This is a genomic window from Corynebacterium sp. KPL2830 (assembly GCF_040225635.1).
Classification (GTDB): domain Bacteria; phylum Actinomycetota; class Actinomycetes; order Mycobacteriales; family Mycobacteriaceae; genus Corynebacterium.
The window spans coordinates 1-56,436 of the sequence record NZ_JBEHFR010000013.1; the positions used below are offsets into that span (position 1 = coordinate 1).

Genomic DNA, 56,436 nt, shown 5'->3' on the forward strand with positions numbered 1-56,436 from the left:
AGACAGCCTTTTGGAACTAACGCCCGGCCTGCCCGATACCGCCGGCATCATCACCCCCGAATGGCGCGCCGCCTGGCGCGGTGCCGCCGCCCAGCCGCTTTCCGATGCCCCTCCACTCCCCCACCACATAGCCAACCACCTGCGCCACATGCGCGGGCTGCGGGTAGATCCGCGCCGCATCGTCGTCACCGCCGGTGCCCGCGATGGCCTCGCTTTAGTGCTGCGCACGCTCGGTACGGCGCTGCGCGTCGGCGTCGAATCGCCCGGCTACCCCAGCCTGCGCCGCATCCCGCAGGCACTCGGTCATGAGTTGGTGAACGTGCCCACCGATGCCGATGGCGTTACCGTTCCCGATACCGACCTCGACGCGCTCATCGTGACCCCAAGCCACCAGTATCCGTATGGCGCATCGCTGCCGGCCGAACGCCGCGCCGAACTCGTGGCCTGGGCCCGCCAGCACGGCGCTTTGCTGATCGAGGATGATTTCGATTCCGAGCTACGCTACGTGGGTCAGCCGCTGCCAGCACTCGCCGCGCTCGCCCCAGAGCGCACCGTATTGCTCGGAACCTTTTCCACCGTGATTTCGCCGTCCATCGCCTGCGGCTATGTGGTGGTCCCGGATGGGCTGCGCGGGGGCATCGACAAGCAGCGCGACATCTTTGGCCAGCCGGTTGGCACCATCCCACAGGCCGCGCTCGCCCACTACCTGGCCAGCGGGGCGCTACGGCGTCACACCGGCCGCATGCGCCGGACCTATAAGCGCCGCCGCGACCTCGTGGCCGACGCCCTGGGCACTCTCCCCGGCGCGCGCCTGCTGCCCATCAACGGCGGCCTGCACGCGGTTTTGCTCTGCGATCCGGCCATCGTCCCGCGCGCCGCCGCCCGCGGCATCAAGCTGACCCCGCTGCGCGAATACTGGGGCGGCGTGGACGCCGAAGACGGCGTCGTTTTAGGCTTTGGCCACTTAAGCGATGACGACCTGCGCCGCAGCCTGAGCGCAGTCGCCGCAGCTCTGCGCGAGTGTTAGCCTGAAATTAAAATCCCTGCATAGAAAGGCGTAGGAATGACGCTTGGCCCGTTCGAGCTTCTGCTGATACTCATCCCGCTGGCTATCTTCATCGGACTTATAGCCGGTGTCATTTATTTAGTCGTGCAGGTCGCGCGCAATTCCAACGATATAAAGCAAAATTCGCAGGACATCGCGCAGCTTCGAGAGGCACAGAAAAGCGGCCCCTCCGCTGGGCAGGGGCCGCATTCTTAAGAGCCTAGTCCGCAGGCTTTTCCGCATTCACCGCCTGCGAGAAGTTTTCGCTGAATTCCTTAAAGCCCTTATTAAAGGTGCCCAGGTTTTCCATGAACCCGCCCATGATGTCTATGGGCAGCGGGAAGACGATGGTGGAGTTTTGGTCCGCGCCAAGCTCCAGCACCGTTTGTAGGTAGCGCAGCTGCAGCGCCGCCGGAGCCTTGCCCAGCTCCTCTGCGGCCTCGCGCAGCTCGCGGGAGGACTGCAGCTCACCGTGGGCCGAAATAACCTTGGCGCGGCGCTCGCGCTCCGCCTCCGCCTCGCGCGCCAGGGCGCGCTGCATCATCTCTGGGATCTCAACGTCCTTAATCTCTACGATGCGGGTCAGCACGCCCCACCGTTCGGTTTGGCCGTTGATGATCGCCGCCAAGTCCTCGTTGAGCTCCTCGCGGTGGGCCAACAGGTCATCCAGGCTCGCCCGCCCCAGGAGCGAACGCAGGGTGGTCTGGGCAATCTGCGAGGTGGCCACGGCGTAGTTTTCGACCTCGAGGACCGCCTTGCTCGAATCGGTAACCTCGAACATGACCACCGCATTCACGCGCACGGACACGTTATCCTTGGTGATGATTTCCTGCGGCGGAATCGTCAGCGTCACCACGCGCAAATCCACGCGCTCCAGCTTATCGATGCCCGGCAGCAAGAAATGCAGCCCCGGCTCCAACATCGGCCGCAGGTGGCCAAAGCGGAAGGTCACGCCCCGCTCATACTGCTTAATCACCTTGAGCGAGTAGGACAAAAATACCCCGATGAGGGCGATGATGATGCCGATGACAATCGGCCAGAATACGGGAGCGGACACTTAGACTTCCCCTTCCAGTTCTTGACGCACCGAGCGATAGCGCGTGGATTTTCCGTACTTCGAACCATAGCGATCAACCTGCGCCGCCAATTCCGCCTCGCGGTTATCCATCTCCGGCACCACCAGCTGCGGCGCGTTCGAGGGCGTATTCCACAGGTGGCGAGCCAGCGGGTACACGCCGAATCCGGTAATGATGAGCACCGTGGCCAGCGTCAACGCCACCTCCGCGGGCGAATGATGGCTAATCAGCGAGGCCAACGGCAGCAGGTAGCCCATCGCCGCCACCGCCAGCGCGATGCCGCGGTGGAAGCGCCCCGAATCCGAGTGTGGCCACGGGTCCAACTGGCGCGTGACCTCCCGGCCGTGGTGCGAGACCGTGCACTGTTGCTTGACCGGGCAGGTATTGCACACGGTCGGGTTCGCACGGTAGCGCATGACGCGGTTTTCCGGGTCGAAGCTGGAGGGCCAGAGCCAGTGATCTTCGGGGCATCGCCAAGCATCGTGGTCTTCCAAGTACCGGAACGTGCCGGATTGGTTGGACATGGTGCGGTTGGCGGTTTGTTGCGCGAGCAGGTCGAATACCCAGGCCACTGCGAGCAGGAAGAGCCCGTAGCACGCGGATAGTACGGTAAATGCACCCGGCATTAGTCGTCCTTCTTATCCGAGCGGTAGGTACCGCCCCACTTGGTGCGCGATTCAAATTCCTGGCGCGGCGCGGTGGCGGAATCGCCGCGCTCGGCATCGGGATCTTCCTCCTCCACGAAGGAACCGCGCTCATCGATGTACCCGTAGCGCCGGCCCGTGGAGCTGCGCTTGTCGACGCGCCCCTTGCCGCCCGAAACCAGCCCCACCGAGGAACCCACGGGGACCTCGCCCGCGTGGTCGTCCTCGTCTGGGGTGATGATGCTAAACAGCGGGTTGGTTGGGTGCTCCTCCACCGTTGGGATCTCCTTCTTGTAGAGCACGCCGCGCAGCGCCATCCAGAGGAAGGGCAGGACGCCGAGGAGGAACATGACATCGCCAGGCAGGCGCAGCCATTCCATGATGAAGTTGCCGGGCTGGGTGATATAGCCCAGTGACCGCGCTTCCACGTAGCCCGATCCGACGGATTCGTAGAGCTGCATGATGCCCAGCGGCAGGAGCGAAATGACCACCATCCACAACAGGCCCAGGTTTTGCAGCCAGAAGGCCCAGCCCATGGCCTTATCGGACCACTTATCCTTGGGGATGAGGTAGCGCAGCGCAAAGACCGACAGGCCCACGGCCAGGAATCCGTAGACGCCCATCATCGCGCCGTGGGCGTGGTTGGCGGTAAGCGCCGTACCGATTTCGTAGTAAGAGACGATGGGCAGGTTGACGAGGAAGCCGAAGATGCCCGCGCCCAAGAAGTTCCAAAAACCGACCGAGACCAGGAACATGACCGCCCAGCGGTGCGGGAAGGGGCGCTCGCCCGAGGCGCGCTGGCGGGATCCCAGCTGCATGAAGGTCCATGCCTCAACGGTCAACAGGGTCAGCGGCACGACCTCGGCGGCCGAGAAGAATGCGCCCAGGGCCATGTGCTCGACCGGGGTGCCCGAGAAGTACAGGTGGTGCATCGTGCCCAGCACGCCACCGGTGGAATAGAGGATGACGTCCAAGAAGATGATGCCCAGGGCGATCTTTTCGCGGACCACGCCGAGCAGGACGAAGACGTAGGCCACCATCACGGTGGTAAAAAGCTCGAGGAAGTCCTCTACCCACAGGTGGACCACCCAGAAGCGCCAGAACTCTGCGACGGAGATGTGGGTTTCCGATCCCGCCAGGTTGCCCACTGCGTAGAACGCTGGGATGGCCAGGCCGGCGTAGAAGAAGAGCCACGGCATATTGGACTTATGCTCGTTTTTCAGGCGGCCGCGCAGCTGGCGGTAGATGATGCCAATCCACACGAACATACCGATGGTCAGCAGCACCTGGAAGAAGCGCGGTAGGTCCAGGTATTCCCATTGCTGGGAAAATAGCGTGCCCTCTTCGATGTAGCCCATGGTGGAAAGCCATTCAAAGGCCATGGAACCAAAGACCACGGCCGCGATGGCGCCGAGCAGGAACCATACGAGCCAATCCTGCTTTTTCGGTTCCTTCTTGCCCACGAACGAGGCCAAGAAAATACCGGCCGCTAGGAGCCCGCCGGCGGTCCACAGGAGGGAGAGCTGCACGTGCCAAGTGCGCGAGACGTTATAGGGGAGGATTTCTTGCAGCGGGATGCCAAAGAAGCCGGTTAGTTCCGTGCGATAGTGCTGGCTCGCCGCACCCAGCAGCGCCTGGATCAAGAACAGCAACGCAATGACCAGGACGAACCAGGCCACCACCTTCTGCGATTTGGTCAGCCCGACCTCACCCGGCTGCTTAAAGTCCAGGTTCGGCGCCTCTTCTGAGTGCCAACCGATGGACTTAGACCACCGGCCGTAAATCGCAAAGATCAGGCCGGTACCGCCGATGAGCGCGATGAGCGAGAGCACCGACCACACCACTAGATCCGCGGTCGGACCGTTGTCCACGCGCGATTCCGCTGGCCAGTTATTGGTATAGGAATAGTCCTGGCCCGGACGCTCTGCCGCCGAAGCCCACGCGGTCCAGCCAAAGAAACCAACGAGGTTATTGATGTCTTGCTCATCGGTAATAAAGTCCGACGGCAAGCCACTGTTGTGGGAATCCGGGCCAAAGTACTGCGCGTAGTAGTCCTTATTGGCCTCGAATGCCGAAATCTGGTTATCGGTCCACTCCAGCACGCCCGTTTCTTCGTCATAGCGGTTGGTGCGGAATTCTTCTACCACGGCCTCTTCGGGAGTGGCGGAGGAATCAATGAAATCGGGGATACCGTTCGCGTCGTTTTCCTCGCGGGCATGGTCGAGGGCGCGGCGCAGGTACTCCGCCGTATAGTCAGGGCCCAGGTAGGCACCGTGCCCCAGCACGGAACCGTATTGCTGCAGGCCGCGGGCTTGGTACAGCGCCTGGCCGTTAGTGATTTCGTCCTTGGTGAGGACCGTTTCGCCCGTGGATTCGGAGACAATCTTTTCCGGCAACGGCATGGATGCGTCATAGGTGCGGTACGCCAAAAATCCCATGACCAAAAAGCCAAAGATCATGACGAGGGCGATGCCCTGCACCCACACGTTGCTCACCTTGAGGACCGGTTTCTTCCGGTCTTCAACCCCAGTCGTGGTGGTGGCCATAAAGTGTCCTTTTCACAGTTGTAGAGAGTTCGACATACATCATTATGAACGGATAAAGCGGTGTTAAATAGTCGAACGGAAGACCCCTACCCCCATTCACCCTCATTAGACGGCCCGCACGCGGTCACTATTGGAAAAATCGGTGCACCATATAGCCGGGTTCCGCCCCCAGAATGCCCACCCAGCTTGTTTACCCCCGGTTTTTCCGTAACAATTAATGCATGACATTCGCAGAGCACACCAAGCGCAATTGGCTCATCACGTTATTCGCCGCGATCTTCCTCGCCGCCATCGTTTGCATGATTTTCTTAAACGATCCGCACCGCACGATGGTGGTCGCCATGGTCTTTATCGCCTCGGCAATCCTGCTCTTCGGCGCGATCCTCGGGCTCTGGTACCTATTTCGCCGCAAGGACGAGAAAGACCCGCAGTAGATAGGCTGGGGCGCATGGAATTTAGCTTGCTTGGCCACGCCTGCGTCGCCGTTGCGGCGCCGGGCGGGCGTATCCTCATCGATCCCGGCACTATGACGCCCACCATCCCCGACGCCGATGCGGTGCTCATTACCCATGCGCATGCAGATCACCTAGACCCGGACCGGCTTCCCGATGCCCCACTCTGGGCGCCCGCCGAAGCCTGCGAACAGCTGGGGCGCGGTACCGCGGTCTCACCGGGCGAGACCATCACCGTCGCCGGCCTCGACATCGAGGTACTCGGCGGCCAACACGCACCGATCCACCCGAATATTCCGCGCCCGGCCAACGTGGGCTACTACTTGGGCGGCCTGCTCCACCCAGGCGATCAGTACATCGATCACCCCGCAAACGTGCTGCTCCTGCCCATCGCTGGGCCGTGGGTAAAGGCCGCGGAAGCCGCCGATTATGCCCAGCGTGTCGGCGCCGCGGTCACGATCCCCATCCATGACGCCGTGCTTTCCGATGTCGGCCGCACCGCCTTCGACACCATGCTCACCAAAGCCGGAGTACAGGGCTATAAGCGGCTAAATCCAGGCGAAAAATTTACCGCTTAGTCTATTTTTATTCTCTGACTATCCTGCGGTTTCGCAGCGGGGTGCTGTACGTTACATACCGCTTGGTCTAGTCTTGCGTGGCATGACGACGAAATACGATAACTCCAACGCAGACTGGTCCTTCGCTACCCGCTCCGTTCACGCAGGCCAAAACCTCGACGGTGCGCACAACTCCCGCAACGTGCCGATTTACCAAACCACCTCGTACGTCTTTGATGACGCCGAGCACGCGGCCAACCGCTTTAACCTCTCCGATGCAGGCCCCATCTACACCCGCCTGACCAACCCAACGCAGGATGCGCTGGAAGAGCGCCTCGCCTCCCTTGAAGGCGGCGTGGCCGCCGTGGCCTTTGCCTCCGGCCAGGCCGCAGAGACCGCGGCCATTTTCAACCTCGCCTCGGCAGGCGATCACATCGTTACCTCCCCGCGCCTCTACGGCGGCACCTCCACGCTTTTTACCGTCACACTCAAGCGGCTTGGCATCGACGTCACCCTCGTGGAAAACCCGGATGATCCCCAATCCTGGCAGGACGCCGTGCAGCCCAATACCAAGGCCTTTTACGGCGAGACCTTTGGCAACCCAGTAGCCGATGTCCTCGATATCCCAGCCATCGCCGAGGTCGCGCACACTAACCAGGTCCCACTCATCGTGGATAACACCATCGCCACCGCGGCGCTGGCCCGCCCGCTCGACTTGGGCGCGGACATCGTCGTGGTTTCGACCACGAAGTTCTACACCGGCAACGGTTCTGCCGTGGGCGGCGCGATTATCGACGGCGGCTCCTTCGACTGGACCGTCGAGCGCGACGGCAAGCCAGTATTCCCCTACTTCGTCACCCCGGACGAGGCCTACCACGGCCTAAAATACGCCGACCTCGGCGCCCCCGCCTTCGCGCTCAAGGCCCGCGCCGGCCTGCTGCGCGATACCGGCGCCGCCATTTCCCCGTTCAATGCATGGCTGACGCTTAATGGCATTGAGACGGTAGGGCTGCGCATCGACAAGCACAATGCCAACGCCCAGGCCGTGGCCGAGTACCTGGAAGGCCACGCCAAGGTAACAAAGGTCAACTACGCCGGCCTGGATTCCTCGCCGTATAAGAAGGTCAAGGAGAAGCTGGGCTACTCCTATACCGGCTCCGTACTGTCCTTCGATATTGACGGCGGGCGCGAGGAAGCATGGGCGTTCATCGATGCCCTAAAACTTCACTCCAACCTCGCCAATATCGGCGATACCCGCTCGCTGGCGGTTCACCCGGCGACCACCACGCACTCGCAGTCCGATGACGCCGCCCTAGCCGCGGCGGGTATTGCGCAGTCCACCATCCGTTTGTCCGTGGGAATTGAAGATATCGACGACATCATTGCTGACCTCGAACTGGGATTTAACGCACTGGCATGAGCTGTATAAGTATCGGCGATTTTCGCACCGAAGCAGGCGCCACGCTTTCCGATGCCCACATCGCCTACCACCGCTTCGGCCATTTCCTCGGCGATCCGCACGGCGGGAATAACGTCATCTTGGTGGAACACGCACTGACCGGCAATGCCGATGTGGCCGAGTGGTGGTGCGATCTCATTGGCCCAGGCAAGGCGCTCGATACGACGAAGTGGTGCGTTATCGCCATGAACGCACTCGGCGGCTGCAATGGCTCCACCGGCCCCTCTTCCCCGCATGCGGATGGCCGCAGTTGGGGATCCCGCTTTCCGGCTCTATCCATTCGCGATTTGGTGGCCGCAGAGAAAAAGGCGCTAGAAGAACTCGGGATAACGCGAGTGCATGCGATCATCGGTGGTTCCATGGGTGGTGCGCGCACCTTGGAATGGACGCTGATGTACCCGAATGCGGTCGATGCTGCATGCGTTATTGCCGTCTCCGCGCGCGCCTCCGCGTGGCAGATCGGTATCCAATCGGCGCAGATTTCCGCGATTGAACGCGATCCCTTCTGGCACGGCGGCGACTATTATTCCTCCTCTCAGCGCCCCCGCGAGGGCCTGGCGGCAGCGCGACGCATCGCGCACTTGACGTATCGCGGCGAGCAGGAAATCGATGAGCGCTTTGGTGTTCAGGCCCAAACCGGCGAAGAGCCGCTGGGGCCCTATCGCCGGCACGACCAGCGCTTCGCCGTGAACTCGTACCTGGATTACCAGGGCTCGAAGCTGGCGGATCACTTCGATGCCGGTTCCTACGTCACGCTTACCGAGGCCCTCAACCGCCACGACATCGGCCGCGGCCGCGGCGGCCTGAACCGCGCGCTCGGTTCTTCACAGGTACCGACCATGGTCGTGGGCGTCGACACGGACATCCTTTATCCGTATCACCAGCAGGAACACCTCTCGCGCAACCTGGGCAATCTGCTGGCCATGGCGAAGGTAGTCTCACCCGTTGGCCACGATGCATTCCTCACGGAATCGCGCCAAATGGACCGCATCCTGCGCAACTTCCTCACCCTGTCCCAACCGCACCCGCTGGACGTGGACAGCACGATCGACTACGCCATCTAGCCAACCCCACCTGCACGCCGGCGCGGTGCGCAAATCCGCACCGTCTACGCTAGCGGTTTACGGTCGCTGGTGGCTCGACGCACGGCCCCGGCACTCCACTGGTAGGACTCTCATCATATGGCGCACGGGTTTACTGTCGCGGGTGGTCCGGCACACGAACGGGGCGCGGCGCGAGGCAGGCAGTGGCGGGGTCCGGATCGAGGGGCGCGATGTGTAGCTAGCCAGGACTCTTTACAGAAGGCATACAGAAGGATCGCCGAAGCGGCGCAGCATTTACTGCGCTGGCTTCGGCGATGTTTTTTATCGGGCCCAGGGCGGGCGCCACACGATACCTTCATGTGGGCGGCGCTCTAAGCGCCCACGACGGGGCGGGGCATTCGGGTCATCGTCGTTAACGGCATTGTGATACTTGCAGGCGATGGTCAGGTTCTCAGCATTGGTCTCGCCGCCGAGCAACCACGGTTGCAGGTGGTGAACCTGGCATTCATCGGCCGGAATATGGCAATCGGGCCACGGGCACACCGGATTTTCCGCCATCGCCATCTGTCGCTGCTTCCAGGTGGCCAGCCGGCGCGTGTGGTACAGGTTCACGGGACCGGTGACGGGGTGGATGAGGGTGATGAGGCCGGCATCGGCAAGCGCGCGCTCCGCTAGCTGCGCACCGGTGATGGTGGCGCCGTTGGTCAGCTGCAGGGTGACCTCGTCCTCGCCGTGGGTGACCTTCACCATGTCATCCAGGGTTAGGACCACGTTGGTGGTGATGGTGGAGGTAGCTGCGCCCTCTGCAAAGACCCGGCGCGCATCGTCCACGGTGGAGACGTGGTTATTAATCTCGGCCACCAAGTCCGATTCCGCGGTGATGGTCAGCGTCCACAGGTCATCGGTGCGGCGGGTAAGCCGTACGCCCTCCGCGCGCTTCTGTGTGCGCTCCTCCTTGACGCGGCGGCGGGCGCGCTTTTCTATCTCGCTGGTAGAAACGTTGAGCCGGCACAACTCCTCGCGCAGGGCCCACGCCGCGCGCTGGGTCTTTAACTTCTGCGCGTGCACCTCAATGATTTTCAGCGCATCGAGCGGGAGCGCGGTGGTACGGGCGGCGCGCTGCTTTGCGCTAAACGATGTCCTGCCAAAATACGTATCCGCCAAGCGCGCGAATTCCGCGGCCTCTTTATCGCTGAAGCCGCGGTCTATCAATTCGGCTTCGGATAGCCCAGCGCACTCCCCGATGAGCGCCATCGGGGAGTTGATTGCTGCGAGGTAATCCGAAATCATGGCCCCGAGCCTAAACCGCGGGTAGCGGCGGGCGCGAGGCCAAGAGTGCTGCGGCTGTGGATAAGCACGCGACACGCCGCAGATTGGTGATACTGAAACAATCACCTGTGGATAACTAGCTGCCCAGCGCGTCCACGGAGTAGGCGAGAAAGGCCATCAGCGCGCCGATGACGCCGGTAAACGTGGCATCGAAGCGGCGCGATCGCACCGCCAGCACGCCGACGCGGCTCGAATCACACGTCAGGCGCACCACCGTCAGCCACAGCAGCGCGAGCCCGAGCAAGAAGGTGGCCCTGCGCCAATACTCGAAAATGGCGTAGCCGCCGGACAAAGCCACCCCGGCGATGAAGAGCCCGATGGCCACCCACTGCACGGAAGCAGGCAGCGGGGACGGTGCCAGGTGCGCGTCGTGAGGATTGTCTAAATTCACGCCAGCTTTTCCGCGCGCTCAACGATGTTGCGTACCAAAAAGGCGCGCGTGAGCGGTCCGACGCCGCCTGGATTGGGCGAGACGTATCCGGCCTTATCCCAGCAATCGGGGGCGATATCGCCGGTGAGCTTGCCGTCGACGCGGGACACGCCGACATCGAGAAGCGCGGCGCCTTCCTTAATCATGTCCGCGGTGAGCATGTGTGGCTGGCCGGCGGCGGCGATGACGATATCGGCATTGCGGGTTTCGGCGGCGAGGTCCTTCGTGCCGGTGTGGCACAGGGTGACCGTAGAGTTCTCGCTGCGGCGGGTCAGCATCAAGCCAATGGGGCGACCGACGGTCACGCCGCGGCCGATGACGACGGTCTTGGCGCCGTTCAGCTCCACGCCGAAGCGGCGCAGCAGGTGCAGGCAGCCATTCGGGGTGCACGGCAGCGGGGCTTCCTCGTTTAACACGAGCTTGCCCAGGTTGACCGGGTGGAGGCCATCGGCGTCTTTTTCCGGATCAATGCGCTCGAGGATGGCGTTTTCATCCAGGTGCTTGGGCAGCGGGAGCTGGACGATGTAGCCGGTGCAGGCGTCATCGGCATTGAGCTCATCGATGACCGCCTCGAGCTCCTCCTGCGAAATATCCGCCGGCAGGTCCTTGCGAATGGAATTAATACCCAGCTTTTCGCAATCGCGGTGCTTCATCTTTACATAGGACTGGGAGCCTGGGTCCTCACCCACCAGAACGGTGGCCAGGCCAGGGGTTATCCCCTTATCCTTCAGGGCGGCCACGCGCTCGGCGAGGTCCGCAAAAATCTCGTCACGGTACAAGGTGCCATCTAGTTTGGTAGCGCTCATAGCCCCCATCCTAGACTGAAGGCATGAGCCAGCTGCACATCGTCTTTGATAATCCCGTCATTCCCACCAATACCGGCAATGCCATTCGCACCGCGGCGGTAACGGGCGCGAGCCTGCACCTGATTGAGCCGCTGGGGTTTAACTTTGACGATAAGCACTTAAAGCGCGCTGGGCTGGACTATCACGACCTGGCAGATGTGCAGATTCATAAGGATTTCGACGCGTGCATGGAGGCGCTGCCCGGCGCGCGCGTTTTCGCGTTTACCACGCATACGGATAAGTGGTTTACGGACGTGGAGTACCAGGACGGCGACGTACTGCTCTTCGGCACGGAGCCAACTGGCCTGCCAGATGAGCACGTCAACCATCCGCGCATCACCGATCAGGTGCGCATTCCGATGGTCCCGGCCAGGCGCTCGATGAACCTCTCCAACTCCGCATCGACCGCGGTCTTTGAGGCCTGGCGCCAGCTTGGTTTTAAGGGAGCGGTGTAAGTTCTGGCAGGTCGCGGGAGCGCAGGCGGTTAAGGAGGGCGTGGGCATCGGCAAGCGCGAGGTTGCGCGCCGCCATCTTCACGGGCCCCTGCACAAGGTCGAGCTCCACCGTGGCTAGGCCGAATAGCTGGGAAATCGGGCCGCGGCGCAGGGTGAGTTCCTGGATGTGGCGCAGCTCGATGGCCTGGACGCGGCGGTTGAAGCGGCCGGCGCGTACGATAACGTAGTCACCGGCCAGCGCGACGGTTTGCTGCCGGTAATCGATGGGCGAGACCCATTTGGCGCGCGCGGGCGAGGCGTAGGTCAGGGCGGCATCGGCGGGCAGGAATTGCCGGGCTTGCTCGCGCTTGCCGACGGGCACGATCCGCGTCGACCCCGATCCCTCGCCGCTGGCCGTGCCACCGTAGCCGGCGACCGACACGCGCGTTTCGTACCAGTCGAAGGACCGCCACAGGAAGGGCTGGGTGACCTGGACGGCGTGGATGCGCTCGAGGCGGATGTTTTGGCGGCGGCGATCGGCAAGGCCGTAGGTGATATTGAGTACGCCATCCTCAAGGCTGGCGGTATAGCGCCACGAGGAGTCAATCACGTTCCAGGCGCGCGGGACAGTAGCCAAAAGGATGGGCAGCGTGATGGTCAGGGACATCGGCGTGACCACGAGGAAGACGAGGGCCGCAAGCAGGACGATCGTGGACGCGTGCAAGGCGGCCGCGGCCAGGGATCGCGCGATGGGGATTTCGGGGATGAGGACGTTGTCCTCTTCTTCGGCCAGCTGCTCCTCAGCTGGCCGCTCTCGCGGCTTACCGTGGACGCGGGAGAGGATTTCGGCGCGCAGGGCCTCGGCATCGCGCTTTGTCAGGAAGGCGATTTCGATGGCGGACGACTGCCCTCCGGCCGTTTCCACGCGCACGGCCGCGAGCCGGAAGAGGCGGGCGATGACGGGCTCGACGACGTCTACCGCCTGCGTGCGGTCATAGCGCGCCGTGCGCTGCTGCTTCGAAATAACCCCGCGGCGCAAGGTGAGTTCCTCCTCGCCCAGCTGGTAGCCCATCTGGCGCCACCACACGCCGGAGACGAGCCAGACGACCGCACACACTGCGATGAACCCGGCCAGCGCGAGGCCAATATCGCGCAGGTCTGCCGCGCTGTGTTCGCCGGTAACGAAGGCAAAGATTCCGCGCAGTGCCTCCATATTGACGTTTAAGGCAAAAGCCGCGATGACGGCCAGGATGACCGACCACAGCCGCAGTAGCGGGGTCAAGCGGTGGACGCGGTGGTAACTCATAGCCCGCTCATCCGTTCGCGGGCGTGGTGGGTGAGGCGGGTGCGGAGGGCATCGGCAAGCGGGGCTTCCAAACCCTTCACCGTGGCATCCGTGGTTGCGGAGGCGGTGTGCAGCTGCAGCTCCTTGAGCCCGAAGGCGCGCTCGAGGGGGCCGGCGGTCACGTCCACGAACTGGATGCGGCCGTAGGGCACGACGGTGAAAGAATGCCACAGCTTGCCGCGCGTAATGAGCAGCTCATCGTCGGTTTCGCACCAGCCCATGCGGCGCACCTGGGCCGGGATGAGCCAGATCAGCCAGAAAAAGAGGACGGCGAAGAGTCCCGCCGCCCAGTAGAACCACGGGGTCCACCAGTACCCTGCCGCTGCGGCCGCCGCGGCGAAGATAACCGTCCAGCCCAAGTGGCGGATGTAGCGCACCTTAACCAAACGCGGCGAGACGGGGTTCATTTCTTCGCTCATAACTATTGACAGTAGCAATCGGGCCCGCACCCTTGCGCAACTTATCGTTAATCAATATTATCGAATTACGACAACATCGAAAGTCGATAAGGAGTCGACGGAAAGGATTGTCATGACCACCCCGCAACCCACCTCCCAAACTGAGCGCCGCGAAATTACCGCGGCGGCCGCCCTCTGCCTGTTCACCATTGTCATCCTCGGCCCCACCTACCTGCGCGACCTTGTCACCGGGCACTTTTCCACCGCGCTGAGTGCGGCCATCCCGGAAGGCCTAAGCAAGCACAACCTCGACGGCGGGCCATTCTGGATGCTCACTGCGGGGCTCGTCGTCAAGATTGCAGGAATCTTGATTATCGCGTTCTTCGCCTACCGTTTGGTCAAACCAATGCTTCGTGGACAGGTTTTCAATACGAAAAACATCCGCTTCCTTAACGGAATGACCATCGGAATCCTTGTCTGGTTTATCGGACGCTTCCCACTCGAAGGTATGGGCAATAACTGGGCTTCCTCGCAGCTCGAAATTGACTGGTGGGCCAACCAGAGCGGATCCTCATTAGGCGAGCTCGCGCTGCCCTACCTTTTTGTCTGCACCCTCCAGCTCTTCTCAGTTGCCATCAAACGCGGCAGCAAGCTCGAAGAGGAGGTCGAAGGCCTTGTCTGAGGCGCAAGAACCCCAGGTGATCTGCCACCTCGACCGGATAATGGAGGAGCGCGGTATTACCGGAGCGGCGCTCGCCAAAGAGGTAGGTATCACGCCAGTTAACCTGTCCGTCCTGAAGAATAATCGCGCCAAAGCCGTGCGCTTTAACACCCTTGCGGCACTGTGTGCGGCGTTGGACTGCCAGCCGGGCGATATCTTCGAAGTGGAATAGAAAACCTTGTCAAAGTGTTGGGTTTATGCAGTACTTTGACCTATGTCCACGGAAATCTATAGGAAGAACTCCTAATGGATAACTAACTCACCGCAGGCGCTTAGTACTAGCCGGCGATGTTTTCTCGGCCTAGCCACCGCTTTTGGGCTTCGATGCGGAGAAAACTAACGGAAATCGCGGGAGCCGCGCGAGAGGAAATCGCCAAAATCCAGCGGCTCGAGCTTGTCTGCAACCACGCTTACCGCGCCGGTGGCATTTTGCACGATGCCGCGGATGATAAGCGCGCGAGCGGTGCGGGCGAGCACCTTCTGGCGGGACCACAGCCCGGGCGAGACCATCACGTTCATCAGGCCGGTTTCGTCCTCCACACCCAAAAAGGTCAGGCCGGAGGCGGTGCGCGGGCGCTGGCGGTGCGTAATGAGGCCGGCGATGCGCACGCGGGTGCCATCGGGGACGTGGGGAAGGTGGGAGGAAGGCAGGACATCGCCAAGCGCGGCCCTAACTAACTCCATAGGCTGCTTATCGTGGGTGACGCCGGTGGCGGCGACATCGGTAGCCATCAGCTCGAAGGCCGACATGCCAGGCAGGTGCGGCGAGGCGAGCGCGGAGGTGCCGGGCAACATGCCCTCGCGCTCGGTGGCGGCGACGCCAGCCTGCCAAAGCGCTTGGCGGCGTTCCAACCCCAAGCACTCCAGCGCCCCCGCCGTGGCCAGCGCCTCCACCTGCTCCACGCTGAGATCCGCGCGGCGCGACAGATCGGAGACGCTGTTAAAGGGCGCGGCGGCCTCCACGCGCTCGGCGGCCTTATCCCCCAGACCTTTGATGAGGTTGAGACCCAACCGGATTTCGCCGGTCGGCAGCGCCCTGGCCTGCGCGCCGGAGTCGTTGATGCTCACTGGCAGCACGCGCACGCCGTGGCGCCGGGCGTCTTGAATGAGCGACTGCGGCGAATAAAAGCCCATGGGCTGCGCGCGCAACAAGCCCACGCAGAACTCCGCCGGGTAGTGATGCTTGAACCATGCGGAAAAATACACCAGCGAGGCGAAGGACTGCGAATGCGATTCCGGGAAACCGTAGGCGGCAAAGGCGGTGATCTTGGCCCAGAGCTTCTCCGCGACCTCACCGTCGATGCCGTTGGTGGCGCGCAAGCCCTCGAAAAAGCGGCTGCGCAGCGCGGCCATCTTGGTGGGCGAGCGCTTCGAGCCCATGGCGCGGCGCAGGTCATCGGCCTCGGCGCCGGTAAAACCGGCGGCATCCACCGCAATCTGCATCAGCTGCTCTTGAAAAAGCGGGATGCCCAGGGTCTTGCCCAGCGATTTCTCCAGCACCGGGTGGTCATAGGTCACGGGCTCGAGGCCATCGCGCCGGCGCAGGTAGGGGTGCACGGAACCGCCCTGGATGGGGCCGGGGCGAATGAGCGCGACCTCCACCACGAGGTCGAAGAAGCAACGCGGTTTGAGCCGCGGCAGCGTGGCCAGCTGCGCGCGGGACTCCACTTGGAAGACGCCGACGGCATCGGCGCGGCAGAGCATGTCATAGACCTCGGGCTCGGCTAGGTCGAGCTCCCACAGGCGCACCTCGCGGCCGGTGGTGGCGCGCACGGCATCGATCATGTGGTGCAGCGCCTCCAGCATGCCGAGGCCAAGCAGGTCGAATTTCACCAGCCCGGCGGCGGCGCAATCGTCCTTATCCCATTGCAGCACGGAGCGGCCTTCCATGCGGGCCCATTCCATCGGCACCACGTCCGCGATCGGCCGGTCGCATAAAACCATGCCGCCGGAGTGGATGCCGAGGTGGCGCGGCTGGTCGAGGAATTGCTCGGCGAGTAAGGAGACATCGGCAGGCGCCTCGGCTATGCCCTTCGACCACGCATCGGCCGAGCCCTGCGGATAGCCCAGCGCGCGGGCGGCGTCGCGGGTAGCCCCCTTGCGGCGGTAGGTAATAACGTTGGCCACCTGTGCTGCGCGGTCGCGACCGTGGGTGCGGTAGACGTACTGGATGACCTCCTCGCGCCGGCCGGATTCGATGTCGATGTCGATATCGGGCGGGCCATCGCGATCCGGCGATAGGAAGCGCTCGAAGAGCAGCTGCGCGGAAATGGGCTCGGCGTTGGTAATGCCCAGCGCGAAACAGACGGCGGAATTGGCCGCGGAGCCGCGCCCCTGGCACAGGATATTTTCCTGGCGGCAAAAATCCACCAGGTCGCAGACGATGAGGAAGTAGCCCGGAAAGCCCAGCTGCTTGATGATGCCCAGCTCGTGCCGCATCTGCTTTTTCGCCCTGGCCTGTATTTCGGGCGGGCGCGAGGCGTAGCGCTTTTTACCGCGCCGCCACACCTCGTGCTCGAGCCAGCTCATCTCGGTATGCCCCTCTGGGACGACAAAGTCCGGCAGGTTGGGCGCAAGTGTACCCCAGGTAAAGGAGCACTCGCGGGCAAGGCGGACGGTTTCGGCGATAAGCTCGGGCCGGCCTGGGAGCAACTGGGCCATCTGCTCGCCGGAGCGCATCCAGCCTGCGCCCATCGGGTGGGCATCCGGTGCGGCTTCCTCTAAGGATTGGCGATGCGCCAAGGCGCGTTTGGCAGCGGCGAGCCTTACCTGGTCGCGCGTTGCTGCCGCAGGTCGAGCGGTTGCGATGGCGCGGAGATTATTGTACTTATCCAGAAAACCGTGGTGATCCGCATCTTCGGGAGACATTGTGCACGCATATTCGAGAACTATGCTGTCTATTTTTATTCTTTCGAGAACGTGATCGATTTTTTGCATAGCCTCCCACCCCAGCAGGAAAAAGCACTCTTCCTCCAGCTCGCGCGCCACGGCGTCTAGGGGCGGGTACGCGACACCCCCCTTCTCACCGGCGTCCATCCGCGCGCGGGCGATAAGGCGCGAGAGGCGGCGATAACCTTCCGGCGTGCGCGCGAGCACGGTCACCGGGGCTTCCGCGAGGGAAAGCTCTGCGCCGTACACGGCCGGAAGGCCCGCCTTAGCTGCGGCTTCCGCGAATTTCATCAGGCCGTAGAAGCCGTCCCGATCCACGACGGCCAACCCCTCGAGGCCAAGCTCTAGGGCGCGGGCGACCAGCTCTTCCGGCTCGGCGGCACCGTCAAGAAAGCTATAGGAGCTTACCGCGTGCAGCTCCGCAAAGGGCACGGCGGAGTGCCCACGCTGGACAGGCTCATCGCCGCCGCCAAGGTGATGTACGGCGACGGGCGCGGCAGTGTCCTTGCCGGATAGTATCCTTTCTAAACGCGACCACGGCAGCGCCTTTCCACCATTAAATTTCACCCTTCACAGGGTAGTGTCGAATTAGTGTTCTATACAACCCGACGCAATGAGACACGTTCAATAGACAAAGCGGTTCGCTTATTGCTAGATTGCTAAACGGTCAATTTATTTCAACTCCTACATGTAAGGGGACCTCATGCAGATTCGTCGCGCAGCGGCCGCTACCGCCGCCGTTACCGTCGCCGCCACCAGCCTCGTGGCCTGCTCCTCCGACGCAGATGATGACAAGACCATCACCGTTGGCACCACCGATGATGCAAAGCAGGCCTGGGTTGCCTTTGAGCAAGAAGCCAAGGACGCCGGCTACGACATCGACATCAAGTCCTTCTCGGATTACAACACCCCGAACCAGGCCCTGAACCAGGGCGAGCTGGATACCAATAACTTCCAGCACCTGAAGTTCCTGGCCGAGTACAACCACGGCAACGGCACCAACCTGGTGCCCATCGTCGCCACCGAAATCGTGCCGCTGGCGCTGTTCTGGAAGGGCCACGACTCCCTCGACGGCATCGAGGGCGAAGAAGTTGCCATTCCGAATGACTCCACCAACCAGGGCCGCGCCATCAACGTGCTGGTCCAGGCTGGCCTTATCACCTTGAAGAAGGACGGGCTTATCACCCCGACCCCGCTGGACATCGATGAGAAGAAGTCCAAGGTCAAGGTCGTGCCGGTCGATGCAGCCCAGACCCCATCCGCGCACGGCGAGGGCACCCCGGCGATTATCAATAACTCCTTCCTGGAGCGCGCCGGCATCGACCCGGCCACCGCCGTCTTCCAGGATGACCCGAACTCCGAGGAGGCAGAGCCTTATATCAACGTCTTCGCCGTTCGCGAGGAAGACGCCGATAACGAGGACATCAAGAAACTCGCCGAGCTCTGGCACTCCGATGCGGTACAAAAGGGCGTCGACGAGGACTCCGCAGGCACCTCCGTCGAGGTCGAGCGCACCCCAGAAGAACTCCAGGAAATCCTGGACAAGCTCGAAGCAGATTTGGACTAATCACCCTTGCCTTCTACCCCGCCGGTTTTCACCCCGGCGGGGTTTGGCACTTCCTCACTAAGGACGCAACCCGTGGCAGATTCCACCCAGAACGGCACTCGCATCGAGTTCCGCAATATCACCAAGGTCTTCCAGCAGAAAAAGGCCAAGGTCAAAGCTCTTGACGATGTCTCCTTGACCGTCGATTCCGGCGAAATCATCGGCATCATCGGCTACTCCGGCGCCGGCAAATCCACCCTGGTCCGCATGATCAACGGCCTGGATACGCCCACCTCCGGCGAATTGCTGCTCGATGGCCAGAATATCGTCGGCATGTCCGAAAAGAAGCTGCGCGGCATCCGCCGCAATATCGGCATGATCTTCCAGCAGTTTAACCTCATGAACTCCCGCACTGCGGCGGGCAATATTGAGTACCCGCTGCAGCTGCAGGGCATCGGCAAGCGCGAGCGCCAACAGCGCGTGCAGGAGCTGCTGGATTTTGTTGGCCTGGGAGATAAGGGGAAAAGCTACCCGGAGCAGCTTTCCGGCGGCCAGAAGCAGCGCGTGGGCATCGCGCGCGCCCTGGCCACGAATCCGTCGCTGCTGCTTGCCGACGAAGCCACGTCCGCCCTCGACCCCACCACCACGCAGGAAGTCCTTGACCTGCTGCGCCGGGTAAATAAGGAGCTCGGCATCACCATCGTGGTCATCACCCACGAAATGGAGGTCGTGCGCTCCATCGCGGATAAGGTTGCGGTGATGGAAAATGGCCACGTCGTGGAACAAGGCAGTGTCTACCAGGTCTTTTCCAATCCCCAGACCGCCGTGGCCGCCAAGTTCGTCGCCACATCGCTGCGCAATGAGCCCGACGTGGTGGAAACCGATGACCTGCTCGCCCACGAAGGCCGCCTGTTTACCATCAACCTGACCGAGGAATCGGGCTTTTTCGGCGCCGCGGCCAAGCTGAAGGATGCTGGCGTATCCATCGCCGTCGTCCACGGCGGTATTACCACCTTGCAGCAGCACTCCTTTGGCAAGCTCACCGTGCGCTTGAGCGGCGACGATGCCGCCATCGAAGAGTTCTACCGCGCCCTATCTGCCACCACTCAAATTGAGGAGATTGAACGATGAACGTCAACTATCTCGCCGCCGCCGACTGGGACCGCTTAGGCGGATCGCTTGTCGATGCCATCGTCGACACCCTCATCATGGTCTCGACCACCCTCGTCGTCGCCGGCATTCTGGGCCTAGGGCTCGGCATTTTGCTCTACACCGCCCGCCCGGGCGGCATCCTGCAAAATAAGGCCGTCTACCTGGTGGTCAACCTGCTGGTGAACTTCGTTCGCCCCATCCCGTTTATTATTTTGCTGGCGTTTGCGCAGCCGCTCACCGTCGCCGTGATGGGCGGGTCCATCGGCCGCGAACCGGCCACCTTCGTGATGGTCATCGCCGCCACGTTCTCCGTGGCGCGCGTGGTGGAACAAAACCTCGTGGCCATCGACCCAGGCGTTATCGAGGCCGCCCGCGCCATGGGTGCATCGCCGTGGAAGATCATTACCTCCGTGATCATCCCGGAGGCCCTCGGCCCGCTGATTCTGGGCTATACCTTCCTGTTTATCGCCATCGTGGATATGTCCGCCATGGCCGGCTACGTCGGCGGCGGCGGACTGGGTGACTTCGCCATCGTCTACGGCTACCGCGCCTTCGAATGGGAAGTTACCGTCGTGGCCACGCTTATTATCATCGTGCTGGTGCAGGCCGCGCAGTTCTTTGGCAACTGGCTCTCCTCCAAGGTTATGCGCCGCTAATAAGCTCCACGCCCGTGGCCACAAGCGCCTTGCCGGTCTTGGGCGCGTCGCCGCAGGACGAGACCACTCCTTCCACGGCGCGCTGCTCGAGTGCCACGCTCCACCGCCGGCCATCGGCATGCGTGACCACCGTGCCCTGCTTCGCGTCTTCTGCGTGGAGCTGGCCGTAGTAGAGATCCTCGGAGGCATCGATAAGCTCGCGCGCTACTGCCAACTCCGCCACCTGGCCGCGCGGGCCGAAGATGCCGCGCCCGCGATTGACCGGGTAGAAATACTTTCCTTCCGCCGCCGCCGCAATCATCTGCGCGGCGGCTTCCTTATTCATCCGGCCAAAGGAATACCCCCAGGGCATGAGCATGACCGAGGGCGCGAAGCGGTGCCCCTTCGTGTGCGAGGTCTCCCACACCAAATCCGGGTAATCCTCCACCAGCTCCGCGGCGAGCGGCCGGCCCTTCACGGCGCAGCACTTATCGCGCTTAGCATGGGTGCACACCAAAACCAGCGGCGTATCGAGGATTCCTCCCCCATTGCGGCCCGGCGCGGTGAGATCCAAATCCAGGATCTTTTCCGGGCCGGTCAAAAGGACCAATTCCATCACGCCCTGCTCGGCCCACACCAGGTAGCACCGGTGCATGGTGCCGATTTGGCGGCCATCGCGGCCGGGGCGGCGAATCAATTGCAGCCCGGCCTGACCCTTGAGCTTTTCCTTCAGCTCGGCCGTGAGCTCCGGGCCAAAAGTATCGCCATCAAGCACATCGCGCGACCAGCCGCCGGGCCACTCAAAGAGGACAAACACGGACTCTTTTTTCGCCGTGCCGGGCAGCGGTTCCACCTGGTAATCTGAACAGAAATCGGTCATGTACCCTAGCCTAACCTGTCTGCAACTCAGCTCACATATTTGGCAACAATTCGGTCAAGATCTGCCCCCAACGCTAGGCAGTAATTACTAGAAATTATACTCTAGTGGTCATGTATAAAGCCCGCCTCTCACTCCTGCTTGCCGCCGCAGCCTTCCTCACCGGCTGCAGCACCGAATCAGCGGATGACACCACCATGGCGGCCTCTGTGGGAAACTCGCACATCAACCCTCTGGGTGAGGCGGATATGAGCATGAAAACGCTGCGCCCTGAGGCCCCCTCAGAACTCGTGGTGACCAAGGTGCGCGTGGGCCAGCACGATGGTTTCGAGCGCGCCGTTTTCGAGCTCGAGGGCGAGGGTTCCCCAGGATGGTTCGTGGATTACGCCGATAATCCCAAGCAGCAAGGCTCTGGCCAACCCATTAACTACGCCGGCGATACCGCGCTCAATGTCAATATCGACGGCGTGGTCTATCCGTTTGAGGCCGGCATCGACGAGCCGCGCATCGGCGTCGTCGACGCCCCCGCCGGTGGCGTTATTACCCAAGTGGTCAACGGCCGCACCTATGAGGGCCGCAGCCAGTTTGTCATCGGCATGAACCAGCGCAAGCCTTATTCCGTACAGGTGCTAGAAAATCCCACGCGCCTCGTGGTAGATATTCGCTCCTAATACGTCGCCTCCACGCGCCAGCGCCCCTCTGACCACACCAAGAGCCAGGCGCGCTGGCGTTGCTCCCGCTCAGCTTGGCCCACAATTTGTAGCCGCGCCGCGTGCTGTGGCTTTTCGGTCCACCACTGCGTATCCACCGGCCACGGGCCAGCCCAGCCAATGACGCGGTAGCGGTGCGCGCCCCACCCGAGCGCCACGGGCACAGAGGATAGGAGGGCCTCGGCGGTGACGATGACGTCCCGCGCGGCGGCATCGATAAGCCGAATGCGCGCGGCCGGATGGTTCGGCCCGCCGCCTAGGCGCGCGGGAAGCGGCGCGGGGATCCTGCCTGGCCAGCTGCCTTGTGGCGTGGCATCGCGCTGCTCCCCGTAGGGAACGTACTCGATGCGCTCGGCCACCCCACGGCCACCGGCGGCCCGCGGCTGCAAGACGCGATCTATGCCCAGCTGCGATTGCACGCGCGAAATTACCCGCTTGACCTGTTCCTGTGAGGCATCCCCGCCCCAGAGGCCATCGGCCTGCGGCCTAGCCACCTCCACCGGTTCGAGCACCAGCCGCACGATCGCGGCGCCGTCCTTGCCGCTCGACCGCGCCGCCGTAAGCCACCCATCCAGCTGCCAGCGCACCCGGTCCGCGGTCGCCTGCTCCGTGAGCGCCTCGTGCGTGCGCCATACCCGGGCCACAGTTTCACCAGTGGCCAGCTCCGCCACCACGCGCAGGCGCATGCACACCACTTCCGCCTCCGCCAACCGCACGTGCAGCTGCGCGGCCAATTGCCGGGCCACGAATGCCGCCACATCCACGCGCTCGATGGATTGCTCGCTGCTCACGGACAGATCGGGCCGCGCCATTTCCGGGGACACGCGTTGGTCCGCCCGCGCGTGCGCCACCTCGTGCGCGCGCTTGCCCTGCTGCCCAAACCGGGTAACCACCTGCTTAAACGGCAGCGCCGCCACATCACCCAGCCGGCGCACGCCCAATTTCTGCAGCTGGGCCACAAACTCCGCAGAAAACCCCAGCGCGGCCTCCGCGGCTAAAACACTCACGGGCTGAGCAGCCAAGAAGTCTCGAGACCCGCCCTCCGGCACCACCGCGCCTACCCCGCGATGCCGGGCCGCGATGATGGCCGTGGCAATCTCGTCTGCCACGCCGAGGGTGGAATCAAAACCGGCGTGCGCGGTGGCATCGGCAAGCATCTCCAGCGCCTCCGGCCCGTGATAGCGCAGCGCCGCGCCCGCGTCCACGATGGCCAGGCCGGGGCGCAGCACCTCTACGGACGAGGCCACGGCGTCCAAGCCCGCCGCAATCTCCGCGAAGGCCGCGCCGTCCCTATCCGGGTTCGCCTCCACCACCTTTACCTCAGGGCAAATCGCTTGGGCCTGGCGCAGGCGCATCCCGCGCCGAATGCCGGCCCGGCGCGCCGCACTATCGCAGACCAGCACCGCATGATTGCGTGCAACCAGCACCGGCCCCGCCTGCGCAACCGCCTGAATGGGCCAATCCGGAAACCACACCGCAGCCACCCTCATACAGCCTCCAATCTACGGGGTTCACCCATGGTGAGGCTTCCGCGCGCCGTGCCCTTTTTCGAGTCCACCGCAAGATCGATATCCACGCCGCGGATGCGCCCGCTGCCCTTGCCGATGCCCCGATACGTACTCACCTCCGCCCCAATGCGCACCGCGGTGCCCGGCAGCCGCGCGCCCACGGTCAGCACCGCGGCCTGCCCGCCGCGGATCTTCGCCCACACCGGCCGCGCCTTCGCCGGGCTCAGCTCGCCGGGCGGGCCATGGTGGATGATAAGGTCCATCCCCTCTGCCAGCACGCTGGTTACCGCCCACCCCTCCAGGCCCGGATCGGGGACGGTGACCACGTTGTTGAGCTGCCCCATTTCGGCAACTTGTGCGAGAGAAAGATCCGGCCACCCTACTATCCCCACATGGCCCCCGCGGGCCGTAAGATGGCAGATGAGCTCCACCACGAGCGCGGGACACTCCGCGCACGAGACCACCTTCCGCCGGGCGAGCCCACCTGCGGGAAGTAGCCGCGCCAGCTGAGGAAGGGTGTCTACCAGCTCGTCTTCATCCTCCTGCTCCATCGCCTGCATGCGGGCGCGCAGCACCGCAACGCGGTCAGGCCTATCCAGCCCCGCCACCGCTTTTTCTAGGCGAACGTTCGTTTGACTCACCCACACAGTATGAACCCTCAACCGGACACATGCAACTGTATGTTCGAATGGTAGTCTTAAGCGCATGAACCTGAATGAGGCCTACGGTGCTATGCGCGAGAATCCAACCCCCATCCCCACCCCGCCGTGGGTGCGCCTCGGCTCCTCCATCCTGCTCGGCGCCACCGTCGCGCTGCTGACCACCCGCACCCATTTCTTCGCCACCCTATCTGGGGCCGCGGTCTGCCTCGTGGCAGCATTCGTCTTGGTCTTTGCCCACCCCTACCGCCGCGAGATGCGCTCCTATGCCGACCGGCACGACGCCGATCTCATCCCCACCATCGCGCAGCTAGTACCGCTGATGATTCTATGGCTCCTCATCATGCTCGCGCCCATCCTAGGCCTGCCCGCGTGGGGCTCGGCGCTGGTGTGGGTTGCGGTCTCATGCATCAGTTTTATCGCCTTCCCCCACGTGGATGGCACGCGCCGGCTGGCCTTTGTCTAACCTATGCGACACTGCGGGGAGTTATCCACAGGATTTTCCCTGGTTTTTGCGCTGCGGATCCGGGTTATCCACAGTTTGTCCCCTTGCGGTTGCCCTAGCAATTGAGCGCGGGCTAACACCGCCCTAGCGTAGGCGGCATGAACGCACTCGAGACCTACCTCACCGCCCTCGCGCCCGGCATGGATATCATCGCCGCGTGCCGCGGTCTATCTGGGTCTGAGCTCATGGAGCGCGGCGCGCCCGATGCCATCGCCGCCGACCTGCTCCTTTTGTGCGACAGCTACTACGGCCGCACCGCCTTTAGCCGGATGCAGCGCCGCGCCATTGCCGATGCCCGCGCCAACTCCCACCCCATTGCCCTCCTCGCCGGCATCGAGCGCGTGGTTAACCGCGCGCCCAGCAAGAAGCAGGCGTGGGAGCTGCGCGCGGAATGCTGTGCGATGTCCGCGGAGATGAGCGCCATTATCAAACACGCCCGGCGCCGGGTGCGCGAAATGAAAAAGTCCACGGTCAGCCCCGGCGTGCGCACCTACCGGCGCCCCAATGATTACTGGACGCTCGCCATTACGGGTACCTCCCGCTTCATTGCGGATCTGCAGGGCGCGATTACGGCCACCGATAAAAAGCCGCTGCAGGCGGTGGAAGATATCTTCTTCGGTGCCGGCAGCGCCGCGCGCTCCACGGTGGTCACTAACGCCGTCGTGCCGCTAGAGAAATTCATTCGCATTCGCGATGGCCACGGCGACGACGTGCAGCTCGATCTCACCAATGGTGCGACCATGTCCGGTACCGAGTACCTGCGCCGCGTGCTTAACGATGCCGGCTTTTCCGCCCCCGGCCCCAGCGGCAGCGGCAGCGGTGACGGTGAAACGGGCTATGTCACCCTCGTGCATCCGGTGGAAGGGCCGGTCAACCTCTACCGTACGGCACGCGTGGCCACCGATAAGCAGAGGATGATGGCGGCCGCGGAAAATCCGCGCTGCGCCTGGCCCGGATGCAATCAGCCGGCCGATTTATCCCAGATCCACCACCTCACCGCCTGGAGCCGCGGTGGGGAGACCAATATGAACAACCTCGTCGTGTGCTGTGCTTACCACAACGGCATCAACGACGACGATCCCAATGCCCCGCCCCGGCGCGGGCGGCTAGAAAGGGTGGGCGGTCGCATCGTCTGGCGGCCACCGGTGACACCCCGCAACTAGCCGCAGGTATGCGAAAAGGCGCTCAAGTACTGAGCGCCTTCTACGCATGCCGTTTTGTGGGTTTTACTCCCACTCGATGGTTCCCGGTGGCTTGGAGGTGCAATCCAAGACCACGCGGTTGACGTCTTTAACCTCGTTGGTGATGCGGGTGGAGATCTTCTCTAGCACGTCATAGGGCAAGCGGGTCCAGTCCGCGGTCATGGCGTCCTCGGAAGATACCGGGCGCAGCACAATGGGGTGGCCGTAGGTGCGGCCATCGCCTTGGACGCCGACGGAGCGGACATCGGCAAGCAGCACGACTGGGCACTGCCAAATCTGCTCGTCCAAGCCGGCGTTGGTCAGCTCGGTGCGGGCAATCAGATCCGCTTGGCGCAGGGTCTCGAGGCGATCCTCGGTAACCTCGCCGATGATGCGGATGCCTAGGCCCGGGCCCGGGAAGGGCTGGCGGCCGACGATCTCTTCCGGCAGGCCCAACTCGCGGCCCACCGCGCGCACCTCGTCCTTAAAGAGCAGGCGCAGCGGCTCCACGAGCTCGAACTCGACGTCATCCGGCAGGCCGCCGACGTTGTGGTGCGACTTAATATTGGCGGTGCCGTCGCCGCCGCCGGATTCGACGACGTCCGGGTACAAGGTGCCTTGGACGAGGTAGTCGACGGTGGAGCCGGCGGGGGCATCGGCAAGCACGCCGGCCACGGCGCGCTCGAAGGAGCGGATGAACTCCGCGCCGATGGCCTTGCGCTTTTCCTCTGGGTCGCTAACGCCCGCCAGCTTCTTGAGGAAGGCCGAACGCTCGTCGGCGGTAACCAGCTTGGCGCCGGTCGAGGCCACGAAGTCAGTTTCAACCTGCTCGCGCTCGCCCGCGCGCAGCAGGCCGTGGTCGACGAAGACACAGGTCAGGCGATCACCGATGGCGCGCTGCACCAAGGCCGCAGCCACGGCAGAGTCCACGCCGCCAGACAGGCCACAAATAGCGCGGCCTTCCTCGCCTACTTGGGCGCGGATATCCGCGATGAGCTGCTCGGCGATATTATCGGCGGTCCAGTTCTGCTCCAGACCGGCGATCTCCGTGAGGAAGCGGGTGAGCACTTCTTGGCCGTGTGGCGAGTGCAACACCTCGGGGTGGTACTGCACGCCGGCCATCTGCTTGGCCGGGCACTCCATCGCGGCGACTGGGGCGCCGGCGGAGGTTGCGGTTACGTCGAAGCCCTCGGGGGCGGCGGAGACGGCGTCGCCGTGGGACATCCATACCTTGTGCGTGGGCTCGAGGCCCTCGTGCAGGATGCCGCCCTTGACGTCGATATCGGTGCGGCCATATTCACGCTCACCGGTAGACGATACGGTACCGCCGAGGATGTGGTTCATGGCCTGGAAGCCGTAGCAAATGCCGAAGACCGGAACGCCAAGCTCTAGCAGCTCAGGTTTGAGCGCTGGGGCGCCGTCGGCATAGACGGACGACGGGCCGCCGGACAAAATGAGCGCGGCGGGGTCCTTGGCTTTGATTTCCTCGATGGAGGCGGAGTTGGAAACAACCTCGGAGTAGATTTTGGCCTCGCGCACGCGGCGGGCAATGAGCTGCGCGTACTGAGCGCCAAAGTCCACGACGAGGACTGGGCGCGGGGTAGTATTTGGCTTAGTCACGCCCCATAGTCTAACCCATAGGCCCCGCGGCCCAGGAAGCGCTTGCCCATGTGGGGCATTGCGGCGGCTTTCGCACCGTGGGGCGCTGGCTGCACAAGTGACTCGGGCCATGCAAGGGGACGCGGGAGTGAGCTGCGAGGGGCGCAGCAATTCGGGGGAGCAGCAGCGCGGCGCGGGCCCGCACGATGCGAGGCGCGCCGCACGCAGCGCGCTACTTAATAGCGAACCGCGAGCTCGACCTTCTGGAACGACTTCAGGTCGGTGTACCCACACTTTGCGAGGGCACGCCGCAGCGCACCCACGAGGTTGGTGCGTCCGAATGGTTCGCTGGATGGGCCGTGCAGCACGGTTTCCAGGCTCGGCGCAGCCGCGGGTGCGGCGTCGCCTGCGGCAAGAAAATCCACATCGAGGTCGGTATCGACGCCCGCGAACTGCGCGTATCCGCGCGGGAACCGCGGATGGCCTGCGGTAGCCGGCCAGTACCATCCCCTACCGCCTGCCTCTCGGGCCTGGGCAAGAAGGGGGCCGAGCGCGACGCTATCGGCACCGCAGGCAAAGGCCTTGGCGATGGTCCCGGAGTTGTCGAATTCCGCATCCGCAATGATGTGCACGTAGCGGCCTTCGGTCTCGTCGAGGTAGTCGCGGCGGGCAGCGGCGGCATCGGCAATGGCGGTGGCCATGGCGGTATCGATGCCGACGGTTTCCGCGTTGGTCGTCACGCCCGCGCCCACGATGACGCCGGCCGCCCCGGTGCGCATCAGGTGCAGCGCCGTGGTGTAGTCGGCCACGCCACCGGCGATGACGGGCACTTCGAGCGAGCCGATAAATTCCTTCAGGTTCAGCGGCTCGCCGCCGGTGGCGACGTGCTCCGCGGACACCAGCGTGCCCTGGATGAACAGTAACTCGGCCCCAGCGGCGATAGCCTTGGGCGCCATCTCGCGGGCGTTTTGGGGCGAGACGCGCACGGCGACGGTCACACCGGACTCGCGCACTTGGGCAATGCGGGAGGCAAGGAGGGCATCGTCAAGCGGGGCGGCGTGCAATTCCTGAATGGTGGAATTATCGCCCGGCTGGGAATAGATGCGCGCCAAGGCACCCTCAAGGTCCTCGTGGCGGCCCCACAACCCTTCGGCGTTGATGACGCCGAGCCCGCCCTGCTTGCCCATCTCGATGACGAACTCGGGCGTGGCGAGCGCATCGGTGGGGTGCGAAACGAAGGGGGTATCGAAGGTATAGGCATCGATATTCCAGGTGGTATCCACGTCCTTGGACGAGCGCGTGCGGCGCTGGGGAACGATGGAGACCTGGTCTAAATCAAAGGTGCGGCGGGCCTCGCGGCCGATGCCGATTTCGGCGTATTCACGCATGTTTGTCCTAGCGGTAGTTCGGGGCTTCGGCGATTTGCTGCAGGTGGTGCGGGTGGGATTCCTTCAGGCCCGCGGCGGTGATCTGGACAAATCGCTTGGTCTTGAGCTCATCTAGGGTGGCCGAGCCGGTGTAGCCCATGGCCGCGCGCAGGCCGCCGATGATTTGGTGCACGATGGCATCGATCTCGCCGCGGAAGGGCACGCGCCCCTCCACGCCTTCTGGCACCAGCTTGTCCTCGCTGCGTACGTCGGCCTGGAAGTAGCGGTCCTTGGAGTAGGAGCGCTTTTCGCCGGAAAGCCCGCGACCCTGCATGGCGCCCATGGAGCCCATGCCGCGGTAGCGCTTGTACTGCTTGCCCTGGTACACCACGATGTCACCGGGCGCCTCGGTGGTGCCGGCGAACATAGAGCCCAGCATGACGGTATCGGCACCGGCGGCCAGCGCCTTGGCGATGTCACCGGAGTACTGCATGCCGCCATCGCCGATGACCGGCACGCCCGCGGGGGCGGCGACGGCTGCGGCTTCCATCAGCGCGGTGATCTGCGGCGCGCCGACGCCAGCGACGACGCGGGTGGTGCAGATGGAGCCCGGGCCGATGCCAACCTTGATGGCATCCGCGCCGGCGTCGATCATCGCCTGGGCGGCCTCGCGGGTGGCGAGGTTGCCGCCGATGACATCGACCTTGTCGCCAAAGTCCTTCTTCACGCGGGAGACCATCTCGAGCACGCGGTTGTTGTGGGCGTGGGCGGAGTCGACGACGAGGGCGTCAACGCCGGCATCGACAAGCGCGGCGGCGCGCTGATAGGACTCCTCGCCGGTACCAATGCCCGCGGCAACCAGCAAGCGGCCGGAAGCATCCTTGGAGGCGTTGGGGTACTGCTCGGATTTGACGAAGTCCTTGACGGTAATAAGGCCAATGAGCTTGTTATTGGCATCAACGATCGGCAGCTTTTCTACCTTATTGGCCGACAGTAGCTCCAAGGCCTCCTCCTTGGACACGCCCTCGCGCGCGACGACGAGCGGCATCGCGGTCATGACATCGCTGACCTTGCGATCAAAGTCCGGCTCGAAACGCATATCGCGATTGGTGCAAATGCCCAGCAAGGTGCCGTCCTTATCCACGACCGGCAGGCCGGAAATGCGGAAGCGGGCGCACAGGGCGTCGACCTCGCCAATAGTCATCTCGGGGCGGGCGGTGACCGGGTCCGTGACCATGCCGGACTCGGAGCGCTTGACGATTTCTACCTGCTCGGCCTGCGCTTCCGCAGACAGGTTGCGGTGCAGCACGCCAATGCCGCCCTGGCGCGCCATGGCGATGGCCATGCGGGCCTCGGTCACGGTATCCATCGCCGCGGATGCCAGCGGCACGCCCAGGCGAATATTGCGGGTAAATTGCGCGCCGGTATCGACCTCGGAGGGCACGATATTGGACTCGGCGGGCAAAAGAAGCACGTCATCAAAGGTCAAGCCGCGCAGGGCTACCTTGTTCGGGTCATCTCCACCAGTGTGAATAGGGTAATCGCTCATCGAGGTATCTCCTTAAACAGGTTCAGCGGCTACCCCAACTGTAGTGCGTGCCCGGCCAATGACACCATTCAGGCTAGGGGTTAATTGCCTTAAGCGGGCAAGTTCAATAGGCTCGCAGGCGTGAACTTCTTCGCCAATATGCCCCGCGATCCTTTTGCAGACGATCCGAATGACCCCGCCTCCTTCCTGGAGGAGGACGAGCAGGTCATGCCGCTTTCCGATGAAGACCGCGTCGCCCTCATCCACGATCTCGCCCTGGTAGAGAAATTCGCAAGTGTGCTCGGCCCGCGCGGGATCGATGGCATCTTCTTCTTGTGTGAAGACTGCCAGGAAAACCACTTCTACGAGTGGGATATTATGGCCGCCAATATGCGCGCCACGCTGGCAGGCGAGCTCGCCCCAGTGCACGAGCCTGGAGCAGAACCCGACCCGCGCCGCTACGTGCCGTGGGACTACGCGCTGGGCTACTTGGACGGCCTCGAGGGCCGCTAGGGTTGTAGCACTGCCCTCGCTACTCGGCGCCCGCCCCCAACTGAATGGTTGTGGTGGGTGCTTCTTCGGGCTCGCGCGTCTCCGGCTGCGGATTCGCTGGCGCCTGCTCCGTTACCACCACGGTTGAGGTCTCGTACTGCGTTTTCGTAACGGTTTGTGGCGCTGGTTCAGGCTTGTCCTGCGGCTTTTGGCCCGGCGCGGTCTCGGTGGCGGTTTCCGTCACGGTTGTCGTCTTCGGGCGGGCAGGACGCTTCTTTTCGGCTTCCTCCTTGGCGGCGATGGCATTTTCTTCTTTGTCTTCAGCCTCTTCGAGCTTGGAACGGGCTTCTTTCATAAGCTCGCGCGCACCTTCGAAATCTCCCTCTGCCGCGCGGGATTCCATCTCATCTAAGGTGCCGGCCAACTCCACATTGCGGGTCTCATCCGGCCTATCAAATACGCCAGAATTAACCATGACCCCGCCCGCACCGGCGAGGATGACTGTGGCGGCGGCCGCGCCGATAAGTCCATGCATCACGGGGCGATTGCGTCGGCGAGACCGCGCCTTATCGAGGCTGATGACTTCCGATTCTTCCTCTGCCCCGTCCACGCGAGGGGCTGGCGGCATCTGCTTATCGATGTCCCCCTTCAGCCCCAGCAACAGCCCGGCTAGCTCATCGCCGCCGTTGGAGGGATCCTTGCCCTGCGACAGCTCGGTGAGGAATGCATCATCATCTACCAAGGGCTGGAGCTGCTCCGTCAGGTCATCGTTAGTCTTTTTGGAGTGTTTGGAAGCCATGATGGTTTCTGTCCCTCCTTCCTTTCTTAAGGTTTACGCGTGTCTCTAGAGCGGGGGTTGTGGCTTTAGCCCTCGGTGGCTAATTGTTGCCCAAGGGCCTTTCGCAATTGTGCGAGAGCTCGGTGCTGTGCGACGCGAACCGCACCCGGGGTGGACCCCACGATATCGGCGGTTTCTTCTGCCGAAAGCCCAACGAACACGCGCAAAATAACGATGTTTTTTGCCTTGTCACTTAAGGTATCGAGCAAGGCGCGCATTCTGTTACTACCATCATTTTCTAGCGCCCATTCCTCGGGAGTCGCCTCGTTTGCGGTGCTTTCTGGAAGCTCCTCGGCGGGCGTGGAGCGATCGCGGCCCATGGCGCGGTGGGCATCGGTGACCTTATTAAAAGCGATGCCGTAGACATAGGCCATGAAGGGTCGGCCCTTATCTTCATAGGATTCGATAGATGTGGCGACGACGAGGCAGATTTCTTGGGTCACGTCCTCCGCGGTGGGCTGGCGCCCGCCACCGATGCGCGCACGACAATAGCGCAGCACCTGCGGATGAATAATTTGCAGGATAGATTGCAGTGCGCGGCGGCTTCCACCAGCGGCCAGCGGAACGAGATCCGCTAGCTCTTTATCCTTATCGCTCACGAGTGCACCCTCTGCAGACTTTTAAATCGATATTCAACCATATTTCCTCTGGGGTATTGAGCGCAAAGGGACAACGACGCTACGCATCAGCAAGCTTGCAACCCGACAACCGGGCAACGCTTTTGCTTGGCGATGCCCCAGTAGGAAAAGCACCGCAATAAAGCCTGTGTCGGCGGTTGTCTTGGCTCTACACCAGGCTTTATGCCATCTGCATCATAGAAAGAGGAAAATTCATAATTCGTTAACCTTAGCCATTATTGCAGGTAAAAGGGTGTTAACGAGTCACATAAATGGAGGCAATACTTGGAAGTCAAATACTAGTAACCCTCTGTTTACCAAGACGCGACACACTACAAATCGTTGCGGTTCGCGGATGACTCTCCACCAGCCGCCAGAGTAAGAATTCTCGTCCTGTTAAAGGAGCGTAAGTAACGTGTCTCAGTCCAAGTCTCCTCTCGGACCTACTGCAGATGTATGGGATTGGCAGTTGCAAGGTGCGTGCCGCGGTGAAAACTCGGACGTGTTTTACCATCCAGACGGAGAGCGTGGCCGCGCCCGCGCCCAGCGCGAAAATCGTGCCAAGGCCATTTGCAATTCCTGCCCAGTTATCGAGCTCTGCCGCGAACACGCCCTGCGATCGGCAGAACCATATGGCGTATGGGGCGGCATGAGCGAATCCGAGCGCGTCGTGGTGCTGCGCAAGCGCCGCCGTGCGACGGTCAACGCCTAATCCAGCGCGCAAAGCTCTCACACCGCTTTCACAGCAGGCGCGTGCGGGCGGGATCACGCGCGGAAGTGCGGTGCTTCGAATTGGCCTTCCGCGGCTAGCACTTCCCGCAAATAACGCCCCGTGAGGGACTCCTTTAAGCCCGCTAAGTCCTGGGGCGTGCCGCTGAAGACAAGGCGGCCACCAGCAGAACCGGCACCTGGCCCGAGCTCGATGACGTGATCCGCGTGCGCGAGCACGGCGAGGTTGTGGTCGATGCAGATGACGGTATTGCCGGCATCGGCAAGCTGATCCAGCAACTGCAGGGTGCGCTCGGTATCGGCGGGGTGCAGGCCCGTGGTTGGCTCGTCTAGCACGATGACGTCTGCGGTGGACTTTTTATCGGCAAGGTGCGCGGCCAATTTAAGGCGCTGGCGCTCGCCGCCGGACAGCGTCGATAGTGGCTGGCCAAGGCTTAAATACCCCACGCCGGCAGCAACGAGCGTGTCACAAATCTTGGCGGCGGCGGGCACTTTGACGCTGCGCAAATAGTCGGCGGCGCGGGAGGCAGACAGTTCGAGGACATCGGCAATATTAAGCTCGCCCAAGCGGTACTCCAGCACGTCGGCGGAAAAACGCCGACCCTGGCAGATTTCGCAGGGAACATCCACGCCGTCCATGACGCCGAGTTCCACATACACCACGCCCGCGCCATTACACTTCGGGCACGCGCCTTCGGAATTGGCGGAGAAGAGGCCGGATTTTACTCCATTGGCCTTGGCAAAGGCCTTGCGGATGGGGTCAAGCGCACCGGTATAGGTCGCTGCGTTGGACCGGCGCGATCCCTTAATGACACTTTGCCCAATGTGCAAGAGCCTGTCTCCTGCTACCTCTGGCAGGCACGCGGCCAGCGAGGACTTGCCGGAGCCGGCCACCCCGGCGATGACGGTGAGCACTCCCTCCGGAATATCGACATCGATTCCTTGGAGGTTATTGCGCTGCGCGCCGCGGATGGCAAGCGCCTTGTGGATTCGCGCACCGATTCTTTCAACGTGGCGGGATCCGCGAGGTACTGCGCGGTTATGGTGCCGCTGCGCCGCAGCTGCGCAGGGGTTCCCTCGAATACGATGGTGCCGCCTTCGGCGCCCGCACCGGGCCCGAGATCGACAACGCGATCCGCGATGGCGATGGTGGACGGGTTGTGCTCGACCACGAGGATGGTATTTCCCTTATCGCGCAGCCGCAGCAGCAGGTTATTGATGCGCTCGCAATCGTGCGGATGCAGGCCGGCGGTGGGCTCGTCGAAGACATAGGTGACATCGCTGAGCGGCGAGCCCATGTGGCGCACCATGCGGGTGCGCTGGGCTTCACCGCCGGACAGGGTCCCGGTGGCGCGCGATAAGGTGAGATAGCCTAGGCCCAGCTCGATGGCGGTGTCGACGGCGGCAGAAATAGCATCTACCAGCGGCTGGGCGGAAGGAAGATCGAGCTGGGTAAGCCAGCCGTAAAGGTCTGTCAGCTCCATCTCGCAGACATCGGCGATGGACGCCCCGGCGATATAGGACTCGCGGGCATGGGGCGCCAGCCGGGTGCCGGCGCACTCAGGGCAATCCACGAAGACTACGGCCTGCTCGACGAAGGCGCGCATGTGCTTTTGCAGGCTTTCGACCGGCTTGCTCAATACGTTGGTGCGCAAGCGCGTGGCAAGGCCCATATAGCTCATGTTGACGCCGCCGACCTTGGTCTTGGTCTCGGTGAAATACAGGTTGTGCTTTTGCTCTTTACTGAACTCGCGCACCGGGACGTCATCGGGGTACAGGCCGGATTCGGCGTAAGCGCGCCACATCCAGGAGCCGGGCTTCATGCCGGGATAGATAATGGCGCCATCGGCAAGCGAAAGCTCCTCATCAACCAAGCAGGATAAATCGATATCGGATACCTGCCCCGTGCCCTCACACTTGGGGCACATGCCGCCGGTGCGTTCGAAGCGGCGAACCTCCTTGGTGCCGTTGACCTCGATCGCACCCTGGCCAGAGGCGGAGGGAACGTTGAAAGAATAGGCCGCGGGGCCGCCGACGCGCGGGGACGCGGCGCGCGAGAACAGCACGCGCACAAGGCCGGTGATATCGGTGGCGGTGCCAAAGGTGGAACGCGACGAGGCCGCCATGGGTTCCTGCCCCACCACGATGGCGGCGGTGAGGTGAGCCAAGCTATCCACATCCGGGCGGGCCAGCGACGGCATAAAGCCTTGGACGAAGCCGGGATAGGTTTCATTGACCAAGCGTTGCGATTCCGCCGCAACGGTATCGAAAACGAGCGAAGATTTACCGGAACCGGAAACGCCGGTAAAAATGGTCAGCTTGCGCTTGGGGATGTCCACCGAAACATCGCGCAGGTTATTTTCCCGCGCGCCGGTAATAATAATGCTCTCCACGAGCTTCAAGTCTAAACCAAAAGCCCCGCCGTGCCCTCCCCTGACTTGGCGGGAGAAGGTGCGGCGGGCTCTGGGCTATAGCGCAGGAATTAGTGGTGGTGATGGCCGTGACCGGCCTCAGCGTTGTCTTCTTCCTGCGGCTTTTCCACGACGGATGCCTCGGTGGTAAGAACCATGCGGGCAACGGAGGTGGCATTGACCACTGCGGAGTGGGTGACCTTCACGGGATCGATGATGCCGTTATCGATGAGGTTGCCGTACTCCAGGGAGTTGGCGTTAAAGCCTTCACCGTTGGCCATCTCAGATACGCGGGAGACGATGACAGAACCATCGAGGCCTGCGTTTTCTGCGATCCAGAATGCCGGGCGGGTCAGAGCACGGGCAACGGCGAGCACGCCGACCTTAGCCTCGCCCTCGAAGTCCTGGGCAAAGGACTCGAGTTCCTTAGAGATCTGCACCAGCACGGAACCGCCGCCGGCGATGACGCCTTCTTCTACGGCCGCACGGGCGGCGTTGATGGCGTCCTCGACGCGCAGCTTGCGCTCGTTGACCTCGGTCTCGGTTGCGGCACCGACGCGGATAACGGCGACGCCGCCGGAGAGCTTGGCCAAGCGCTCCTCGAGCTTCTCCTTATCCCAGGTGGAATCGGTACGGGCGATTTCGCCGCGGATCTGTTCACGGCGTTCATCGAGGGCTGCGGCGCTGCCGCCGCCATCGACAAGCACGGTGTCTTCCTTGGTGATGGTCACGCGGCGCGCGGAACCCAGCACCTCAAGGCCGACCTCGTTCAGGTTGACGCCCACCTCAGGGTCCACCACGGTGGCACCGGTAACCACGGCCAAATCATCCATGAAGCCCTTGCGGCGCTCGCCAAAGTACGGTGCCTTTACGGCGGCGACCTTCAGGACCTTGCGGATGGAGTTGACCACGAGTGCCTGCAGCGGCTCGCCCTCGACGTCTTCCGCAATGATGAGGGTCGGGCGGTTGGTTTCCGCAATCTTTTCCAGCAGCGGCAAGAAGTCCGGCAGGGAAGAAATCTTGTTGCGGACGAGCAAAATGGCGGCATCGTCAAGCACGGCGTGGTTGGTCTCTTCCTCCGTAGCGAAGTACGGGGAAAGGTAGCCCTTGTCAAAGGAAATACCTTCGGTGACATCCACGGTGGAGTCCATGGTCTGGGACTCCTCGACGGTAACAACGCCGTCCTTGCCCACCTTTTCCATGGCGCCGGCAACCATCTCTCCGACCTCCGGATCGCGGGAGGACACGGTGGCTACCTGCGCGATTTCGGAAGCAGAGTTAACCGGAGTGGCGCGTGCCTTGAGCTCCTCGACGGCCTTTTCCGCCGCCGCGGAGATGCCGCGGTTGAGCTCAATCGGGTTAGCGCCGGCTGCAACGTTGCGCAGGCCCTCAAAGATGAGCGCCTGGGCCAGCAAGGTCGCGGTGGTGGTGCCGTCGCCGGCGATGTCGTTGGTCTTGACCGCAACGGACTTGACCAGCTGCGCGCCGAGGTTCTCGAAGGGCTCCTCGACGTCGATATCGCGGGCGATGGTCACGCCGTCATTGGTAACGGTCGGGCCACCGAAGGCCTTGGACAATACGACGTTGCGGCCGCGCGGGCCGAGGGTGACCTTGACGGCATCAGCCAGCGTATCGACGCCGCGCTGAATTCCCTCGCGGGCTTCTTGGTCGAATGCAATAAGCTTTGCCATAAGTAGTTCCTACTTCTCGATGATGGCGAGGATGTCGCGCTGGCTCAGCAGCAAGTACTCTTCACCGTCGTACTTCAGCTCGGTGCCGCCGTAGCGGGAGAAGACAACGGTGTCGCCTTCCTTAACGTCCATGGGGATGCGGTCATCGTCGTCTTCCCAGCGGCCCGGGCCGACGGCGATAACGGTTGCTTCCTGCGGCTTTTCCTTTGCGGAGTCCGGGATAACCAGGCCGGATGCGGTGGTGGATTCTGCTTCTACGATCTGTACGAGGACGCGGTCCTCAAGCGGCTTAATAGTTGCCATGATGTTTCCTCCGTATTGTTCGTTTGCGCGCTCAATGGCGCGCGCGTGCCGGTTGTGGATGTCCAGCACAGCCGTCGTCGCGGGTGAACAACTGTGGGTCAAACAACCTGATTAGCACTCTACCCTCGTGACTGCTAACCCTCAACAACGACGCGACCCCCGTTGCTGGGCCGCGCTACGGCGCCAAGTGTGTCAGGGACACCACGTGTACCCCGCTCGGATGCCGAAAGCTCAGGTTTCCTCCCGTCACGATCATTAAGACCGGCGGGACCTCCCATTCAAAGCGTTCTGCGAAGGCCTGCAAATTGCTTACCGCCTTCTCAATGATCTCTTGGCTTTGCCCCAATTTAATTTCTACGAAAACGGTCCTGCCCGCCAGCTCAAATACCGCATCCACTTTCAGCCCAGAGGCATCACGGGCATGGAAAACACGCTTCCCGCTTAACACTGCCAAGTCATGGACAACTTGGGATTCAAAAAGCTGCCCGGCAAAGGAAAGGTTGCGCAGCAACTTGTCTGGGGACGCGTCCACGGCAGCAGCGGCCAACGCCGGATCCGCCAGATGCCTCTTCGGTGCCGTTCGCAGGCTAGCCCGCGAGCGCAGATGAGACGACCACGCCAGCTGTTCTTCCACGATGAAGATGCGCTGCAACGCAGCAAGGTACTCGCTGACCGTAGCCCTTTGCGCGCCAATATCAGTAGCAATAGAAGAAATGGACTGTTCTGTGGCTACCCCACGGGCAAGCGAACGAATAAGGGTCGTTACCTTTACCGGATCCCTTCGCACACCATCGGCGGCGGTGATATCCACGTGGGCCACAGTATCGATATAACTGCGCAGGTTCTCTTGCGCCGCCTCGACGGAATAATTCCGGTTTGCGGGCCAGCCTCCGTGCGCCATGCGCTCGATAATCCCTGCAACATTCACGACCGTTTCCCCATTCGACTGCGGGGGTTCCTGAGCTACCAATTCGGCTAATGATACTGCGCCATTAGAATGCCCCGACTCATAAAAACTGAAGGTCTTCATCCGCAGCCTGGCTATACGCCCCGCACCCGAGTGCCTGGATTGTTCCTCCATTGGCGCAGTCGACCCAGTAAGAATGAACTGCCCAGGCGCTTGCCGACGGTCAATCTCATGCCGCACCAAGTTCCACAACTGCGGTTTTTCTTGCCACTCATCAAAAACTCGCGGCGTATCCCCCTCCAACGCCAAATCCGGGACGGTGCTGAGCTGCATGTCGAGGTTTAAATCCGTATCCACCTGGACAAGACTGCCCGCAATTTGCCGAGCGGTCGCGGATTTCCCACAGCCCTTTGGGCCTTCTATCAACACTCCACCAGATCGCTGCAGGGCTTCATGAAGCCGCGAGTCCTCTACTCTCGGGAGATAAACATAGCCGTCTTGACCAGTCATTTTAACCCCATCCATCAGTTTGAGCGCGTTCTACCCATCAGAATATCGGCGATCCATCCATCAGTTTGTGCGGATCTGGGCGGTTGAGCGCAAGAATCCCGCGAGAATGAGCTTGACGGCGCACAGCGCAAGAAACATGGCGCCAAAAATTAGGCCGAATGGCGCCCACCACACCCCGGCGAAGCCCTCCCATAGGGCGCTCATCCCGGAATGAGAATCGGTCTGCAGCAGGTGGTTGAGCAGCGCGACCACCGTTGCGCTCAAGGTGATGACTATGGCCGCAGCAGTAATAGTCAGGCAGAAGGCCTCGCCCACCTGCACCCGCACCCACGCTGCTGGCGAGGCACCGGCCAACCGCAGTCCGCGAACATCGCTGGCGATGCGCGAGCGCATAATGAGTGAAGTCAACACCGCACCAACGATGCTTGGGGCCACGACTGGGCCGAGAAACGCCGCGAAGACCTGCCCCGATGACAAGGTGTCTAAGTCGCCCATACTACTTTTGAACATCCTTATCCCCGAGCCGACCGCGACAATCAAGCCACCAAACAGCACCCACGGGACGATATGGGGCACGGAAAAGCGGCGGCGCACCCGCACATTGGCCCCGGCGATGCCGCATAGTCGCGTCCATTGGTCCACGGCGGGCATGAGCCATGGCGTCATGAATGCCACCAGGATGACCAGCCCCATGGAAGCGGCGATGCTATCGGCCGGCTCCTCTATCTGCAGGCAACCGTACACAGCACCGCCTACCAAGCCTGCGGCCACAAGGCAGCGCACCACCACCCACACCGGGTGCGATTCCACCCGTGGGCGAAAGACCCGGCGCAGCGGTATGAGGGCACCGCAGACCGCCGATGCCACGCAGACAAATACAGCGATGCGGATGACCAACGGGGTAATGGCCAACTCCGGCATGGGAATCCCGTCGCTGCGAAAGGCCGCGGTCATAGGGTCGACCAATAGGCGCGCCGGGAAGGTCCCGATGAATGCCGCGATAGCGCTCACGGCACTGACCTGCCCCACGATGAAGCTATTGATCATCCACCCAGGCATGCCGATCATGCGCCACGAGCGGTACACGGGTTCGCGTTCTTCAATAATCAGCCGCATCTGCGACAGCGTGATCAACACCACTGTGCAGACCGCCATGCCCAGCACGGTGCCGCCGAGAGGCCCCGTGGGATCATCGTCCGCGTCCGAGGTGGCCACCAGCATCGATACCGCCAGCGCGCAAGAAGCCGATGAGACCACCATGGTCAAAGCAACGGCAAGCCATGAGAGCCAATTGCTTTGTAAGTCCTTAAGCCACACCAGCATGGTTGGCCTCCTGGAGCTCGATAATGCGGTCGGCGGCCTCCGCGGCGAGGTGCGAGTGGGTCACCATGACCACCGCGGCCCCGCCCCGTGCGGCGGTGCGGAGGTGGGTGAGGACGAGTTGGGCGGTGGCATCGTCAAGCGCGCCCGTAGGCTCATCGGCGAAGATATACGACGCACCGGCCAGCAAGGCGCGGGCGACGGCGACGCGCTGCTGCTGACCGCCGGACAGCTGCGCGGGCAAGCGGCGCTCCAGTCCGTCAAGCCCCAAAGACGCGAAGGTTTTCTGCACCGCGTCGCGGCTGCAACGCCGACCAGAAAAGTGCGCGGTCAACGTGGCATTTTTGCGGGCGTTCAGCGATTCCAGCAGGTTATAGTCCTGGAATACGAAGGCGCGCTCTGTGCGGCCCGGTGCGTTGACCGTGCCGGAACTGGGCTTATCCAGCCCGGATAGCAGGTTCAACAGCGTTGTCTTGCCGCTTCCGGATGGCCCCATAATCGCGACAAATTCCCCCGGCTCGATGCTTAGGTCCACCTCGGCGAGTGCGGTATGGCTGCCGTAGCGCTTGCTCAGATTCTGTGCTTTCAACATGCCCTCCATTCCACCGGCCGTGCCCCGCACGCGCGATGGGGAAGGCTGCCCAAAAAATGGTGGGGCTAGCTCTACTGCCACCACCCCGGCGCGGCGGCTAGGCTGAACGAATATGCGAACTGTCAAGGCCAATGGGTGGAGCCTCGTCCTCGGAATACTCGCCCTTCCGGGACTCGTGATTTCGGTGCTCATGCTGCCGTGGATTCCGCTGGTAGCCCGCGCCGCAGAGTTTATCGGCCGCATTGGCGCGAAGTGGATGGGCGTTGATATTCCCCCGCGGCGGGCCAACAGATGGTTTGATTGGCAGCAGTTTTATCACCTTTTACTACAGCTTCTTATTTGCGTGGCCTGCTTTGTCAACTGGGTCTCTGTCGGTTTTGTCGCGGGCGTACTGGTCATCGCGCCGTTTATTCCGCAGGCCGAGTTCAATGCCGGCGAGTGGACCACCGATAATCGCCCATTGATTTTTGTCGTGTGCTGGCTCGCGGCCGCCGTGCTCTTCGTCCTACTGGTGGTGCTCAACCGCCTGCTGGTCAAGGCCTCTATTTCCCTCACCCGGCTCGCGCTGAGCCCCTCCGCGGAGGAGTTGGCGGCCTCGCGCGCCACGCTTATTGATGCCTTTTCGGGCGAGCGCCGCCGCATCGAACGCGAGCTCCACGATGGCCCCCAGCAGTACCTGACCGCGCTCAAGCTCAACCTGGCAGCGGCCAAACTCCAGTCCCCGCCCGAGGCTCAACAGGCGCTTGCCGATGCCGAACATAACGCCACCCAAGCCCTATCCGCCCTGCGCGCTACCGTGCGCGGCATTGCGCCACAGGTGCTTTTCGATGACGGCCTCATCCCCGCCCTCGATGAGCTCTTGGCCCACAGCGGGCTCGACGCGGAACTGCACGTCGAAGGCGCGGAACGATCGATTGGGGAAACGACGGCGCTACTGGCCTACCACGCGGTAGCAGAGGCGCTGACCAACGCCTCAACCCACGGCGCGGCCACCGCCGCCACCGTGTCCATCTCTTTTGGCGACGATCTTCACCTCAGCATCCGCGATAACGGCTCCGGTGGCTTCTCTACAGGAGTAGGCCCTAGCGCGTCCGACCCCGCGCACTCCCGGGTCGACGCTGGTACCCGCACCGATACGGGTGGCGAATCGACTACCGCAAAGACCACCGGTGCAACCGCGGGCACTGGGCTGGCCGGGCTGCGCGAGCGAGCCGCAGCGCTCGGCGGCAGCGTCGACTTCTCCCCCGCGCATGAAGAAGGACAAGGAGCGACCTTAACCATGTCACTACCGCTAGAGGAGGCCCGATGAAACTCTTATGGGCAGAAGATTCTGCCCTTTTGCGCGCCGGGCTGGAACAGCTTTTGGCGGCACTGGGCCATAGCGTGACCGCCGTCAACGATGCGGAAGAATTGCGCGCCTGCGCAGGCAGCGATGACTTCGATCTGATCATTAGCGATGTCCGCATGCCGCCCACCATGAGCGATGATGGGCTGCGCGCGGTGCACGATGTGCGTGCAGCAGATCCGTCGCAGCCGGTGGTAGTGCTCAGCCAATACGTGGCGGCAAGCTACTTGGACCGGCTTTTAGAGCACGGCGGATTCGGCTACCTGCTCAAGGAGCGCGTATCCGATGTGGACGAATTTGTGCGCACCCTGGAAGAAGTGGCGGGCGGTGGCACCGTGGTCGATCCAGAAGTGGTTACCGCCCTGCTCTCCGCGCGGCGCACGGGGCTGAGCCAATTAACCGCCCGCGAGCGCGAGGTTTTGGGCCTTATGGCGCAGGGATTGAGCAACCAAGAAATCGAAGACAAGCTGGTCTTAACCGCTGGGGCGGTAAGCAAGCACGTCTCCAATGTTTTTCTCAAGCTCGGGTTTCGGCCCGAAGACGCCAATCGCCGCGTCAAGGCCGTGCTGATGTGGCTGCGCCACACCGAGCGTTAAAGGAGGGGTGTTTACGCGCTCTTCGTGGAGTTGATGACCGCAGCGCGCCAGAGCGTGTACTCGTCAGGGAAATCCTCGCGGTAGTTTTTCACCGCGCGGATGCCGTGCTCGACGGAAGCGATGACCTCATCGATGGAGTCCTCCTCGCCCTCTGCATCCACGAAGATGACCGGGCCGCTAATAGCACGGATGGGATCCTGCAAAAAGGCGGAGTTTCCCGTGTCCGCGGCATTGCGCGCCAGGGATGCAACCGGGTTGGGCTCGGCGCCTTCCTGCTTGGCTTCTGGGTTATACAGCGCGGCGTAGGTCGTGCCGTCATCTTGAAAGACGACGGAGACGCGATCCTCGGTGGTGCCGCCCAAGAACTGGTTGGCGTGTTCTAATTCGAACTCGATTTTCCGGCGGGTGAGATCGGGGTTGACGAGGAAACCAACGGTCATGAGAGAAAGCTCCTTTAAAGCCGAGAGGGCGTGAACGCGTTAAACGTTACCGCCGACTCCCCCACCCCGCAGTGCGAGGAAGAAGAACTTTAGGTTAACTGCGGCTCTTCCACATCCAGTTGCGTATCGGTGCCAATACCCAGGCTTGACGGCGCAGCCCCCTCATGAATGAGCTGGGCGCCGAGGGCAGCAATCATCACGCCGTTATCGGTGCACAGATTAAACCGCGGCACGCGCAGCTCCACCCCGGCGGCGCCGCAGCGCTCGGCGGCCAGCTCCCGCAGCCGGGAATTGGCCACCACGCCACCACCGAGCAGGAGCACCTTCGCCCCGGTATCCTCGCAGGCGCGAATGGCCTTGGCGGTGAGCACATCGGCCACGGCCTCTTGGAACGAGGCGCATACATCCTCCACGGAGATGGTCTCGCCGGCCTTTTCGGCGCGCTCCACATAGCGCGCAACGGAGGTCTTCAATCCCGAGAAGGAAAAATCATGCCGGTGCTCGCCGCGCAGGTCCTCGGCGCGCGACATGCCGCGCGGGAAATCGATGGTGGGTTGTCCGCGGGCGGCCAGCTTATCGATGACCGGCCCACCCGGGTAACCCAGCCCTAGGAGGCGGGAGACTTTGTCGTAGGCCTCACCGGCGGCATCGTCAAGCGTGGAGCCCAACTCGCGCATGGGCTTTCCCACGGCCTCGACCTCGAGCAGCTGGGTATGCCCGCCGGAGACCAGCAGCGCGACCGAGTGCGGCAGGCTCTCGCCCTCGAGGTTGGCCACGGCGACGTGCCCGCCGAGGTGGTTGACACCATAAAAAGGCACGCCCCACGCGGCGGCATAAGCCTTGGCAGCGGAAGCGCCGACGAGCAGGGCGCCGGCCAGGCCCGGGCCCACGGTGGCGGCAATGGCATCGGGCTTATCGATGCCCGCCTCATCCAACGCCGCCCGCATCACCTGCGGCATGGCCTCCAGGTGCGCGCGGGAGGCGATTTCTGGCACGACGCCGCCAAAGCGCGCGTGCTGCTGCATCGACGAAGCAACGGCATTGGCGATAATCTCCATGTGGCCGTTTTGATCTAGCTCGACAATGCCCACCCCGGTCTCATCGCAGGAGGACTCGATGCCCATGACCTTCATTACTGCTCCTTTGCTTCGCGCTGGCTTGCTTGTGGCGACTGGCTGGCGCGCACCATGACGTGCGCATCCGCGCCGGAGGGCTGGTAATAATTGCGGCGGATTCCCTCGATGCTAAAGCCATAGCGACGGTATAGCTCGATGGCGGGATCGTTTCCCACCCGCACCTCTAAAAAGATGGGCGCGCTTTTTAAGTCCGCGATATAGCAAATATTGTCCATCATCATGCGCGCGATGCCGCGGCGCTGGGCCTTAGGATCGACGCCAATGGTGTGGATTTCAAACTCTGGATCTGCGGCTGGGCCCATCATGCCGATGCCGGCATAGCCCAAGAGGACCGGCTCCTCGTCGCCTTCTGAGGCTGCGGGATCGAGGGCACCTTCCACCCCGAGGTAGAAATTGAAGGGCTGAGCCATTTCTTGCTCAAATACCGATTCCGTCCACGGGGTTTCACCGGGAAATAGCACCTTTTCCAGCTCGGCGCAGCGCGGGGCATCGGCGGGGGTGAGCTCGCGGAGGTTCACAGGCGCACCTCTGGAATGGCCGCAGAAAGCTGCTGCTTTTTGGGCGGGACCGCATCGGGGCGACGCAGGTACCTGGGCACGAACGGCGCCGGATCCGCGTCAAGCCGCGCGACGGCCACCAGGCCCTCGGCGGTGGGTGCGGCCTCGCTGCGTGGCAGCGCGGCGAGTTCTTCCGGCAGCTGGTCGGCCAGCTTCTCAGGGATTACCACCTGCGCGATATCCTGCACAGAAAGCTCCCCCGGCTTCGATACGTCTGGGCCAGCCAGGCGTTGCCCCGCGCGGTAGGTGGCCCAATAAATTTCCTTGCGGCGGGCATCGGTGGCAACTAGCGCCGCGTCCGCCGCGTCCTTTTCCTCGGCTGCATCGGCCCCTGCTAGCGCGGCGTGGGCGATGGCATCGTGGGTGCAGACGCCGTGGAGGGGGATGGAGAGGGCATCGGCAAGCGCCTGCGCCGTGGCCATGCCGACGCGCAAGCCGGTAAAGGGGCCAGGGCCCACGCCCGCCACGATGGCATCGAGGTTGCCGAGCTCCAGGCCGGCCTCGCTCATCACCTCGAGGATGGTGGGCATGAGCCGTTCATTATGCGCGCGCGTATCGGCCAGAACGCGCTGCGTCAGCTGCCCAGACTCGGTGTCGACTACCCCGGTGACCAGGGCGGTCGTCGCCGTATCGATGGCCAGGACGCGCATTAGCCGACCAGCTTCCACACGCCGTCTTCGCTCTGGAAGGCCAGCGGCTGGGAGCCCTGAACCAGCGGAACCCCGCCGTCTAGGCCGTGGCCCTGCTGCTCCATGGCCTTAACCTGCGCATTGATCGTTTCGCAGACCTCAACCTCGGAGGAATCCAGTTCCTCTACATAGGGATCGACGCTGTGGCCCAGCGCCATGACGTAGCTCTTGCCCTCAGGAACGACGCCGTCCTCAAAGGTGATGTCATCAGGGTTCGGGGCGGCTTCCTTGACCTTGTCTTCCGCCATGCCCGGGCAGATGAAGCCGATGGCGCTGTAGTCCGCGCCGTAGACATCAGAAGGAATGAGCGACATTACCTCAAGGTTCCGCGGGGCATGCTGCAAGGTGTTGGTGAGGTTGCCCTCCAGGGAATCCTCATCACGCAGGGTAGCCCCTGCAACGAGCACCATCATCACAATGATAAATAGCGCGATAATGGTCGTGGTTAGGTTGCGAGCAAATTTAGTCATGGGGTGAGTAACGCTCCTCGGGTCAAGGGGGTCCTATATGTACATATGGTGAAGTGATTGTCAGTTCTTTTTACCGAGGCTACTCGGCGGCCAACAAGCACTCACCCACTGGGTAGTGCCTGCCAGTGTAGGCGGATTACCCAGTGGGTGAATAATTAGCGCGGGACATACGGGGCTAAAGCAATAACAATAGCAGCACCTGAGCGGCGATAATCTTGCCGATGATGGTGGTCGGGTACACCGTTGCCCAGCCGCGCCCGGCAAGCTCCGTGCCGGTTTGGCCCCGGATGTAGGCAAATACTGCCGGGTTCGTGGTCATGCCGGCCGCACAGCCCATCGCCTCGTCCCACTTCAAGCGCAACACCAGCATGCCGATAACGCCGATGAGGATGGCCGATACCAAGGTAATGATAAAACCAACGCCGATGATGGTCAGCGAGGACGGATCCGTGAGCGCATCGCGGAACGATGCGCCTGCCGATGTCCCCACGCCCGCCAGGAAGAGCGTCAGCCCCAGGTTCGAAAGTGTTTCCCTAGTATGGAAGGGCATCTGCCAATTGATGGGACCGGTGCGATTCAGGTAGCCGAGGAATAGACCGACCACGACGGGGCCGCCACCAAAGCCCAGCTGCAGGGTCGATCCGCCCGGCATGGGAATGGGGATAAGGCCCAGCAACATGCCCAAGGTCAAACCGATGGACATGGATAAGAGGTCAGCATTGCCAAGCGCCGATTCGGAATCGCCCAAGTACTTGCGCACTTCGCGCACGTGGTGCGAGCTACAGACCACGCGCACGCGGTCGGAGTAATTCAACACCATATCCGGGTGCGGGACCGCATCGCTATCGCCCTTGCGCACGCGCGCGATGATAAAACCGTGCTCGAGCGCATCGATATCGCGGATGCGCCTGCCAGCAACCTTGGGGTTGGACACGGTCACGCGCTTATACTGCAAGCCAGCCTCGGGGGTGAGCTCGACGGGATATTCCTCACCGAGCACCTCAATAGCGCCGGCGACGTCCTTCTCGGAGCCATTAATAAGGAATGCTTCGCCCTTGCGCAAGGGCATATCCGGGTGCGCCAGGCGGTGGTGCTCCATATCGGAGATCTCGCGGGTGGCCACCACGGTGTACCCGGTGACGCGGTACAGGTGCCCTGCCGTATCCGGGAAGTCTTTGGTCAACCGCACGCCTTTAGCCACCAGTGGGGCGGGAATCATCCCCTCTTCTTTGGCATCCGCCTCGTGGTCTACCTTCAGGATCTTCGCGCCGATGGCGGCGACTAGGATCGCACCGATGACCGCGCCCGGGTAAGCCAGCGAATAGCCGACGACCGGGGTGGAATTGCCCAGCATATCCACCACCGCTGCCATACCTGGGGTGGACGATAGCGAACCGGCAAACATACCGGCGGCCACATCGGTTTCTAGGCCGAAGACGCGAATGAGCCCAAAACCTACGCCCACGAGCAGGACCAACATGCCGATCATAAAGACGGTCAGCTTCCAGCCACGGGTAGCAAATTCGCGGACGAACGACGGCCCGAAGTTCAGGCCAATGGCATAAACAAAAATGGCCAAGCCGAATTGATACACCAGCGGTGGAATCTGGATATCCGGGTTGGCGGTAGAAAGCCCGAGGGCCACGAACATCGCTGCCGCAGCGCCAAGAGAGATGCCAAAGAATTTGATTTTGCCGATGGCCAAACCGATGGCCATGATGGCAAAAAGGGCGAGCAGAGGACTGGAGGCTAGGAGATCTAACACCCTTCAAGGATCCCGCACCTTAAATACCTAAAACAACTTGACGCCCTAAGATATCCATCACTTATACCTTCAAATTAATGAGACCTACCTAATCATTGTGGCGCCACGACCAGCTAACGCGGCGCACGTCCTCATCGGCGCCGGCGAACTCCGCCGGTTCGCGGTCGATGCTCACAAAGAGGTAGGAATCCGCAATCTGCTCGATAAGGCCGCCGCCCCATTCGGCGACAACGACGGCATCGGCAAGCTCGGTATCCAAATCCAAGGCATCCAGCTCCCCCAAGGGATCGCCGGAATTGGCCCCGCCCTCATCCAAGAGGCGGTATGCATCCACGTGCACCAGGTCCGGTCCTCCAACCCGGGAGCGGTGCACGCGGGCGATGACGAACGTGGGCGAGGTAATCCGGCCCTTGACCTGCATTCCCTGTGCAATCCCCTGAGTAAAGGTGGTTTTTCCCGCGCCCAATGGGCCATCCAGGATAACGACATCGCCAGCTTCTAGTGCGGCGCCCAGTTCCTTGCCGCAGGCGTGGGTCTGTTCCACCGTTGCCAGATCGCGGGTTCCAGACGACGGAAAATTACTGCGCATCGGCCTCTCCTACATATTCGCGTTCGGTGCGGCCGGTGGGCCGACAGACCACTTCATAGTTGATGGTGCCCACGGCATCGGCAAGCTCGGTGGCAGACATGCCGCCCCGACCAAAGATGGTGACCTCATCACCGGGGGCAATGCCGTGCGGGTTTTCTCCTAGATCCACCACAATCTGGTCCATGCACACTCGGCCTACCTGGGGATACAGCCGCCCGCCGATGCCCACCTGAAGGTGTCCCTGATACGCGCGCGGCAGGCCATCAGCATAGCCACAATCCACAGTGGCCAGGAACCCTGGCTTATCCGCGCTCCACGTGCGCCCGTAGCTGGTGGCCTCATTCTTATCAATTGGCTTGACCCCGAAGACATTTCCGGACCAGGTCATTGCCGGGCGCAAGCCATGGTCCCGCCCAGCTATGGGCTCGAGCCCGTAGCACGCGAGGCCGACGCGCACCTGGTCAAAGTGCGCCGACGGGCGCGAGAGCGTGGCCGGCGAATTGGCCAAATGATTGACCGGGCACTCCAGCCCGGCCGCGCGCGCCGCATCCAGGGCGCGCCGAAACTCTTCTTCTTGGGCGTCATTATGCGCGTTATCCGGATCGTCCGCGCAGGCAAAGTGGGACATGAGGCCCAAGACCGTGATATGCGGGGCATCCCGCAGCAGCGCAAAGACCTCATCCCAGTCCGCCTTATCCACCCCGGAGCGGTGCATTCCGGTTTCAACCTTGATATAGATTTCGGCGGGAATCTCTGCTTCTACCAGCTTCTGCGCCTGCGCCGGGGAATTGACCGCAATCTGGATGCCAGAGGCCAGGGCCTCTTCTAGCACCTGATCCGACTGCCAGATCCATGCCGCAATGGGCGAATCGACCCCCATGCGCCGCAGCTGCACTGCTTCTGTCAGCGTGGCGACGCCAATAGAATCCGCCCCTGCTTCCAGCATCACGGGCACGACCCTTTCTACCCCGTGCCCGTAAGCATCCGCCTTCACCACGCACATCAGCTTGACGTCTGGGCCGATCTTCTCCTTAATCAGCCGCACATTATGCGCGATGGCAGCAAGGTCAATTGTGGTTTTCAGCATGCCACTATTGTGCCACTTTCCACCCGCGCGCTGAATTTACTGCAGATATGCACAAGACCCCTCTCCCACCTGTGCAAAAAGGACGAGAAAGGGGTCAGAACCGCCGGAAGATTATTCCACGGTCACGGACTTGGCCAGGTTGCGCGGCTGGTCAACGTCATAGCCCTTGGACTTTGCCACGTGCGCGGCAAAGATCTGCAGAGGCACCGTAGCAAGGAGCGGCTGCATCAACGTCGGTGCCTTAGGCACGCGGATGACGTGGTTAGCGTAATCCTCTACCGCGGTATCGCCTTCTTCTGCGATCACGATGGTGATGGCACCGCGGGCGCGGATTTCCTGGATATTGGATACCACCTTGGAGTGCAGCGAATCGCGCCCGCGCGGGGAGGGGACGATGACAAAGACCGGCTGGCCCTCCTCAATCAGCGCGATCGGGCCGTGCTTGAGCTCGCCTGCGGCAAAGCCCTCTGCGTGCAGGTAGGCGATCTCCTTGAGCTTCAGCGCACCTTCAAGGGCAACCGGGAAGCCCACGTGGCGGCCCAAAAAGAGCACGGATTCCGCATCCTTCATGGAGTTAGCCAGGCCGGCTACCTGCTGTTCTTCATCGATGACGCTTTGTACCTTATCCGGCATATTGCGCAGCTCAGCAAGAACCCCCTGAATTTCATCAGAGAACATATTGCCGCGCAGCTGTGCCAAGTACAGGCCCAGCAGGTAGGTCGCGGTAATCTGCGCCAAGAAAGCCTTGGTTGAGGCCACCGCGATTTCGGGACCCGCGTGGGTGTAGAGCGCCGCATCGGATTCGCGCGGAATGGACGAGCCCTGCGTATTGCAGATGGCGATGACCTTCGCTCCCTGCTGGCGGGCGTGGCGCACGGCCATCAGGGTATCCATGGTCTCGCCGGACTGGGACAAGGCCACGACCAAGGTCTTCTCATTAACGATCGGATCGCGGTAGCGGAACTCGTGAGCGAGCTCGACCTCGGTGGGAATGCGGCACCAGTGCTCGATGGCGTACCGCGCCACATGCCCGGCATAGGCCGCCGTGCCGCAGGCGATCACGATGATCTTATCGATGGACTTCAAGACCGACTCATCGATGCGCAAGTCATCCAAGGTCAGCTGGCCCTGCTCATCAAAGCGGCCGAGCAAGGTATCGCGCACGGCGGCAGGCTGGTCGTGGATTTCCTTTTCCATGAAGGAATCAAAGCCACCCTTTTCAGCGGCGGCCGCGTCCCACTTGATCTCAAAGGACTTGCCCTCGGTGGGGTTGCCGTCGTAGTCAGTAATGACGACATCATCAGCGGTGATGGTGACCACCTGGTCATTGTCCATTTCCACTGCGGACTTGGTGTAGTCAATAAAGCCCGATACGTCAGAGCCCAAGAAGTTCTCGCCCTCACCCAAACCAATGACCAGGGGCGAATCGCGGCGGGCCGCAACGATGCGATCCGGCTGGTCAGCGTGAATGGCCAGCAGGGTAAACGCACCGTCGAGGCGCTGGGCGGTCAGCTGCATTGCCTTGGTGAGGTCACCTGCGGCGTCGTTGTGGAAAACATCGCCGAGCAACGCAGCGGCAACTTCAGTATCGGTTTCAGAAACGAAGTTGTAGCCCTTGTTCAAAAGCTCGGTCCGCAGCTCCGCGAAGTTTTCAATGATGCCGTTGTGCACCACGGCCAGCTTGCCGCCGTCAACGACGTGCGGGTGCGCATTGAGATCGGTCGGGCCACCGTGGGTGGCCCACCGGGTGTGCCCGATTCCCAAAACGGAATCCTTCAGCGGACGGGCTGCGATCTCATCATCCAAGGCAGCAACCTTGCCCGCCTTCTTCCGCCAGCTAATCTCCCCATCGGCGTACATCGCCACACCAGCGGAGTCATAGCCGCGGTATTCCAGTCTGTGCAGACCTTCCACGACTACATCCAGAGCGAAGTATTCGCGGTCACCGCTAGCGTGACCAACATATCCAACAATTCCACACATAAAAAGGAATCCTACCTCATTGGTCAACACGAACCAGGGGTTGGACTAAGAGCCTGTTATTTATGGCCGCATACTAATTCGGGCCGTTTATAGTTACTGAAAACTGGCCTGCACACCGCTAGTTTTCGCGCCCTCGGTGAGCAACCCTCCCGCACTGCAGCTGACCGGGGACGCGGGAGAAGAGGGGCATCGGCAAGCAGCCGCGCCCCTTCCCTGCCGGACCGTTAGCGGGTAGCGCGCTCTAGTATCTCAAGAACATGGTGGTAATCCTCGCCGGTGGCGCGGGTCATACCCAGCTCACACGTGCGGTTGGTCGAGGCGTGATACTGCGCGCCCAGCTCCGTGACCTGGGTGGCCTCGGCGCGGGTGGCGGACTCCGTAAGCTCTGGGTGGAGCATGCCGCGGTCGCCGGCGTAACCACAGCAATTCCAGGCAGTGGGGATGTGCACCTCCGTGGCTGCGGCCCGGGCGACCTTTTCAACATCGCCCATCATGCCGAGCTGGAACACCGAACAGGTCGGGTGAATCGTCATAGACTCCACCGGCTGGGTGGTCTCGAGGCGCGGTAGCAGCGTATCGGCAGCAAAGCTCAGCGCATCGATGACGGTAATGCCGATGGATTCCAGCATTTCCTGAAAGCCCGCGGTACAACTGGACGCATCCACGATCACGGGCAGGCGGGCGTTATCCGTGGCCTCCATAATGCTCTCGCGCACGCGCTGCTCCATGATGTCGTGGCCCTTGCGCATGCCCTTTGAGGACCACGGCGTTCCGCAGCAGAGCTTTTCGATGCCCCTGGGAACCTCCAGCGCGATCCCCGCCCTCTCCAAGACGGTAATGAAGGCCTCCGTGGCACCCATGCCCTCGCCTTGTGGGGCGAACATGGAGTTTACGCAGGCTGGAAGGTAAATTCCCGCGGTCGCAGCGTAGCGATCGCCCACGCGCCCGGCCAGGCGCTCGCGGGACTTGCCGCCCTTTCCTAACTCCGGCTGGTATCCCGGCACGGTATCGGGGCCGATGAGCGAGCGGGCGACGTCGGTGACCTTCGTGACCAACTGCGCCGGCAACATGTGCGCGCCGGTAAGCGCCGTTGCGGCACCGCGGCTGGTGACCTGCCAATTCTTGGCGGCGGTAGACCAGACCTTTTCCTCGGCGGCCCCAGCATTCTCGTGGCGCAGCTTCTTGATGAATTTACCGGTATCAATGCCCACCGGGCAGGCGGTTAAACACATGGAATCCACGGCGCACGTATCGATGCCCATGTACTCATAGGCCTCATCGAGTTCTGCAACCAAGTGCGTATCGCCACTTTCCTGCGCCCGCTGGCGGGCACGGCGCACCACGATGCGCTGGCGCGGGGTCAAGGTGAGATCCCTCGACGGGCAGACCGGCTCGCAATAGCCGCACTCAACGCACGGGTCGATTTCCTCTTCCACCGTGGGGTTGAGCTTGATATTTGTAATGTGCGCATCGGGGTCATCGTCCAGAATCACCCCCGGGTTCATCGTGCCTGCGGGATCGCAGGCACGCTTGAGCTGCTGCATGACCTCGTAGAGCTCATCGCCGTACTGGCGGCGCACATACGGAGCCATGGCGCGGCCGGTGCCGTGTTCAGCCTTGAGGTTTCCCTCTGCCGAAAGCACCAAATCCACCATTTCTTCATTGAAGTTGTTGTAGCGGCCAATGGCGCTATCGCCTTCGAAGCGATCCGTTAGAAGGAAGTGGATATTGCCATCTTTCGCGTGGCCGAAAATGACCGCATCGTCGTAAGAATAGCGGGTAAAAAGCTCCTGCAAGGAGGAACAGGTATCGGCCAAATCGCCCACCGGCACCACAACGTCTTCCAAGAGCGCCGTGGTTCCTGAGGGCCTTGCTTCTGCCACCTGGGCATACAGGCCCTTGCGGAAATTCCACGCGGCGGTGCGGGTGGGAATATCGGCAGAAAACTCCGCCGGCGATTGCAGGTCCAATTCACGCAAAAGGGACGAGCCCTTGTTCTCTTTTTCCCGCAGCTCTTCCTTGTCATCGGATTGGTACTCGATGAGCAGCGCGGCCTGCGAATCCACATCGAAACCAGTAATGGCCTGCGGGACCTTATCAAAGCCTTGGCCCACGCGAATGGAGGCAGAATCCATCAGCTCCAGGGTGGCGGCACCGGTCTCCACCAGGGAAGGCAATGCCTTCGTAGCGGCGGAGAGATTATTAAAGACCGCCACGGTGGTCGTCGTGAGCGCAGAGATGGACACGGTGCGAAAGACCGCTTCCGCGATAAATGCGAGTGTTCCTTCGGAGCCCACCAACAGGTGCTCAAAAAGCTTGACGGGGCTATCAAAATCCAGGAAGGAATTAAGCCCGTAGCCCATCGTATTTTTCAGCTGGAAGTGGCGGCGGATGATATCTACTGATTCCTGGTTATCGCGCACGCGGCGCTGCAGGCGGATGAGCGTATCCACCAGCTCGGGTTCTTGTGCCTGGAATTGCCGGTCCGCATCCGCGTCCGCAGTATTGATCACCGTGCCAGAAGGCAAGACAAAGGTCAGCGATTCCAAGGTGTTATAGGTATTGAATTCGGTGCCGCAGGCCATGCCGGAGGAATTATTCGCCACCACGCCGCCGATGGTGCAGGCCGCTTCGCTGGCCGGGTCTGGGCCGAGCTTGCGGTTGCGCAGCCCCAAACGCGCATTGACCTGGCGCACGGTGGCCCCTGGCTGCACGCGCACCCGCTTGCCGTCATCGAGGACTTCTATGCCCCGGAAATGCTTGCGCACATCCACCAGGTAGCCCTCGCCGGAGGCCTGGCCAGCCAAGGAGGTGCCGCCCGAGCGCAAGGTCACCGGGATGCCCTGCTGCCGCCCCGCTTTGAATATGGCGGCCACGTGTTCTGCCGAGCGCGCTTCAATCACGGCCTTCGGGGTGTAGAGGTAGTGCGAGGCATCGGAAGCATAGGCCACCCGGTCGATGATGCCGGTCTTTACCTCCGGCCCATCCTGCGGAAATAATTGGTCGATCTTAAGGGTGCCGGTAGTCATATGCGGCGACCTGCCTTCCCAGAGAAGCATAGAGAATGTTACCTAGTGCACATTTTCGCCTGGTTTCTCGACAGCGCGCAAGTAAGGCAACCCATATAACTTCGGCGCCGCGCACCCCTTTTGGCCTCCGCGAATCCCCCGCATGTGCCACTCGCCACCCCTTGCCACCAGCACGGGGTGATCTTCATCTATCCTAGAATGCGTGTCTGCGAATTTGAATAAACACTTAGGAACGTTATCGAAGCGTGGCCGCAACCGCGTGCTGGTTGGCGACCTCGATTATGCGGGTATTACCGGCAAGGTTTATACCCCTGCGGAAGGCCAAGGCCTGCCCGCCGTCGCCTTTGGCCACGATTGGATGCACAAAATCAAGGATTACCACGCCACGCTGCGCCACCTCGCCAGCTGGGGCATCGTCGTGGTCGCCCCCAATTCTGAGACCGGCATGTTCCCCGATCACCGCAACCTGTCTGCAGACATGGAATCTGCGTTGCAGATCGCCGCTGGGGTAAAGCTCGGAACCGGCAATATCACCGTATCGCCGGGCAAGCTCGGCATGATTGGCCACGGCATGGGCGGCGGCACCGCGGTTTTGAGCGCGGTTGATAACCCGAAGGTCAAGGCCGTCGCGGCTATTTATCCTGCCGTGACCGCCCCTTCCGCCGTTGAGGCTGCCCGCAGCCTCGATACGCCGGGCTTGGTCATTGGCTCTGGGCGCGATGATATTTTCAATGCCGGAAACCCCGCCAAGCTGGCCTATAACTGGCGCGGCCAGGTGGCCTACCGGGCCATCGACAAGGGCACGCAGGCCGGCTTTAGCGAAGATCGCTTCCGCAAATTGGCCATCGGTTCCGGCGCCTTCCAATCCGGCCCCACCGAAATCGCCCGCGGCCTCGTCACCGGCTTCTTGCTCTCCACCCTCGCCGGCGAGTCCGCCTATGATGGCTTTGCGGATCCTAAGGCGAGCGCGAAGAAGGTAGAAAGCTTGACCGGCGATGAACTGGCCGAGCGCGCCGGCGTGACCCGCGATGACTAAAAGCTAATTCGCTGAACTAGACCTATCCACGTCGCAGCACAGATTTCACCTGCCCCGATGCGTTATTGACACGCGTTGGGGCAGCAGCATTTTGGCCGCTTCTGCCACCACGGCGCCACGTTCCAGCAGCTGCTTGCCGATGCCCCACCGCATTGCCGTCCCTTCCCCCATGCTGCTCATTTTTGGCCTGTTGGACGGCCTTGGCCGTGGACTTTTCTAGCTCGTCTTGGGCCTTAGCCAGGCTTTTTTCAAATTCCAGCATGCGTCGCGCGGTGCGCTCGCGAAACCCCTGCGCGAATTCTGCAAAATCGTTATTCATTACCACTGCCCTGCCTTTCGTGCAGTCACGGATGGTTCATCTGAGCTTGGCTCTGGTGCAGGCTCAGGGGCTGGGGCTGGGGTCGGGGCCTGTGGCTGTGCAGGTTCCGGTGCCTGCGCTGGTGCAGGCTCAGGTTGAGGCTGCGGTTCTGGTGCAGGTGCTCCAGCTCCAGCGGCTTCTGCTGCCTGCAGGTGCTGTACCTTTTCTGGTGGCGGGGTCGGTTCTTCCACCTGGGAAAGCTCCGGAGGTGGCTCAATGGTTCCATCTTCCGGGCACGGTTCAGGCTCGGGTGCGGGCTGCGGCTCAGGTTCTGGGCACGGCTCCGGCTCCGGTTCCGGTTCAGGTGCGGGCTCGGGTTCCGGCTCAGGCGCAGGTTCAGGTTCCGGTTCAGGCTCTGGGCAGTCGGCATCCACGATGTTTTCCAGGCACTCCGCGGCACCCTCAATGATGAGTCCTACGCCCACCAGAGCGATTCCTGCACCGACGATTCCCAAGCTGCCGCTGC

Annotated in this window: 54 protein-coding genes and 1 pseudogene (1 of these 55 only partly in view); 20 read left to right on the forward strand and 35 right to left on the reverse strand. The window is 62.4% G+C overall.

Going from position 1 to position 56,436, the window contains the following annotated elements:
- Together pdxR and ABRP87_RS05905 are read left to right on the forward strand one after the other, a co-directional pair.
- On the forward strand, positions 1-1,027 hold a 1,027-nt coding region (gene pdxR / locus ABRP87_RS05900; RefSeq protein ID WP_349868046.1), incomplete at its 5' end, for a MocR-like pyridoxine biosynthesis transcription factor PdxR.
- 36 nt (positions 1,028-1,063) lie between these two features.
- The gene (locus tag ABRP87_RS05905; RefSeq protein ID WP_349852183.1) at positions 1,064-1,261 is read left to right on the forward strand and encodes a hypothetical protein; all 198 of its coding nucleotides are present in this window, start codon (positions 1,064-1,066) and stop codon (positions 1,259-1,261) included.
- A 4-nt stretch (positions 1,262-1,265) separates the two neighbouring features.
- Here ABRP87_RS05905 and ABRP87_RS05910 read toward each other — a convergent pair whose 3' ends face one another.
- Genes ABRP87_RS05910 through ABRP87_RS05920 form a run of 3 tightly spaced genes read right to left on the reverse strand, consistent with a single transcriptional unit; the run spans position 1,266 to position 5,311 of the window.
- Positions 1,266-2,102 carry an SPFH domain-containing protein gene (locus ABRP87_RS05910; protein WP_502879286.1) on the reverse strand — a complete coding sequence of 279 codons (837 nt, stop codon included), beginning with the start codon at positions 2,100-2,102 and terminating at the stop codon, positions 1,266-1,268.
- Entirely contained in the window at positions 2,103-2,747 is a 645-nt protein-coding gene (locus tag ABRP87_RS05915; RefSeq protein WP_349862366.1) for a hypothetical protein, read from the reverse strand.
- Positions 2,747-5,311, reverse strand: a complete 2,565-nt coding sequence (locus tag ABRP87_RS05920; protein WP_349868047.1) for a nitric-oxide reductase large subunit — start codon at positions 5,309-5,311, stop codon at positions 2,747-2,749. The genes ABRP87_RS05915 and ABRP87_RS05920 overlap by 1 nt, the downstream gene beginning before the upstream one ends.
- Positions 5,312-5,532: 221 nt before the next feature.
- On the opposite strand from ABRP87_RS05920, the gene ABRP87_RS05925 reads away from it, so the two are divergent.
- From ABRP87_RS05925 to metX, 4 genes are all read left to right on the forward strand, one after another.
- Positions 5,533-5,745, forward strand: coding sequence for a hypothetical protein (locus ABRP87_RS05925; RefSeq protein ID WP_349852191.1), 213 nt, complete (start codon positions 5,533-5,535; stop codon positions 5,743-5,745).
- Between the two features lie 14 nt (positions 5,746-5,759).
- Positions 5,760-6,341, forward strand: coding sequence for an MBL fold metallo-hydrolase (locus ABRP87_RS05930; RefSeq protein ID WP_349868048.1), 582 nt, complete (start codon positions 5,760-5,762; stop codon positions 6,339-6,341).
- An 82-nt stretch (positions 6,342-6,423) separates the two neighbouring features.
- Positions 6,424-7,740, forward strand: coding sequence for an O-acetylhomoserine/O-acetylserine sulfhydrylase (locus ABRP87_RS05935; protein WP_278722795.1), 1,317 nt, complete (start codon positions 6,424-6,426; stop codon positions 7,738-7,740).
- A complete protein-coding gene (gene metX / locus ABRP87_RS05940) occupies positions 7,737-8,843 on the forward strand; it encodes a homoserine O-acetyltransferase MetX (RefSeq protein WP_349868049.1) in 1,107 nt (368 codons plus the stop codon). Before ABRP87_RS05935 ends, metX begins: the two co-directional genes overlap by 4 nt.
- Positions 8,844-9,143: 300 nt before the next feature.
- Here metX and ABRP87_RS05945 read toward each other — a convergent pair whose 3' ends face one another.
- The 3 genes from ABRP87_RS05945 to ABRP87_RS05955 form a co-directional block, all read right to left on the reverse strand.
- Positions 9,144-10,112, reverse strand: a complete 969-nt coding sequence (locus ABRP87_RS05945) for an HNH endonuclease signature motif containing protein (RefSeq protein ID WP_284630445.1) — start codon at positions 10,110-10,112, stop codon at positions 9,144-9,146.
- A 115-nt stretch (positions 10,113-10,227) separates the two neighbouring features.
- Positions 10,228-10,542, reverse strand: a complete 315-nt coding sequence (locus ABRP87_RS05950) for a DUF3017 domain-containing protein (RefSeq protein WP_023030162.1) — start codon at positions 10,540-10,542, stop codon at positions 10,228-10,230.
- Positions 10,539-11,387: a bifunctional methylenetetrahydrofolate dehydrogenase/methenyltetrahydrofolate cyclohydrolase gene (locus tag ABRP87_RS05955; RefSeq protein ID WP_278722798.1), complete on the reverse strand. Its 849-nt coding sequence runs from the start codon at positions 11,385-11,387 to the stop codon at positions 10,539-10,541. The genes ABRP87_RS05950 and ABRP87_RS05955 overlap by 4 nt, the downstream gene beginning before the upstream one ends.
- Positions 11,388-11,410: 23 nt before the next feature.
- Here ABRP87_RS05955 and ABRP87_RS05960 point away from each other — a divergent pair, with 23 nt between their 5' ends.
- The gene (locus tag ABRP87_RS05960; protein WP_005277253.1) at positions 11,411-11,881 is read left to right on the forward strand and encodes a tRNA (cytidine(34)-2'-O)-methyltransferase; all 471 of its coding nucleotides are present in this window, start codon (positions 11,411-11,413) and stop codon (positions 11,879-11,881) included.
- On the opposite strand, the gene ABRP87_RS05965 is transcribed toward ABRP87_RS05960, so the two are convergent.
- Positions 11,865-13,166, reverse strand: coding sequence for a PH domain-containing protein (locus ABRP87_RS05965; protein ID WP_349868050.1), 1,302 nt, complete (start codon positions 13,164-13,166; stop codon positions 11,865-11,867). The two genes, ABRP87_RS05960 and ABRP87_RS05965, sit on opposite strands and share 17 nt — an antisense overlap.
- On the reverse strand, positions 13,163-13,624 hold the full coding sequence (locus ABRP87_RS05970) for a PH domain-containing protein (protein ID WP_349868051.1): 462 nt from the start codon (positions 13,622-13,624) through the stop codon (positions 13,163-13,165). The genes ABRP87_RS05965 and ABRP87_RS05970 overlap by 4 nt, the downstream gene beginning before the upstream one ends.
- 112 nt (positions 13,625-13,736) lie before the next feature.
- On the opposite strand from ABRP87_RS05970, the gene ABRP87_RS05975 reads away from it, so the two are divergent.
- Positions 13,737-14,285 carry a hypothetical protein gene (locus ABRP87_RS05975; protein ID WP_349868052.1) on the forward strand — a complete coding sequence of 183 codons (549 nt, stop codon included), beginning with the start codon at positions 13,737-13,739 and terminating at the stop codon, positions 14,283-14,285.
- A complete protein-coding gene (locus tag ABRP87_RS05980) occupies positions 14,278-14,496 on the forward strand; it encodes a helix-turn-helix domain-containing protein (protein ID WP_502879287.1) in 219 nt (72 codons plus the stop codon). The genes ABRP87_RS05975 and ABRP87_RS05980 overlap by 8 nt, the downstream gene beginning before the upstream one ends.
- Before the next feature lie 164 nt (positions 14,497-14,660).
- Here ABRP87_RS05980 and ABRP87_RS05985 read toward each other — a convergent pair whose 3' ends face one another.
- Entirely contained in the window at positions 14,661-17,780 is a 3,120-nt protein-coding gene (locus ABRP87_RS05985; protein WP_349868053.1) for an error-prone DNA polymerase, read from the reverse strand.
- Positions 17,781-17,916: 136 nt separating this feature from the next.
- Here ABRP87_RS05985 and ABRP87_RS05990 point away from each other — a divergent pair, with 136 nt between their 5' ends.
- The 3 genes from ABRP87_RS05990 (at position 17,917) to ABRP87_RS06000 (ending at position 20,567) form a co-directional block, all read left to right on the forward strand.
- Complete coding sequence (locus tag ABRP87_RS05990; protein WP_023016795.1) at positions 17,917-18,780, forward strand: MetQ/NlpA family ABC transporter substrate-binding protein; 864 nt, start codon at positions 17,917-17,919, stop codon at positions 18,778-18,780.
- 72 nt (positions 18,781-18,852) lie between these two features.
- Complete coding sequence (locus ABRP87_RS05995; protein ID WP_023016794.1) at positions 18,853-19,890, forward strand: methionine ABC transporter ATP-binding protein; 1,038 nt, start codon at positions 18,853-18,855, stop codon at positions 19,888-19,890.
- Positions 19,887-20,567 (forward strand): methionine ABC transporter permease, encoded by a 681-nt coding sequence (locus ABRP87_RS06000; protein ID WP_005277229.1) that lies wholly within the window; start codon positions 19,887-19,889, stop codon positions 20,565-20,567. Before ABRP87_RS05995 ends, ABRP87_RS06000 begins: the two co-directional genes overlap by 4 nt.
- Here ABRP87_RS06000 and ABRP87_RS06005 read toward each other — a convergent pair.
- Complete coding sequence (locus tag ABRP87_RS06005) at positions 20,554-21,426, reverse strand: ferredoxin family protein (protein ID WP_023025303.1); 873 nt, start codon at positions 21,424-21,426, stop codon at positions 20,554-20,556. The two genes, ABRP87_RS06000 and ABRP87_RS06005, sit on opposite strands and share 14 nt — an antisense overlap.
- Before the next feature lie 110 nt (positions 21,427-21,536).
- On the opposite strand from ABRP87_RS06005, the gene ABRP87_RS06010 reads away from it, so the two are divergent.
- Complete coding sequence (locus tag ABRP87_RS06010) at positions 21,537-22,094, forward strand: AMIN-like domain-containing (lipo)protein (RefSeq protein ID WP_023025301.1); 558 nt, start codon at positions 21,537-21,539, stop codon at positions 22,092-22,094.
- Here the strand turns inward: ABRP87_RS06010 and ABRP87_RS06015 are convergent.
- Both ABRP87_RS06015 and imuA' read right to left on the reverse strand, forming a co-directional pair.
- Entirely contained in the window at positions 22,091-23,623 is a 1,533-nt protein-coding gene (locus tag ABRP87_RS06015) for a DNA polymerase Y family protein (protein WP_349868054.1), read from the reverse strand. The two genes, ABRP87_RS06010 and ABRP87_RS06015, sit on opposite strands and share 4 nt — an antisense overlap.
- A complete protein-coding gene (imuA', locus tag ABRP87_RS06020; protein ID WP_502879288.1) occupies positions 23,620-24,282 on the reverse strand; it encodes a DnaE2-dependent mutagenesis accessory factor ImuA' in 663 nt (220 codons plus the stop codon). Before imuA' ends, ABRP87_RS06015 begins: the two co-directional genes overlap by 4 nt.
- Positions 24,283-24,346: 64 nt before the next feature.
- On the opposite strand from imuA', the gene ABRP87_RS06025 reads away from it, so the two are divergent.
- Both ABRP87_RS06025 and ABRP87_RS06030 read left to right on the forward strand, forming a co-directional pair.
- Entirely contained in the window at positions 24,347-24,766 is a 420-nt protein-coding gene (locus tag ABRP87_RS06025) for a hypothetical protein (protein WP_005277210.1), read from the forward strand.
- 137 nt (positions 24,767-24,903) lie between these two features.
- On the forward strand, positions 24,904-25,968 hold the full coding sequence (locus ABRP87_RS06030) for an HNH endonuclease signature motif containing protein (protein ID WP_349868056.1): 1,065 nt from the start codon (positions 24,904-24,906) through the stop codon (positions 25,966-25,968).
- Between the two features lie 63 nt (positions 25,969-26,031).
- Here the strand turns inward: ABRP87_RS06030 and guaA are convergent, their stop codons facing one another.
- The 3 genes from guaA to guaB all read right to left on the reverse strand — a co-directional run bounded on the left by guaA (position 26,032) and on the right by guaB (position 30,501).
- Positions 26,032-27,606: a glutamine-hydrolyzing GMP synthase gene (guaA, locus tag ABRP87_RS06035; RefSeq protein ID WP_023025292.1), complete on the reverse strand. Its 1,575-nt coding sequence runs from the start codon at positions 27,604-27,606 to the stop codon at positions 26,032-26,034.
- Positions 27,607-27,821: 215 nt separating this feature from the next.
- Positions 27,822-28,973: a GuaB3 family IMP dehydrogenase-related protein gene (locus tag ABRP87_RS06040; RefSeq protein ID WP_023025290.1), complete on the reverse strand. Its 1,152-nt coding sequence runs from the start codon at positions 28,971-28,973 to the stop codon at positions 27,822-27,824.
- 7 nt (positions 28,974-28,980) lie between these two features.
- Positions 28,981-30,501: an IMP dehydrogenase gene (gene guaB / locus ABRP87_RS06045; protein ID WP_284809101.1), complete on the reverse strand. Its 1,521-nt coding sequence runs from the start codon at positions 30,499-30,501 to the stop codon at positions 28,981-28,983.
- Between the two features lie 120 nt (positions 30,502-30,621).
- Between guaB and ABRP87_RS06050 the strand changes: the two genes are divergently transcribed.
- Positions 30,622-30,993, forward strand: coding sequence for a DUF5319 domain-containing protein (locus ABRP87_RS06050; protein WP_349852222.1), 372 nt, complete (start codon positions 30,622-30,624; stop codon positions 30,991-30,993).
- Positions 30,994-31,012: 19 nt separating this feature from the next.
- Here the strand turns inward: ABRP87_RS06050 and ABRP87_RS06055 are convergent, their stop codons facing one another.
- Together ABRP87_RS06055 and ABRP87_RS06060 are read right to left on the reverse strand one after the other, a co-directional pair.
- Positions 31,013-31,771, reverse strand: a complete 759-nt coding sequence (locus ABRP87_RS06055) for a hypothetical protein (RefSeq protein ID WP_349868057.1) — start codon at positions 31,769-31,771, stop codon at positions 31,013-31,015.
- A 65-nt stretch (positions 31,772-31,836) separates the two neighbouring features.
- A complete protein-coding gene (locus ABRP87_RS06060) occupies positions 31,837-32,409 on the reverse strand; it encodes a sigma-70 family RNA polymerase sigma factor (protein ID WP_349868058.1) in 573 nt (190 codons plus the stop codon).
- Positions 32,410-32,842: 433 nt separating this feature from the next.
- Here ABRP87_RS06060 and ABRP87_RS06065 point away from each other — a divergent pair, with 433 nt between their 5' ends.
- On the forward strand, positions 32,843-33,139 hold the full coding sequence (locus tag ABRP87_RS06065; RefSeq protein WP_349852226.1) for a WhiB family transcriptional regulator: 297 nt from the start codon (positions 32,843-32,845) through the stop codon (positions 33,137-33,139).
- 53 nt (positions 33,140-33,192) lie between these two features.
- Here ABRP87_RS06065 and ABRP87_RS06070 read toward each other — a convergent pair.
- The 6 genes and pseudogenes from ABRP87_RS06070 to ABRP87_RS06095 all read right to left on the reverse strand — a co-directional run bounded on the left by ABRP87_RS06070 (position 33,193) and on the right by ABRP87_RS06095 (position 40,890).
- A pseudogene (locus ABRP87_RS06070) lies at positions 33,193-35,558 on the reverse strand (AAA family ATPase).
- Between the two features lie 80 nt (positions 35,559-35,638).
- Positions 35,639-37,258, reverse strand: coding sequence for a chaperonin GroEL (groL, locus tag ABRP87_RS06075; RefSeq protein ID WP_349852230.1), 1,620 nt, complete (start codon positions 37,256-37,258; stop codon positions 35,639-35,641).
- Between the two features lie 9 nt (positions 37,259-37,267).
- Positions 37,268-37,561, reverse strand: a complete 294-nt coding sequence (gene groES / locus ABRP87_RS06080; RefSeq protein WP_005277188.1) for a co-chaperone GroES — start codon at positions 37,559-37,561, stop codon at positions 37,268-37,270.
- A gap of 175 nt (positions 37,562-37,736) precedes the next feature.
- Positions 37,737-38,993, reverse strand: coding sequence for an ATP-binding protein (locus tag ABRP87_RS06085; RefSeq protein WP_349868059.1), 1,257 nt, complete (start codon positions 38,991-38,993; stop codon positions 37,737-37,739).
- Positions 38,994-39,038: 45 nt separating this feature from the next.
- Positions 39,039-40,301 (reverse strand): FtsX-like permease family protein, encoded by a 1,263-nt coding sequence (locus ABRP87_RS06090; protein WP_349868060.1) that lies wholly within the window; start codon positions 40,299-40,301, stop codon positions 39,039-39,041.
- Positions 40,285-40,890 (reverse strand): ABC transporter ATP-binding protein, encoded by a 606-nt coding sequence (locus ABRP87_RS06095; protein ID WP_349868061.1) that lies wholly within the window; start codon positions 40,888-40,890, stop codon positions 40,285-40,287. Before ABRP87_RS06095 ends, ABRP87_RS06090 begins: the two co-directional genes overlap by 17 nt.
- A gap of 112 nt (positions 40,891-41,002) precedes the next feature.
- On the opposite strand from ABRP87_RS06095, the gene ABRP87_RS06100 reads away from it, so the two are divergent.
- Positions 41,003-42,199, forward strand: a complete 1,197-nt coding sequence (locus ABRP87_RS06100) for a sensor histidine kinase (RefSeq protein ID WP_349868062.1) — start codon at positions 41,003-41,005, stop codon at positions 42,197-42,199.
- A complete protein-coding gene (locus ABRP87_RS06105; protein ID WP_349868063.1) occupies positions 42,196-42,831 on the forward strand; it encodes a response regulator in 636 nt (211 codons plus the stop codon). Before ABRP87_RS06100 ends, ABRP87_RS06105 begins: the two co-directional genes overlap by 4 nt.
- 11 nt (positions 42,832-42,842) lie before the next feature.
- On the opposite strand, the gene ABRP87_RS06110 is transcribed toward ABRP87_RS06105, so the two are convergent.
- The 10 genes from ABRP87_RS06110 to ABRP87_RS06155 form a co-directional block, all read right to left on the reverse strand.
- Complete coding sequence (locus ABRP87_RS06110) at positions 42,843-43,271, reverse strand: hypothetical protein (RefSeq protein ID WP_005277173.1); 429 nt, start codon at positions 43,269-43,271, stop codon at positions 42,843-42,845.
- 89 nt (positions 43,272-43,360) lie between these two features.
- Entirely contained in the window at positions 43,361-44,404 is a 1,044-nt protein-coding gene (tsaD, locus tag ABRP87_RS06115; protein WP_349868064.1) for a tRNA (adenosine(37)-N6)-threonylcarbamoyltransferase complex transferase subunit TsaD, read from the reverse strand.
- Positions 44,404-44,925, reverse strand: a complete 522-nt coding sequence (gene rimI, locus ABRP87_RS06120; protein ID WP_349868065.1) for a ribosomal protein S18-alanine N-acetyltransferase — start codon at positions 44,923-44,925, stop codon at positions 44,404-44,406. Before rimI ends, tsaD begins: the two co-directional genes overlap by 1 nt.
- Positions 44,922-45,614, reverse strand: coding sequence for a tRNA (adenosine(37)-N6)-threonylcarbamoyltransferase complex dimerization subunit type 1 TsaB (gene tsaB, locus ABRP87_RS06125; protein ID WP_349868066.1), 693 nt, complete (start codon positions 45,612-45,614; stop codon positions 44,922-44,924). Before tsaB ends, rimI begins: the two co-directional genes overlap by 4 nt.
- Positions 45,614-46,123 (reverse strand): hypothetical protein, encoded by a 510-nt coding sequence (locus ABRP87_RS06130; protein WP_239269059.1) that lies wholly within the window; start codon positions 46,121-46,123, stop codon positions 45,614-45,616. Before ABRP87_RS06130 ends, tsaB begins: the two co-directional genes overlap by 1 nt.
- 175 nt (positions 46,124-46,298) lie before the next feature.
- Entirely contained in the window at positions 46,299-47,888 is a 1,590-nt protein-coding gene (locus ABRP87_RS06135) for an aspartate:alanine exchanger family transporter (protein ID WP_349868067.1), read from the reverse strand.
- An 88-nt stretch (positions 47,889-47,976) separates the two neighbouring features.
- Complete coding sequence (gene tsaE / locus ABRP87_RS06140) at positions 47,977-48,477, reverse strand: tRNA (adenosine(37)-N6)-threonylcarbamoyltransferase complex ATPase subunit type 1 TsaE (RefSeq protein ID WP_349868068.1); 501 nt, start codon at positions 48,475-48,477, stop codon at positions 47,977-47,979.
- On the reverse strand, positions 48,467-49,564 hold the full coding sequence (alr, locus tag ABRP87_RS06145) for an alanine racemase (protein ID WP_349868069.1): 1,098 nt from the start codon (positions 49,562-49,564) through the stop codon (positions 48,467-48,469). Before alr ends, tsaE begins: the two co-directional genes overlap by 11 nt.
- A gap of 111 nt (positions 49,565-49,675) precedes the next feature.
- Positions 49,676-51,547, reverse strand: coding sequence for a glutamine--fructose-6-phosphate transaminase (isomerizing) (gene glmS / locus ABRP87_RS06150; protein WP_005277153.1), 1,872 nt, complete (start codon positions 51,545-51,547; stop codon positions 49,676-49,678).
- Positions 51,548-51,771: 224 nt separating this feature from the next.
- Positions 51,772-54,576 carry an FAD-binding and (Fe-S)-binding domain-containing protein gene (locus tag ABRP87_RS06155; RefSeq protein ID WP_349868070.1) on the reverse strand — a complete coding sequence of 935 codons (2,805 nt, stop codon included), beginning with the start codon at positions 54,574-54,576 and terminating at the stop codon, positions 51,772-51,774.
- Positions 54,577-54,778: 202 nt separating this feature from the next.
- On the opposite strand from ABRP87_RS06155, the gene ABRP87_RS06160 reads away from it, so the two are divergent.
- Positions 54,779-55,612, forward strand: coding sequence for a dienelactone hydrolase family protein (locus tag ABRP87_RS06160; protein ID WP_349868071.1), 834 nt, complete (start codon positions 54,779-54,781; stop codon positions 55,610-55,612).
- A gap of 22 nt (positions 55,613-55,634) precedes the next feature.
- Here ABRP87_RS06160 and ABRP87_RS06165 read toward each other — a convergent pair whose 3' ends face one another.
- Both ABRP87_RS06165 and ABRP87_RS06170 read right to left on the reverse strand, forming a co-directional pair.
- A complete protein-coding gene (locus tag ABRP87_RS06165; protein ID WP_349862413.1) occupies positions 55,635-55,931 on the reverse strand; it encodes a hypothetical protein in 297 nt (98 codons plus the stop codon).
- On the reverse strand, positions 55,931-56,436 hold the end of the coding sequence (locus ABRP87_RS06170) for a hypothetical protein (RefSeq protein ID WP_349868072.1). The gene runs 1,243 nt beyond the window's last position; only the last 506 of its 1,749 coding nucleotides appear in the window; its start codon lies beyond the right edge, outside the window; its stop codon occupies positions 55,931-55,933. Before ABRP87_RS06170 ends, ABRP87_RS06165 begins: the two co-directional genes overlap by 1 nt.

What these genes read in the sequence shown, in the direction of transcription:
- alr (WP_349868069.1), bottom strand. Translation starts at nt 49,564, where the DNA reads ATGCTGAAAACCACAATTGACCTTGCTGCCATCGCGCATAATGTGCGG.
- ABRP87_RS05965 (WP_349868050.1), bottom strand. Translation starts at nt 13,166, where the DNA reads ATGAGTTACCACCGCGTCCACCGCTTGACCCCGCTACTGCGGCTGTGG.
- ABRP87_RS05945 (WP_284630445.1), bottom strand. Translation starts at nt 10,112, where the DNA reads ATGATTTCGGATTACCTCGCAGCAATCAACTCCCCGATGGCGCTCATC.
- tsaB (WP_349868066.1), bottom strand. Translation starts at nt 45,614, where the DNA reads ATGCGCGTCCTGGCCATCGATACGGCGACGACCGCCCTGGTCACCGGG.
- groES (WP_005277188.1), bottom strand. Translation starts at nt 37,561, where the DNA reads ATGGCAACTATTAAGCCGCTTGAGGACCGCGTCCTCGTACAGATCGTA.
- ABRP87_RS06010 (WP_023025301.1), top strand. Translation starts at nt 21,537, where the DNA reads ATGTATAAAGCCCGCCTCTCACTCCTGCTTGCCGCCGCAGCCTTCCTC.
- ABRP87_RS06105 (WP_349868063.1), top strand. Translation starts at nt 42,196, where the DNA reads ATGAAACTCTTATGGGCAGAAGATTCTGCCCTTTTGCGCGCCGGGCTG.
- groL (WP_349852230.1), bottom strand. Translation starts at nt 37,258, where the DNA reads ATGGCAAAGCTTATTGCATTCGACCAAGAAGCCCGCGAGGGAATTCAG.
- ABRP87_RS06000 (WP_005277229.1), top strand. Translation starts at nt 19,887, where the DNA reads ATGAACGTCAACTATCTCGCCGCCGCCGACTGGGACCGCTTAGGCGGA.
- ABRP87_RS06015 (WP_349868054.1), bottom strand. Translation starts at nt 23,623, where the DNA reads ATGAGGGTGGCTGCGGTGTGGTTTCCGGATTGGCCCATTCAGGCGGTT.
- ABRP87_RS06110 (WP_005277173.1), bottom strand. Translation starts at nt 43,271, where the DNA reads ATGACCGTTGGTTTCCTCGTCAACCCCGATCTCACCCGCCGGAAAATC.
- ABRP87_RS05960 (WP_005277253.1), top strand. Translation starts at nt 11,411, where the DNA reads ATGAGCCAGCTGCACATCGTCTTTGATAATCCCGTCATTCCCACCAAT.
- tsaE (WP_349868068.1), bottom strand. Translation starts at nt 48,477, where the DNA reads ATGCGCAGTAATTTTCCGTCGTCTGGAACCCGCGATCTGGCAACGGTG.
- ABRP87_RS05990 (WP_023016795.1), top strand. Translation starts at nt 17,917, where the DNA reads ATGCAGATTCGTCGCGCAGCGGCCGCTACCGCCGCCGTTACCGTCGCC.
- glmS (WP_005277153.1), bottom strand. Translation starts at nt 51,547, where the DNA reads ATGTGTGGAATTGTTGGATATGTTGGTCACGCTAGCGGTGACCGCGAA.
- guaB (WP_284809101.1), bottom strand. Translation starts at nt 30,501, where the DNA reads ATGAGCGATTACCCTATTCACACTGGTGGAGATGACCCGAACAAGGTA.
- ABRP87_RS05975 (WP_349868052.1), top strand. Translation starts at nt 13,737, where the DNA reads ATGACCACCCCGCAACCCACCTCCCAAACTGAGCGCCGCGAAATTACC.
- ABRP87_RS06155 (WP_349868070.1), bottom strand. Translation starts at nt 54,576, where the DNA reads ATGACTACCGGCACCCTTAAGATCGACCAATTATTTCCGCAGGATGGG.
- ABRP87_RS06040 (WP_023025290.1), bottom strand. Translation starts at nt 28,973, where the DNA reads ATGCGTGAATACGCCGAAATCGGCATCGGCCGCGAGGCCCGCCGCACC.
- tsaD (WP_349868064.1), bottom strand. Translation starts at nt 44,404, where the DNA reads ATGAAGGTCATGGGCATCGAGTCCTCCTGCGATGAGACCGGGGTGGGC.
- ABRP87_RS05935 (WP_278722795.1), top strand. Translation starts at nt 6,424, where the DNA reads ATGACGACGAAATACGATAACTCCAACGCAGACTGGTCCTTCGCTACC.
- ABRP87_RS06095 (WP_349868061.1), bottom strand. Translation starts at nt 40,890, where the DNA reads ATGTTGAAAGCACAGAATCTGAGCAAGCGCTACGGCAGCCATACCGCA.
- ABRP87_RS06090 (WP_349868060.1), bottom strand. Translation starts at nt 40,301, where the DNA reads ATGCTGGTGTGGCTTAAGGACTTACAAAGCAATTGGCTCTCATGGCTT.
- ABRP87_RS05915 (WP_349862366.1), bottom strand. Translation starts at nt 2,747, where the DNA reads ATGCCGGGTGCATTTACCGTACTATCCGCGTGCTACGGGCTCTTCCTG.
- ABRP87_RS05930 (WP_349868048.1), top strand. Translation starts at nt 5,760, where the DNA reads ATGGAATTTAGCTTGCTTGGCCACGCCTGCGTCGCCGTTGCGGCGCCG.
- metX (WP_349868049.1), top strand. Translation starts at nt 7,737, where the DNA reads ATGAGCTGTATAAGTATCGGCGATTTTCGCACCGAAGCAGGCGCCACG.
- ABRP87_RS06085 (WP_349868059.1), bottom strand. Translation starts at nt 38,993, where the DNA reads ATGGATGGGGTTAAAATGACTGGTCAAGACGGCTATGTTTATCTCCCG.
- ABRP87_RS05920 (WP_349868047.1), bottom strand. Translation starts at nt 5,311, where the DNA reads ATGGCCACCACCACGACTGGGGTTGAAGACCGGAAGAAACCGGTCCTC.
- ABRP87_RS05905 (WP_349852183.1), top strand. Translation starts at nt 1,064, where the DNA reads ATGACGCTTGGCCCGTTCGAGCTTCTGCTGATACTCATCCCGCTGGCT.
- ABRP87_RS06165 (WP_349862413.1), bottom strand. Translation starts at nt 55,931, where the DNA reads ATGAATAACGATTTTGCAGAATTCGCGCAGGGGTTTCGCGAGCGCACC.
- ABRP87_RS06100 (WP_349868062.1), top strand. Translation starts at nt 41,003, where the DNA reads ATGCGAACTGTCAAGGCCAATGGGTGGAGCCTCGTCCTCGGAATACTC.
- ABRP87_RS06055 (WP_349868057.1), bottom strand. Translation starts at nt 31,771, where the DNA reads ATGGCTTCCAAACACTCCAAAAAGACTAACGATGACCTGACGGAGCAG.
- ABRP87_RS05955 (WP_278722798.1), bottom strand. Translation starts at nt 11,387, where the DNA reads ATGAGCGCTACCAAACTAGATGGCACCTTGTACCGTGACGAGATTTTT.
- ABRP87_RS06005 (WP_023025303.1), bottom strand. Translation starts at nt 21,426, where the DNA reads ATGACCGATTTCTGTTCAGATTACCAGGTGGAACCGCTGCCCGGCACG.
- ABRP87_RS05925 (WP_349852191.1), top strand. Translation starts at nt 5,533, where the DNA reads ATGACATTCGCAGAGCACACCAAGCGCAATTGGCTCATCACGTTATTC.
- ABRP87_RS06130 (WP_239269059.1), bottom strand. Translation starts at nt 46,123, where the DNA reads ATGACTAAATTTGCTCGCAACCTAACCACGACCATTATCGCGCTATTT.
- ABRP87_RS05970 (WP_349868051.1), bottom strand. Translation starts at nt 13,624, where the DNA reads ATGAGCGAAGAAATGAACCCCGTCTCGCCGCGTTTGGTTAAGGTGCGC.
- ABRP87_RS06025 (WP_005277210.1), top strand. Translation starts at nt 24,347, where the DNA reads ATGAACCTGAATGAGGCCTACGGTGCTATGCGCGAGAATCCAACCCCC.
- ABRP87_RS06030 (WP_349868056.1), top strand. Translation starts at nt 24,904, where the DNA reads ATGAACGCACTCGAGACCTACCTCACCGCCCTCGCGCCCGGCATGGAT.